Raw genomic sequence first — 57,671 nt, forward strand, 5'->3', positions numbered from 1 at the left:
TGTCTTTTGTGCATACCGACATTAGACGCTGGAGCGGGCGCTAAAGCTTCCAGGAGCCGATCACCTCGGCGACTTGCTTCTCTTCAGAAGCGTGTTCGTGATGACTAACTCTGGCCACTAGCCTAAGCTCAATGAGTGCATTGGCCTGTTATCGCCAATTGAGGATTCAACAAGATTGTCGGATCGAGTGGACAAGGGATCCCTGGCAAAGTGCTTCTCCGCATGTTTCTCGAAGAGAGATTGCATCCTAAGCGATCCAGTTCAGGAGGCGCAGAATGGACTTGAAATCCGCAGCAGATAACCTACAGTCGGGTGCAATTCCCTTCGAGCACATAGATCTCGCGGAGCGGTCGCACTCTTGTGCACAGAGTAGGATTACCGGAGCGTGCTAACCGCCAAGCCCAATCCGAACGCCGCTGAGCACAAGACTCGAGACCTCTGGCGGCGTTGGATCTTTTTGCTGCCGGCGGTCTTTGTAACCTATAGCCTTTCTTATCTTGACCGCGCCAACTTTGGTTTTGGTGCGGCAGCAGGCCTAGCCGCGACGTTGAAGATTACCGGGGAGCAGACATCGCTTCTAAGTGGACTTTTCTTTCTCGGGTATTTTGTTTTTCAACTTCCAGGGGCGGCGTTTGCCCGTCGGCGAAGTGCAAGCTGGCTCATCTTTGCGGCGCTCCTGGCCTGGGGCACCTTTGCCGCGCTTACCGGCGTGATCCGCGTTTTCTGGCTGCTAGCGCTCGACCGCTTTATGGTGGGAGTGGCGGAGAGTGTGATCTTTCCAGCGATGCTGTTGTTGCTGACCCGCTGGTTTACTCGCGCAGAGAGATCGCGAGCCAATGCGTTTCTGATCCTGGGCAATCCGCTGACGGTGCTTTGGATGTCGGTCGTGACCGGATACCTGATTGAGAGCTTTGGCTGGCAGCGCACATTTGTCCTTGAGGGTCTGCCATCGATTGTCTGGGCTTTTGTGTGGATCGTCTTTGTGAAAGATCGGCCGGCTGCGGCGAAATGGCTAAGCCGCGATTCAGCTGAGACGTTAGAGCGTGAGCTCGCCGGCGAGCAGGCGCGTTTCGGAATCGTGATACCTGCGGTGCGACAGGCGTTCGTACGAGCGGATGTGTTGCTGTTGAGCGTGCTCTATTTCTTTTGGAGCCTGGGAGTGTATGGTTTCGTGCTTTGGCTGCCGACGATGGTGCGGCGGGGCACCACGCTTTCGATGGGCAGAACCGGGCTGCTGTCGGCAATGCCATATGCGGCCGGGGTGTTCCTGATGATGCTGGTCTCATTTGTGTCGGATAAGCTCGGGAGCCGCGAACGGCTCGTATGGCCCTTTCTTTTGCTCGGCGGAGCGGCGCTTCTGGGATCGTTTCTGCTGTCCGAACGTAGTTTTGTCGCGGCTTTTACGTGTTTGGTCGTGGGTGGAGGGTGCATGTATGCGCCCTATGGGCCGTTTTTTGCGATCTTCCCGGAGCGTCTTCCGGCAACCGTTACGGCGGAGGTGCTGGCGTTGGTCAACAGCGCTGGAGCTCTGGGAGGCTTTGTTGGGAGTTATCTTGTTGGCTGGCTGGGGACGGTGACGGGCAACTCGCGCGCAGGCTATCTGCTGATGTCGGTCGCGCTGGGGATGGCCGGCGTCGTCATGCTTCTACTGCCCCCAAGCAAGACGGTACGGAGCGAGCTTTCATGATGAGACAGATTTCCTTAGCGGAGGTGCTTGAAAGTGATGCGATGATGTTTGCCGACGTACGCACTCACGCGCCAGGGCCGGAGGGCCGCCTGCCGGTCACCGCGGAGATGTTGCTGACCGAGCCGAGCGGGAACTTGTTCGGGTTGACGCAGAACGCTGGGATGGGCTGGGAGCCGTCGCGTTTGCTTGATCCGGACTATCTAATTTTGAGCACGCATGGTGGCCTGCGTTCAGCGGATGGAACGCCCATCGCACTTGGCTTTCACAGCGGCCACTGGGAAGTGGGATTGCTGGTGGCGGAGGCTGCGCGCGAACTGCGGAACCATCATGCAGTGCCATTCGCTGGAGCGTGCACCGATCCTTGCGACGGCCGAACGCAAGGGACGGCCGGAATGTTGGACTCGCTGCCGTACCGCAACGATGCGGCGATGGTTTTGCGGCGGCTGATGCGTTCGCTGCCGACGCGCAGAGGCGTCCTGGGAATAGCGACCTGCGATAAGGGACTGCCGGCGATGATGATGGCGCTCGCGTCTTCGGGCGCTCTGCCGAGCGTGCTGGTGCCGGGCGGCGTGACGCTGCTGCCGGAGAGCGGCGAAGACGCCGGCAAGGTGCAGACGATCGGCGCACGGTTCGCTCAGAAACAGATCACGCTCGAGTATGCGGCGGAGATGGGCTGCCGGGCATGCGCGACTCCGGGCGGCGGCTGCCAGTTTTTGGGCACGGCGGCGACGGCGCAGGTGGTGGGCGAGGCGCTAGGGCTGAGCCTGCCGCACACGGCGCTTGGTCCGAGTGGGCAGCCGATCTGGCTGGATGCGGCGACGCGCTCTGCGCGGGCTTTGTTGCGGCTGACCGCGATGCATTGGGGAACACGCGATGTGTTGACCGACGCCGCGGTCCGAAACGCAATGGTGGTATATGCCGCATTTGGCGGGTCGACGAATCTGCTGCTGCATGTACCGGCGATCGCCCATGCGGCCGGCTTGCGCAGGCCGATGCGCGCCGACTGGGAGGCCGCGATGCGCGAAACACCACGGCTGGTCGACGCGCTGCCGAACGGGCCAGGGAATTTCGCCACGGTGCAGGTCTTTTTGGCCGGAGGCGTACCCGAGGTGATGCTCCATCTGCGCAGGTTGGGTCTGCTGGATACGAGCGTGAAGACGGTCTCGGGTGAGACGCTTGGGATAACGCTGGATTGGTGGGAGCAGAGTGAGCGGCGAAGGATCTTCCGGCAGAAACTGTTGGCTCTCGATGGGGTGGATGCGGACCAGGTCATCCTTTCGCCAGAGCAGGCCCGTGCGAAAGGGATGACATCTACCGTATGTTTTCCTGTAGGAAATCTGGCCCCGGAGGGCAGCGTCATCAAGAGTACGTCCATCGACCCAGCGCTGATGGATGGGGATGACGTCTATCGGCACGAAGGTCCTGCACGGGTATTTTGTACCGAAGCTGCGGCGATTGCGGCGATCAAGGCTGGCGAGGTGGGACATGGCGATGTGATCGTGCTGATATGCGGCGGGCCGGCAGGTGCAGGCATGCAGGAGATCTACCAAGTGACGTCGGCCTTGAAGAACCTGCCGTTCTGCCGCCATGTTGCCGTGCTGACGGATGCGCGCTTCAGCGGAGTCTCGACAGGCGCGTGTGTGGGGCATATCTCGCCAGAGGCGCTTGCCGGCGGCCCGATCGGTAAGGCTCTGGAGGGCGATTGGATTGAGATCGTGGTCGACCGCAAGCGGTTGGACGGAACCATTAATCTGATCGGCGAGGGGGCGGAGCGTTTTTCGCCTGAAGAGGGCGCAAGGCGGCTGGCGGCGCGACAACCAAGGACTGACCTGCGACCGCATCCTGCGCTGCCTGCCGACACGCGTCTTTGGGCGGCTCTAGTGCAGTCCAGTGGCGGGGTCTGGGGTGGCTGCGTCTACGATACCGACGCGATTGTGGCTCAGCTGCAACGAGGATTCCAAGCAGGTTCAAAGGGAGATGAGCGATGAAACTCTACCGGATGAGTACGGGTTCGTTTGTTGAGGAAGGCGGACGGTTCTTCGAGGTCGAAGGCGTGAGTTGGGACGAACTGATAGCGACTCCAGGGCTGCTCGAGCGAGCGCGACGGGCAATCACTGGGGCGCCCCGGAGCGTGCATGAGGATAACGCGCTTGCGCCGGTGGTTGGACAGGAGGTCTGGGCCGCAGGCGTAACGTACTATCGCAGCCGCAGCGCGCGGATCGAGGAGTCGAAGGGAGCAGGATTGTTCTACGACCATGTGTATCAGGCGGAGCGTCCGGAGCTGTTCTTCAAGGCGAACGGGCACCAGGTAATTGGGCCGGGAGGAACGGTGCGCATTCGCCGGGATGCGAGCTGGTCGGTGCCGGAGCCGGAGTGGACGCTGGTGCTGAATCGTGCGGGCGAGATCGTTGGATACACGATCGGCAACGACATGAGTTCACGCGATATCGAAGGCGAAAACCCGCTCTACCTGCCCCAGGCAAAAGTGTACGACGGCAGCTGTGCGATCGGCCCATGTGTACTGCTGGCCGAAGAGCCGTTCTCGCGAGCGACGAAGATCGGCATCCAGATTGAACGTGGGGGAGCGGCGGTGCATACCGGCGAGACGACGCTGGCCGAGTTGAAGCGCGAACCGAAGCTGCTGGCGGAGTACCTTTTTCGGGAGAACAGCTTTCCCAACGGCGCATTGCTGATGACGGGCACGGGCATCGTGCCGGGCGATGAGTTTACGCTCGCGCACGGCGACGTAATCCGTATCGAGATCGCGGGAATCGGTACGCTGATCAACACAGTTGGATAGCGAAACTACGCCGGCTCCCGGGTAAAGGCGCTGTCGACCAGCCGCAAGATACCGAGCGGGTTTTCCGGCTGGAGTTCGGAGGGTAGCAGCGTGGACGGAACGTCCTGGAAGCAAACCGGGCGCGCAAACCTCAGAATGGCACGCGTGCCGACCGAGGAGGATCGGCTGTCGGAGGTCGCCGGGAACGGACCACCGTGAACCATCGCGGGCGAGACCTCGACGCCGGTGGGATAGCTGTTGAAGAGGATGCGGCCCACGCGGGTTTCAAGGATGTGCATGAGCTCGCAAGCGTGTGCGAGATCGTCGGGCGCAGCGTGGATGGTGGCGGTGAGGTGGCCGTGCAGTTGTTGCGCGGCGATGAGCAGGTCCGCAGGCTCGCCATAGTGAATGAGCAGGATAGTCGGACCGAAGATCTCGTGTTCGAGCTCCGGGCGCTTGAAGTAGTCGGCTACTGCTACTGACAGGACGGTGGGTAGAGCGTGTACCGGACCGCCAGTGGAGGTCTCAGGTGGTTGCTCTCCGGCAAAGAGTTGGGCGCGGCTCTCGCTGACGCTCTGCCGAATGACCGAGGTGTAACGCTCCGCGATGCCGGAGGTAAGCATGCCGTGATAGCCGAGCGCGGTGACGCCGGTGCGCAGGGTCTCAAGGAACGATTCGGCTTCGCCCTGGGGAACGAAGATAAGGCCAGGCTTTGTGCAAAACTGCCCGGAGCCAAGGGTGAAGGAGCTTTGGAGATCAGCCGCAAGGTACGCGCCGCGCTCACGCAGGGCCCCGGGAAGGATGAAGAGGGGATTGGCACTGCCCATCTCCGCGTAGCATGGGATGGGTTCGGGGCGGGTGGCGGCGAGCCTCATCAGCGCTTGTCCGCCGGCAGAGGAGCCGGTAAATCCTACGGCCTTAATGGCCGGCTGTTGCACCAGAGCACTGCCGATTGCTGTGCCCGCGTCGAAGAGAAGAGCGAAGACGCCAGGCGGCAAGCCGGCCTCCCCTACGGCTTGATGGAGGACGCGGCCGACGAGTTCGCTGGTACCCGGGTGAGCTGGGTGTGCCTTTACGATGACCGGGCAGCCGGCCGCGAGGGCTGATGCTGTGTCGCCGCCAGCTACTGAGAATGCGAGAGGGAAGTTGCTCGCACCGAAGACTGCAACGGGGCCCAGCGCGAGGAGCATCGATCGCAGATCAGCACGCGGGAGCGGTTTACGCTCGAGTAGTGCGCGGTCGATGCGGGCGTCGACCCAGGAGCCTTCTTCAAGCAAGCTCGCAAACTGCTTGAGCTGACCGGTGGTGCGTACGAGCTCGCCCTGCAGGCGTGGCAGAGGTAGGCCGGTCTCAAGGTTTGCGCGAGCTACAATCGGCTCGGCATTTGCGGTTAGCCCGTCGGCCATGGCGCGCAGCAGTGCGGCTCGCTGAGTACCAGGCGTCGCCGCGAAGGTGGGTGCCGCGATGGCTGCGAGGCCTGCTGCGCGGTCGAGGTCGTCAGCGCATGCGGAGTAGAAGGCGGGTTCGAGAACCTCGCCGCTGGCCGGATTGACGGCGTGAAAAACTTCTCCGCGATGAGTGGTGCTGCCGTTGTCGATGAGCGAGAGACCTTCTAAAGCGAGCGTTGCCAGATGCATGGTGAGACCTTTCAGCTATGTGCGCCGTTCCGACCGCCGAGGGCTGCCGACGGCTGCTCAACCTATTATGCGACTTATCGTTTACGAGGTTGCGACACTGTCGTCGTTCGCTCCTGCGGCTGTGCCCGGTGCCTGGAGCTCAACCACCTTGCACCTCATGATCTTCGGCGCACCTGCGCAAAGCTCTGGCATGTGAATGGCGGCGAACTGGAGCAAATACAGTTTCTTCTGGGGCACGCCTCCGTCCTGACAACCGAGCGTTACCTCGGTTGCAAGCAGAACTTGGATGAGCCCGTAAGCGACCGCTTTGGAAGCCTGTTTTCGGGAGGTGTCGATTCGCGATAAGGCCTGATAACACCCACGTAGCAACAGCGTCTGTTCGACCGCTCCTTTAGGTTCTCGATATCTCAGAGATTGGCCTGAATCTCTTGATGAGGACGAATGGAGATAACGACCTTGCCCTTTGCATGTCCTTCTCCGCGATAACGGATCGCCTCGGCCACCTCGTCTAGCGGGTATTGCCTGTCGATGACAGGCACGATCCTTCCAGCTTCGAGCAGATCTTTGAGAACAAGCAGGTCCGCTGCGTTGATCTTCGCAATAAAGAAGCGCGTTTTCTTGTTTCCGATCAACGACAGCAGTGGCTTCAGTGACATCGCCTGGAGCATGCGAGCCAACCCGCCTCCAACCAACACAAAGGTTCCGTTCTCACTGAGCGCACGCCTGTAGTCGAAAATCGAATGATGGGCGTTTGCACCGAGGATCAGATCGTACCGAAGCCCACTTTGCGTGAAATTGTCTCGTATGTAATCGATCACATGGTCCGCACCGATAGCTCGCGCTCTGTCCATATTCCTCGTGCTGCAAACGGCAGTGACGTTGGCCCCAAATGATTTAGCAATCTGGATTGCAAACGTACCTACTCCACCAGATGCGCCGTCGATCAGAACATTCTGCCCGGGCTGGACCCGGCCATGATCGCGAAGACCCTGAAGAGCCGTAATCGCCGCGACGGGAACCGCTGCCGCTTGCTCGAATGAGAGATTGATTGGCTTCGGCGCCAGACCGTCTTCCCGAGCACACACATACTCGGCAAAGCCTCCCTGGCCTTTTCCCATGAACGACGCCCCAAACACGGCATCTCCGGGACGAAATCGCTTTATATCCCGGCCGACTGATTCGATGATCCCGGCATAATCAGCGCCTGCGATCTTGTGTGTTGGTTTGAGAAGTCTCCCCAGCTTCGGTACGAAAAACAGCGGCCCTCTAATTGCGAAATCGTCGAGTGGGTTGACCGACGAGGCAAACAGCTTGACTAGCACCTCGGCGTCAGAGGGCTCGGGGGCCGCGACCTGTCTCATCTTTAGCACGGCCAGTGGTAGCCCGTATTCCGTCGTTAGAATGGCTTTCAACGAGCCACGCCCCCTTCGACATGGGAGAAACGTAGTATAGCCGTGGCTGCCCCTTAGCGCACAGATTCTCCGTTGACGCAAAATTGCTGAGTCACTGATCGAGGATCGAGTAGGTCATCATAAGTCAGCTTTTCGGCAGACGAAATAAAGGGATCTTTCCCTTTCGACTACGCTCAAGGTCAGGATGACGGCCTTTCTTTGTGTGTACCTTGCCCATGGTGTAGAGGCGGCAGTGCTCGAGGTAAGCGGTCTCGTGGCTGGCGACGAGATGACGAGTCTGCTACCTTGCAGGCCGATGGACGTGCAAAACATACAGTAGAACTCAACCAGCTAAAAGCGAGCGATTCTCTGGACGAATCTCGCGTCGGCTTCCGATCGAGATGACCGTATAATTTGGCCAAACATGGAGGCCGTTGATGAAGATGCAACGCCGTGAAGTGCTTGGGGTGCTTACTGCCGCTGCCGGAGCGGCGCTACTGCCGGGGTCGGGATCTTTTGCAATCGCGGAGCCAACGCCCGCCGCGAATTCTCTGCCGAAGGAAAGGGTGACTGGTATCGGCGGCTTCTTCTTTCGCGCGCATGATCCCAATGCGTTGGCGCAGTGGTATCAGGACCACCTTGGTGTCTTCGTCACTCCGCAGAGCAAAGACGATCCAGTGTGGAATCAGCAAGCCGGACCGACGAGTTTTACGCCCTTCTCCGAGAAGAGCAGTTATTTTGGCGACGTGACGAAGCAGTGGATGATCAACTTTCGCGTGGCCGATCTGGACAAGATGACCGGCCAGCTTGAAGCAGCGGGCATCGCGGTGAAGGTGGACCCCACGACCTATCCATACGGTCGCTTTGCACGCATTCATGATCCGGAAGGCAACCCGATCGAGCTGTGGCAGCCGCCGAATGCGGTCGCTGTGAAGTAGGGTTCCGGGTTTGGTCAGGTCAGACTTCACGTGCGTAAGGACGTGGCGGGGAGCGAGATTCAGGCCATGGCGTAGAGGCGGCAGTGCTCGAGGTATGCGGTCTCGTGGTTTGCGATGAGTTCGACGACGCTGCTCCACATCCATCCGGGGGCGTTGAGGGTCTTCGACTGGTTTCGGTTGAGTGCGGTGACCCAGCGTTTGCGGGTGGCCGCGTCCATCTGGCGGGCATGCGCTTTGCCCACGATGCCGGCGAGGTAGCTGGCGGCGGCGACGGCCTCTTCACGGGTGAGGCGGTCCATCTCCAGCTTGAGGTCCTGAGGCATCAGCTCACGCAGGACGACGGGGCGGCCGAGGAACTTCGATGCGAGCATGCGTTCGCCCAGGTAAGGCGACAGGTTGCTCGCGCCGGTGACGACCCGCTGGGCGAAGTCCTTCGGCATGTCGGCGTTCTTTGCCGCGGGGGCTGCGGCGCGGACGGCCTCCTTGATATCGACCAGGCAGTACTCCTTGTCTTTCTTTGGGCCGACACCAAGCAGGACGGCGTAGCGAAGACGGCCCAGCGAGCTACAGCCCTTCATCCAGTAGGCGGCGTCGAGCACGCGGATCTTCGCGTCGTCGTCGCGATGTTTCAGCGAGGTGATGAGCTTGCGTGAGGCTTCGTTCTCGAAGAGCTTTGCGATCTCCTGCTTCTCTTCGTCGGAGAGCGCCCAGAAGCGTTCGCCGAGGGGGATGGTCGGCTTGACGTCTTCGATGCGCTCCTGCGCGAGGTGGCGCCACTCGCGATTGTCAGCCTGGCGCAGAACGACTTCGATGGGGCGCAGCTTCTTTGGATCTTTCTTCACCTTCTTCGCGCGATGCGGAGTCAGCGCGGCCTGATAGCCGAGAACCATCTGCTCCATCATGAGGGCGGTGGTGATGCCGGGGAGGTCGGAGCCGCGCGCCGAGGTGGCGAGGGAGAGGCCGAGACGGATCAGATCGTGCGCTGGATTTCCGATGACGGTCTGGTCGAGGTCGCGGATCTCGATCTCAACTTTGCCATCGGAGTTGGCGACAGGGCCGAGGTTTCCGAGGTGGCAGTCGCCGCAGATCCAGATGGGCGGGCCCTGAGGCAGCTTACTGGCGGAGTCGGCCTTGAGCCACTCGTAGAACTGAAGGGTGTTTCCGCGTACATAGGCGTGGGCCGAACGGGCCATCTTGAGTCGTCGCCGCTCTTCGAGGACAGCCTGACGGTCTGCCGGCTTGATCTCCAGTACTTTTTTTCGCATCAATCAGTATTAGCAGAAAATTCACATTCATAGTGCGGGTGGGCTGAAGATGCGTCTTCTGTGGATCGCGGAGTTAGCTGTCTTTGCGGTAGAGGAGGTCGCGGATCGCCTGTTTGCGGGCCTGGTTCGCTTCGGTCTGATTCTTGCGTTCGTCGGCGTCCATGCGCTGCTTGGTGACGGGATCGGTTGCTTCCTCGGCGCTGCACTCGGGACAGCGATTGGCGAATCCGGGCTTATCGGGCTTCAGTTCGAACTCTTCGGAGCAGATGGCGCAGACTTTGATCGGAAAAGGCATACTCCATCATTTTATAAGAGTTTCGGGTCGGTCGGGAGTGTTGGTCCGCGGTCCCGAGCGGGGTAGAGCAGGTATTGAATCGCTAGGGTCTAATGCCGGCCTTGATGAGGGCGTCGGCCCAGATCAGATAGCCTGCGTCGCTTGGATGCAGGGCGTCCGGCATGAGCGAAGGAGGCAGCTTGCCATCGGGCGTAAGGAGCTGGTCTCCAATATCGAGATAACTGATGGACGGGTCTGTGCCGAAGCGCTGCTTGAGGAGTTGATTGGTCTGCTGGATCTTTGCGCGAAAGGGTGAGTCAGGATTGGGGCCGCGGGGAAAGATTGCCATGAGGATGATGTGGGTCTGCGGTGAGCGCTGCGTGATCTCTTGACAGATGGCGCTGATGCCTTCGACGATCTCCTGCGGGGTGCTGGCGCGCGCGTGGCTAGTGGCGGCGAGGTTGTTGGTTCCGATTGCGAGCACGGCCCACTTTGGATGGAGTCCGTCGAACTCTCCCTGGCGAAGACGCCAGAGCACGTTCTGGGTGCGGTCCCATCCGAAGCCCATGTTGAGGACCTGCAGGTTGCCGAAGACGTATTGCCAGGAGCTAGAGCCGTGCACCGGACTGCCGGCGGGGAGACCACCCCAGAAGTGAGTGATCGAGTCGCCGAGGAGAACGACCTGAGGTTGCAGGCGCTTTTGCAGATCGAGCACCGCGTGGTGCCGCGCGTACCAATCGTAGGAGTCCTGTTCGAGGCGATCGACGGGGATCAGCGCGGTGTCGATATCGGTCATGGAGTCGAGCGTGTGCTGCGGGGCATCTCCCATGAGCTTTGCGAGGGTGGGCTCGATGGCTTCGGCCACCATGCGCTGGCCGTTGGTGTCGGGGTGCAGGGGACTGCCGGGATGCGGCAGACGCGGGTCGTAAAAGAGGGCTGAGTTGAGCGCGCCGTGGGCGAAGAAGATGGAGCTGATATCGAGGTAGGTGATGCGAGGGTTGTCGCCGTAGCAGGTGGCCAGGTAGCGGTTGACGGCCTGATCGCGCTGGGTCTTGCTGTCGGAGACTCCGCTGGGCAGGATGTTGAGGAGGAGAATCTTCGTCTCAGGGAGGTGCCTCTCGATGCTTCCGATGACGGCATCGATGCCGGCTTCGGTCTGCTCGGCGGTTTGTTTCGCGAGCCCGGTGTTGTTGGTCCCGATGAGGACTACGGTGACTTTGGGATGGAGACCCTCGACCTCGCCGTGGTCGAGCCGCCAGAGGACGTTGGCGGTGGTGTCTCCGCTGAAGCCGAGGTTGATCGCATGACGCGGCTCGTAGAACTGCTTCCAGAGGGGCTGAAAGTCTTCGTCGGGCGGATGGGCCTTGTCGTAGTTGTTGGTGATGGAGTCGCCGATGAGGAGGAGCTGGGTGTCGGGGTGGGTGTGGACGGCTTCGAGGACGGAGTTGTGACGGTCGGACCACAATGATTCGCTGAGGCGATCTGCCGGAGCGGTGGCGGGGTTTGGCTGGACTTGCGCAGAGGCGATGACGGGCAGCGCCAAGAGTGCGGCGAGGAGGGTGGCGGGTCTGAGGATGCGTGAAGCGCGATGGGTCAGGTTTTGCACCAGATCATTCTAAGACGTGGTGTGCCGGAGGTTTTCTTTCGTGCGATGTCGGGGAACCTTCGCTTGGGTTGCGACGTAAACTAGTCACGGGGCAGAGTCACAGCCGAGTGACGTACGGCCAAGGAAGAGACGGTGCGGAGCCTGAAGACTATCTGGGTAGAGGTTCCCGGCTCGCGCCTGCGCTCATGGGTCGTGTGTGGGGCAGCCATTGCTGTTTTGCTTTTGAGTGTGGCTCCAGCGGTGTGTGTGGCTCAGAGCAGCGAGCATCCTACGATTCTTCCTACGGATCCACCGAAGCGAGAGCTGCCGTCGGAGGAGAAGGTGCCGCTGCTGGATCAGCCTCCGCGGCTTACTGACTTTGCCGAGTCGGAAGACATGCAGCCGAACGCTGCGCTGGCGGCGAAGCTTGGCCACGTCACCGATTTCATCCAGAGCGCGCCGTCGGATGGAAAGCCCGCCACGGAACGGACGGACGTGTGGTTTGGGCGGACGGCGACGGCGGTTGTCTTTGTTTTTGTATGTCGCGACCATCACCCGGAGTCGATTCGCACGCATCTGGCGCGGCGAGAGAACATCCTGAAGGACGATAACGTTTCGGTTCTGCTTGATTCGTTCGAGGACCATCGTCGCGGGGTTTTGTTCACGGTGAATCCGAGCGGGGTGCAGGCGGATGCTGCATGGACAGAAAATAACAATCCGGACTACAGCTACGACCAGGTGTGGGACTCGTATGCGCGGGTCACTAAGTCCGGCTGGGTCGCGATGATCTCCATTCCTTATCGGAGCCTGCGGTTTCGCTCGGGCGTGGGAGGGTGGGGCGTGGTCTTTATGCGAAGCCTTCCGCGCAACAGCGAGAGCGATAACTGGCCGCGCATTGCTGCGAATGTCTCGGGCGTACTGCCCCAGGAAGGGACGTTGAACGGGATTGAAGGCGTCACGGGGTCGCACAATCTACAGCTCAACCCCTATGGGCTTATCCAGAACGAGCACACGTTGAATGCGGATAATCCGCTGTTTCCATATTTCAGCTCGCGCAGCTTTGAAGGCACCGCAGGCGGAGATGCGAAGGCGATCCTCAAGAACAGCATTGTTCTGGATGCGACGATCAACCCGGACTTCAGTCAGGTCGAGTCGGATCAGCCTCAGTTCACGGTCAATCAACGGTATCCGGTCTTCTTTCCGGAACTGCGTCCCTTCTTTCTAGAGAACGCCAACTATTTTTCGACGCCTATTAACCTGCTCTATACGCGCAACATCGTTCATCCCGAGTTTGGCGTGCGCGCTACCGGGAAGGTCGGCCGCACGAACATCGGCTTTCTTGCTATCGATGATAGGCAGCCCGGCGAGGTTTATGCGTCCGATGATCCTCTGCGTGGCAAGCATGCGCTGTTTGCGATTGGCCGCATCACGGAGGACTTTGGCAAGGGCTCCAGTCTCGGCGTTATTTACACCGATGAGGAGTTTGGCGGGGGCTGGAATCGTATTGGAGGAATCGACTTCACGGCACGGTTCAACAGCAACTGGACAGCGCAGGGTCAGGCGGTTGAGAGCTCTACGAAGACCGTGAGTGATGAGGGCTCGGCTGCGACGTACTCTGCGGGTCCGGCCAGCTATCTTGAATTTACACGCAACGGGCATTCGTTCAACTTCGACAATACTTATCAGGACTTCAGCAACGGTTTTGTGAGCCAGGTGGGGTTCATCCAGACGGCGAACATCCACACCGATCAGAACCATACCAGCTACCAGTGGTATCCGATGCACAGCATCTTTCAGAGCATCGGCGTGGAGACGAACAACAGCCTCGCCTTCGATCATCAGGGCAATCGCGTGTATCACTATACGAACGGCGATCCGTTCTTCGCGTTTGCCCGCAAGATCATCGTCGCGCCGCTAGTTGGAGAGAACTCCGATACGCTTACGCCTGTTGAGTATCCTCTGCTCACGAAGAATCTAAACCTCACCGAGAACTATGGGGGAATTGTCTTCAGGGGGGCGCCGTACTCCCAATTGAACTTCAACATTGTCTTTACACACGGCGGAAACCCCAACTACAACCCACCTGCCGGAGCTATTCCTTTTCTTCTGCACGAGGAGTTTTTGCAGGCTCTTGTCAGCTTCAATCCGCTTCGCAATGTGACGATCGACAACACCTACCTGCTGGATAGAAACCACTCTGCGGCGCATGGCACGAGCGTCTTCGAGAATCAGACGCTTCGCACCAAGATCAACTATCAGTTCACCCGCGCCCTCTCTGCGCGTGTGATCGTCGAGTATGACTCGCTGCTGGTGAATCCGCTGCAGACGTCGCTTCTGCGGACCAAGCAGGTGAGTTCAGAGGCGTTGCTGACGTGGCTGCCACATCCCGGCACAGCGATTTATATCGGGTATAACAACGATCTTCAGAATCTCGACCGGTCGCTGTGCAACCGGCTGATCGGCGGAAGCTGCGATCCTGACAATACGGTCGCTCCCCGGTCGCCGAAGTACCTCAACGATGGACGCCAGTTCTTTGTAAAGGCGTCGTATCTGCTGCGCTTCTAGAGACGCAGCAGATACGACCGTCGCTCTATGCGGGTGGCAGGGCGTCGAGAGCGGCTTTGGTCTTGTCGTAGAGGATTTTAGTTTCGGCAGATTGTTTGCGCAGGCCTTCGATGATGTGGGCGGGAGCCTTGGCGGTAAAGGCTTCGTTGTTGAGTTGCTTGTCCGCCGAGGTGAGACCTTTTTGGTACTTTGCAAGATCTTTGGTGAGGCGCTCGCGTTCTGCGGGTACGTCGATCTGGCGCTCGTAGAGGACGGCGACGTCAAAGTCTGCGGTGGAGCGGGCGTTGGTGCCGGTGAGAGGTTCGCTGGCGAACTCCACGGACTGGACGCGGGCCATGCGGGCGAGGACATCCTGATTTGCGTCGGCGAGTGCATTGATGCGGTTGCTCGCGTGGATGGTAATAGCGGTGGCTTCTTTCTCGGGGACGCCGAGTTCTTTGCGCAGTCCGCGAACGGTAACGATCAGGTCCTGCAGGGTCTTCATTGCGCTGGTTGCAACAGGGTCGGCGGGGAAGTCGGTGGCTTGTGGGTAGCGGGTGAGCGCGATGGATTTTGCCGGCGGCTTGCCTTCGTAGAGGGCGTGCCAGATCTCTTCGGTGAGGAAGGGCATGAAGGGGCTGAGGAGGCGGAGGGCGCTCTCGAAGACGTGGACGAGGGCACCCAACGTGTGACCAGTTGTTGCATGAAACATTGCTTCTTCTGTTTGGCTAAAAGAAGACCGATCCCGAGAGAATTCCAGGCGGAGTTTGACGAGTTCTAGGTACCAGTCGCAGAACTCGCCCCAGAAGAACTGGTAGATGGCGTTCGCGGCTTCGTCGAAGCGGTAGTCGGCAAGGGCGCGATCGACTTCGGCGGAGACGGCGCTGAGACGGTCGAAGATCCAGCGAGTTTCGAGTGGGGTATTCGTGGGGAGTTCGGTGACGGTGTTGGTGTCGCGCATCGTCATCTTGTAGCCCGCGGCCTTCGCATTCTCGATGTTCATGAAGAGGAAGCGGGCGGCGTTCCAGATCTTATTGGCGAAGGCGCGGTAGCCTTCGGTGCGGGCTTCCGAGAAGGCGATGTCGGTGCCGGGCGAGGCCATGCTCGCGAGGGTGAAGCGAACGGCGTCGGTGCCGAAGCGCTCGATGATGTCGATGGGGTTGATGACGTTGCCCTTGGTCTTGGACATCTTCTCGCGGTTGGCATCGCGGACGAGGCCGTGGATATAGACCTCTTTGAAGGGGACTGCATCGGCGAGGGTTCGCTTGCTGCCGTCGGGCATGGGGACGTCGAGCATGAAGTGACAGCCGAGCATGATCATGCGGGCAACCCAGAAGAAGAGGATGTCGAAGCCGGTGACGAGAAGTTGCGTCGGGTAGAAGGCAGCGAGATCGGGCGTAAGGTCCGGCATGCCGGTGTCGGGGTTTGCGTTGGGCCAGCCGAAGACGGTGAAGGGAAGCAGCCCGGAGGAGAACCAGGTGTCGAGGACGTCGGTCTCCTGCGTGATGTCGGCGGAGTTACAGGTGGTGCAGTGCGTGGGTGTCTCGCGAGAGACGGTGATGGCGGCGCAGGCTTTGCAGTGCCACGCGGGGATGCGATGACCCCACCACAGTTGACGCGAGATGCACCAGTCGTGGATGTTGCGCATCCACTCGTCGTAGGTCTTGCGGTACTGGTCTGGAGTGAACTTGATGTAGCCCTTATCGACGGCTTCGATGGCCTTATCGGCGAGTGGCTGGATTTTGATGAACCACTGCTGCGAGAGGCGCGGCTCGATGACGACGCCGGTGCGCTGCGAGAGACCGATGGCGTTGGTGTGTTCCTTGATTTCGACGAGCAGGCCCTGGGCTTCGAGGTCGGCGACGATCTTTTCGCGCGCGGCGTAGCGGTCGAGGCCGTGATACGGAGAACCGGGAAGGAGAACGTGCGCGGTCTCGTCGAGGATGGTGAGGTTGGGCAGGTTGTGGCGCTGGCCGATGGCGAAGTCGTTGGAGTCGTGCGCGGGGGTGACTTTTACTGCACCGGTGCCGAACTCCGGTTTTGCCCAGTCGTCGGCGAGGATGGGAATCTCGCGGTCAGGCGTGCCGTTGATTCCGCTGAGGGGCAGCCGTACGAGTTTGCCCTGGAGAGCGAGGTAGCGCTCGTCGGTGGGGTTTACGGCTACGGCTACGTCGCCGAGCATGGTCTCTGGGCGGGTGGTGGCGATGACGATGCTGCCTGTGCCGTCGGCTAATGGATAGCGAATGTGGTAGAGCTTGCCGAGGCGCTCTTCGTGCTCGACCTCAAGGTCGGAGACGGCGGTCTGGGCGACGGGATCCCAGTTGACGATGTAGGCTCCGCGATAGATGAGACCCTGCTCGTAGAGGCGGATGAAGGCCTCTTTGACGGCGGGGGAGAGCTTATCGTCCATGGTGAAGTACTCGCGGGACCAGTCAACGCTCGCGCCGAGGCGCTTCATCTGGTCGAGGATGGCTCCGCCGTAGAGCTCGCGCCAGGCCCAGACCTTTTCGACGAAGGCGTTACGGCCGAGATCCTGGCGGGTCTTGCCCTCTTCTTTGAGCTGGCGCTCGACCATCATCTGGGTGGCAATGCCGGCGTGGTCGGTGCCGGGAACCCAGAGTGAGGTTTCGCCGCGCATGCGGTGCCAGCGGGTGAGGATGTCCATCTCCGCCTGGTTGAGCATGTGGCCCATGTGCAGGCGGCCAGTGACGTTGGGCGGCGGCAAAAGGATGGTGAACTTCTTTTGTGCGGCGTGCGTAGTTTCGGGTGTAGGAACGTCAAACAGACGTTCCTTGACCCAGTACTCGGCCCAGCGTTGCTCAATAACTGACGGATCGTATGCTTTTGGAAGTTCCTGGCTCATCGGTGCTTTAAGGGTAGCATCCACCGGCGTTCCCCGCTGAAGCGGTGGGGTGGCGGGAGGCTGCAGGAAAAGCGCTTCACTGAAGCTATGCGCCGCCGTACACTAGCCCACGAGGTCTCCCTGCATGCGTCGACTGCTCCTCGCTACTCTTTTGTTCCTTCCTGCGGCCGTCCCGGCCTTCGCCAGCTCCGCGCAGGATCGCGTGGGGGTTGGGACTGACATCACAATCGCCGACGGAGAGACGGTCGGGGATATCGCGTGCGCGTTCTGCACAGTGCGCGTTCACGGAGAGGTCCGGGGAGATATCGCCACCTTCTTTGGAACTGTGATGGTGGATTCCGGACGAAACATCTCCGGCGATGTGGCTTCGCTGGGCGGCGATCTTGTGCTGGGTCAGGATGCCTCGGTCGGAGGCGATGTAGCTATTGCTGCAGGCGAGGTAAAGCTGGCTTCGGGAGCCGCGATTCGTGGGGAGCAGACGATTCTGCCAGGACGTCTCTGGCTGCTGATTCCGTTTGCGCCGTTGCTGATTGTTGCGGGCGTCATCTGGCTGATTGTCTATATTGTGCGGCGCAACCGGTACCAGTTTCCGATGTATCCGGGAGGGGTAGGACCGGGAGGAGCAGGCCGGCCGAGAGGGCGCGGGGTTTAGCTTTATCCCCTTGAGGCAGGAGCTGGGACGAAAGAGTTCCGGGAACCTGGCTTGCGATGTCTGCGTATCACCTTCTGCACACTGTGACTTTTTGGGGGAATTTTGCCGAACTTTGCGTTACGCAGCCTCGTGTTTTTGCTCCTTCTGGCCTCGACGGCGCTTGGCCAGTCGCCGGGGAACCGGGCGTATTTTGGCGAAGATATCTACGTCGCCTCCGGTCAGCAGGTGCACAACGCAACCTGCGTCTTCTGCTCGGTGCAGGTGGAAGGCGACCTGACGGGGCGTGTGTTTGTACTGTTCGGCAGCGTGAATGTCACCGGGCGAATCGAGAAGGGCGCGACGGTGATCGGGGGTAATGCAGTCATCGATTCGCAGGCGCGTATCGGCGGCGATACGACGGTGCTGGGCGGCAATGCGGTGTATGAGTCCGATGACTCGCTCGGCGGAAGCGCGTATGTGCTGGGCGGTCACCTGTCGCATGTGCCGCTGGCGCATGGCGAGGCCAGGGCGCATCCAAGGCTCTCGCTGAGCCCTGTCCTGTCTTCGATTCTGGGCGTGGTGGCGCTGATATTGTTACTGGCTCTGATTGTGCCGCAAGTACGCCGTCGAACTGTGGTGAGACAGACCTCCTGAAGCGACTGATTTTCAGGCACTAAAAAGAGGATGCGGCTCAGGGCTGCATCCTCTTTTTTATTTCTCCGAAGGACTGAGGAGGGTTAGAACGGGTTCAGCTTGTTCAGACCCTTCTTCTTCTTGTGCTTGCTGTCGGACTCGTCGCTCTTGTCGAACCCCGGCTTCTTGTTCTTTCCATTGGCGGCGCTTGCCTGGGCTGCGGGCTGGGTTCCGGGCTTGATGTCGTTGATGGCGTCGGGAGCGTCTGCTGCCTTCTCCGCTGCCGGAAGCGGCGTCGAGTTCGTCGGGCCAACTGCCTTCAGGCCGCCGCTATCGGGAACCGTGGTGCCGGAGGCTCCGGAGTTGAGAATCTCCACTCCTCCGATGGTGCTGCCGGAGCGGGCGGGAGGCGTGGGTGCGGCACCGGAGATGCTCGTGGTGGACGATGTGCCGGACGTCCCGGCACCAGAGGCATCAGCCGCGGGGACATCCGAGAGTGCGAGAGGCGCAGTCGGAGCTGCCGGAGCAGCGGCAGGCGCGTCTCCTGTGCTCGCGGCATCTGTGGTCGCCGCAGGCTTCGCGGAGAGCGGGGCTCCGGCGGCTGGAGCGTTAGGGCTCAGCGCGTCGGTGAAGTCGGCCTTGATCTGGTTTACGACGTGCGGCGCGATGGTCGGGGTGGGATCGGCCAGGGTAGGCTCGCCGTCGCGAGCAGCCATGACGACGTCAGGCTGGTGGAGGATGAGAAGCCGGGCGCGATCCTGCAGACGATATTGTCTCCGGCTGTTTTCGAGCGCGACGCTGGCGGCGATCTGCTCCGGCGTCGGCTGCGGAATCTTCACGTTCAACGCATCCAGCCGGTCACGGGCATCTTCAACGTGGGGCGAGGCGGAGTGGTCAAGGACAACCTTGCTGTAGGCGGCAATGGCCTGGTCGTCATAGATCTTTTCGAGCTTCGCCTTGCCGGCTTCGGGCAGCTTCATCGTGCGGACGAAGCGCGCCTCAGCCTCATACGCATCGCCCAGGCCAACCAGAACATCGTCCATGTGGCTGTACTGCGGATAGGTGTCGACGACGGTCTGGTAGCGTGCGATGGTCGCGGGATAGTTATTGTGCGTGCCGTAGAAGGCGGCGATGTTGGCCTCGCGGGTGGCCATGACCTCCTGCACCTCGCGCAGCCTCTGCTTGGCCTGCGGCACCAGCGTGGACTCGGGGAACTGCTGCAGCATCAAGCGGTACTCTTCTTCGGCGTGGACGGCCTTCGCGTAGTCGCGGTCGGGCTTGTCCATCTGGCGGAAGTAGATATCGCCGACGCGCATCTGGGCTTCGGCGGCTTCGGGGGCGTTGGGGAAGAAGGTGATGAAGTCCTTGTACTCGCTCTCGGCCTGGGTAAGGGCCGCGGTGCCGCCCTCACGGTACCAGCTATCGCCGATGGCGAGCTTGGCCTTCATCTGATACTGCGAGTCGGGATAGGTATTGAGCAGGGTCTGAAGGTCGAGACGGGCGACGTCGAAGTGGCCGCGCTTGGTGGCGTCGAGCGCCTTATCGTAGAGCACCTTGTCCGGAAGCTTGGCGTCGGGCATATCGGCCGGCTTCATCGCCTTCTCTTTGCGCATCTCCTGCTTGGTGTCTTTGGACTGGACGACTTTGTCCTTCTTCTTATCCGGGGTTGCGGAGAGAGTGACGCTCTCGTGCTGCTGACCGTTGGCGTCGGTGGTGGTCTGGGAGGAGCCGGCTACCTGCGCCATGCTGCTGAGAGAGCCGCCCATCAGGCCGGCGAGAACCATCCCGGCCAATACGCTGGCCCTGAGAGTTGGGAAAAAAGAACGTTTGTTCATCCGCTGTAAGACCCCATCCGCCTCGCGCACCAGGGCGCTCAGGCTGTGTTCTATTCTAATCGCTCCTGCGCTACTTGTGCCGTGCCTATGCCACTTGTGCCGTACCGGCTGCGCGGGCCAGCTTGAGAAACTCCTGCGCGTTCAGCTCGGTCTTGCCCGGGCTGAAGATGGCTGACCCCGCGACGAGCATATCCGCTCCTGCTTCGACCACCTGAGCGACCGTATCGTGAGCAACGCCGCCATCGACTTCGATGCGAAAGTTGAGTCCCATCTCCTCGCGCAGCTCGGCCAGGTGGGCGATCTTGTCGAGCGCGAGGGGCAGGAACTTCTGGCCGCCGAAGCCCGGGTTGACGCTCATGACCAGGACATAGTGCAGCATGGGAAGGACTTCGACCAGAGTGTCGACCGGCGTGGCAGGGTTGAGAACGACGCCGGGCATCATGCCGTGATGGACGATCTGCTGAATGGTGCGGTGGAGGTGACGGCAGACCTCCTGGTGGACGCTCATCATGTCGGCGCCCGCCTCGGCGAAGTCGGGGATGAAGTCGTCGGGGTTCTCGACCATCATGTGGCAGTCGAGCGGGAGCCTGGTGACCGGGCGCAGAGCCTTGACGACGGGCGGCCCGAAGGTGATGTTGGGGACGAAGTGACCGTCCATGATGTCGACGTGGAGGATGGTCGCGCCGCCACGCTCGGCCAGGGCAACCTCGTCGGCGAGGTGGGCGAAGTCTGCGGCAAGGATGGATGCTGCCAGTTCGATCACGGGGTTCGCTCCTGTGAGGAGTTTACCAGCGTGGGAGGTCAGGGCTGGTTAGCTGATGTCTAGGTTTTTCGGATGTCATCTATTTTCGGAAGCATTACTTGGGGAGACGTCCATGATGGATATCGCTTTCCGATAACACCATTTGCGGGACAAACAAATTTCCTATGAGTCGCGTCACGCGATCTACGCGTCGAGAAGAGAAAGCTTGTTCTAGCTCTATTGAGTTCGGTCTGACGTGGTAGCAATCCGCGCTATGATGCGCGAGATATTGCCCGACTCTACATCCGATACATCAACACCGTAGATTTCTTCGATTTTCTTGAACAAGGCGTTATTCGACTGCTCCGTGTGAAAATCCCAAAGGGTTGACTCATCTGAGACGAAAGCCCAATCTAGTCCGAGAACCCGCGAGATGAAGTCATCTGCCAGTTCAGGGTAGTTATCCATCAGCTCGTTTGAAGCAAAGACAATCGGGACCTGTTGACCGGGGCGTGGCAAATCGAGACCATCCTGCAGTCGGCTGCGCTTCACCTCCTCAAATTTTGTTGCGAGAGCAGCTCGTGCATCTGAAGGACTGGTTCCGAACCCTGTAAGGCTCCAGTTCACTATGTATGCGTAGTATCCCGGTTGATTCTCGAGGCGGCCAACATCGTACTCGGTAAGATTCTGTTTCCTCGCTCGAACCGGATAGTCATTTATCGTCCAGTCGCTCTTGAGATGCGAGACGCCACGTTTCCACCACGCGTAGAAGCGATTGGGAAGTCGCCCAAACCAAACAGTCGGGAAAACTTTGTCTCCTGCCTTGTGCCTCATGTAGAGGCCGAGGAAAAGACCCGAGACGATAGAGAAGATCGAAAACCGGTTGAGCACGCGACCTCTAGGAACTGCCAGTGCTGATTGTCCCATAATGGAGAAAGGAATCTAAGCGCCCAGACGCTAACGTCAACTCATCCATCTTCTTCCGCTTCGAACCCACGGAGTTGTAGTTACCGGATCCTTCCTTGAAGTCGGTGTTATCTGCAACGACGAGTAGTCAATTGGCTAATCCTTTACCGATTCTTCGGCGGCACGGGCACGACTCGTTCCACGTCGGGGCGGCCTTCGTGGAGGATCTTGGTTTTGATTCCTTTTGCAGCTTCTTTGGCGGCGTCGCGTTGGGTTTCGGCCATGGGTTTGGGGTCGCCGACGACCAAGCGGGCAGCGCCGCGCAGGATCTTCCGAATAGGCCATGCACCTTTTTCGCCCGTGTCTTCGTTGGGGAAGAAGATCTCGCCGTTGCGCTGCTTTTCGGGGCGATAGTACCAGCGGCGGAGGAGCGAGAGGTGGTCGCTGAGGAGCGCGAGATCGTTCTCCGGCTCGGCTCTTTTTTCGAGCAGCGAGAGGACGTAAGCGGCGCGGGTCTCGGGTGAGTTCGAAGCGGTGGGTTCGCCTTCGAGCGGGACGGCCTGCAACATCAGCGGCTGCGCGAAGAGAGAGCTGCCGACGCTGGTCTGCTCGCGCACGGCCCGGACACCGAGGGTGGAGAGGTGCTCCGGGCCTACGATGCAGCCGCCGTTGAGGAGAAATAACGCGGCGTGATCGGGATGCTCCACGTCGTCTCCTGCGGCCTGCACGATGATGGCGCGCAGCCTGGGGATAGGGCGCACGATCCAGTCCGCGAGCGTCTGCGCGGCCTTCACCTTTTGCCACTGGGCGTGCAGCGAGGCGGCCTTTTCAAACTGCATCGCGGAGGAGGCCACCTCGCGCTCGAGGCCGATGGAGATGATCATGCTTTCGCCGCGAGTGTCGAAGAATTTTTTCACTGACTCTGCTTCGACTGCATACTCCTCTGGCGTGCAGGCCTGCTTGCACGGCTCGATGCACTTCTTCATCTCGCCGTAGAGACATCCGGGATGCTCAGGATGCGGAGCGAGGTCTTCATAGCAGCGCCGAAGTTTGAAGAGGTCGAGAACCGCGTCGCAGTAGCGTTCGGCGGAGAGGCGCGAGGGGAAGGGGCCGTACATCTGGGCGAGGCCGCGCTTCGATAGTTTATTGGTGGAGTAGACCCGTGGGTGCGGGTTCTCCATCGTCATGCGAAGGAAGTATGGCGTGTGAAGCTTGAGGCGGCGGCGGGCCTCGGTGTATCCGAAGTGCGCGGCCGTCGCCTGGTAGAGGACGAGCGAGGACTCGAAGGCGGAGCCGGTGACGCAGTACTCGATGCGTGCAACTTTTTCTCGGAGGTTGAGGCGCTTGGACTGCGACTCGGGCGGATCGAGCAGACGCCGCATGCGACGCCGAAGATCGGTGGTCTGGGTGAGGTAGGGGGAGTCTTCGGCACGCGCGCCACAGAGGGCAAAGACCCCGGGGAGCGCAGGAATGGCACGGAGAATCTCGTCTGCCTGACCTGGGGTGAAGTCTAGTACGTGTTCGAAATGGAAGCTGGTTGCCACAGAAGGAATTGTAGTCGCGCTTATCTGATGATGCGCTACTACTTACGCCCCGGCGATGGTCATGCCTTCGAATGCGGATGGTGGACGTCGCAAAATTGTAATCTTGAACGCGAATATGGGGTTAGGATCGGTGTTAGAAAAGCTTGAGAGCGCAAATGTTCAACGTCGAGCCGCAAGAACAATGGGATGCCACGGAAGCTGCTGAATTTGAAGAGCACGTTTCCGAACAGCTAAGAACGTCAATTAGACAAGTCTCGTGGGCTGGCATCGCGTTGCTCTTATGCATCCTGTGCATTGTGCCTTTTCTAGCAGGTCACCAACTCCATCGGTATTGGAACCGAGCGAAATTTCTCCTCGATGTCGCAGAAGCTTTGCTCATTTGGTTCTGTATCAAAGGTGCATCTGTATGGTCTATCTGGCAGAGCGCACGTGAGGTAAGACGCGAGTCCCGCGACCCTTCCTAGGAACAAAAGTCAGGCTCCGGCGATGGTCATGCCTTCGATGCGCATGGTGGGAGCGGCGCTGGCCCCTCGGAAGATGAGGTCGTTGCCGATAGCGACGATGTTCTTATACATGTCTTTCAAATTGCCGGCGATGGTGATCTCTTCGACAGGGTAGGCTAGCTCGCCGTTCTCGATCCAGAGGCCACTTGCGCCTTGCGAGTAATCGCCGGTGACGAGGTTGACGCCGAAGCCCATGGTCTCGGTGACGTAGAGGCCGCTCTTCACGTCGCCGATGATTTGATCGGGAGTGAGCGTGCCGGCTTCGAGGAAGAAGTTGCCCGCGCCGATGCCGGGGTTGCCGGCGAGTCCGCGTGAGGCATTGCCGGTGGACTTCATGTTGAGCTTGCGTGCGGTGTAGGTGTTCGAGACGTAATTTTTAAGGATGCCGCGTTCGACCAGCACGGTGCGGCGAGTGGGCAGGCCTTCGCCGTCGAAGGGGCGTGTGCCGAAGCCGCCGATGCCGTCGTGAACGAGGGTGCCGTCGTCGATGACGGTGATGTTTTCGCCGGCGACCTGTTCGCCCAGCATGCCGCTGAAGAAAGAGGCGTTGCGGTAGATGGCGTCGCCGTTGGCTGCGTCGAAGATGTTGCCGATGATCCCGCGTGCGATCTCGGGCGAGAAGACGACGGGAACCTTTTGCGTCTTGACCTGGCGTGCGCCGAGTCGCTTGAGGGTGCGGCGCGCAGCCTCGTGGCCGATCTCCTCAGGATTCTCGAGCTTCGTCACAGTGCGCGAGTTCGAGAACCAGTAGTTGCGCTGCATATTGCCCTTTTCATCGTGGGCGATGGGCGCAGCGGAGAAGCCGCAGTAGCTGCGGCGGTACTCGCCGGTGAAGCCGCGGGAGTTCATCAGGATCTTGTGCGAGGTGGAGGTGTCGAAGTCGCCGCCGCCGGAGTTCTGGATGCGGGTGTCGTAGGCCATGGCTGCTGCTTCGGCGCGGCGTGCGATCTCGATGCGCTCGGCTGGCGGCATCGCGTTGACGTCGTCGAAGTAGAGGTGTTGATCCTCTTCGATCTTGCCGAACTCGTGCGCTTCGGGAAGACCGGCGAAGGGGTCTTCGCTGGTGATCTTCGCCAGCGTGATGGCTCCCTCGACGAGGCGCGCGATGCTCTCGTTTGAAAAATCGGAGGACGAAGTGCTCGCGGTACGTTGAGCTTTGCCGGAGTTGAGGAAGACCCGCAGGCCAACAGCACGCGAGCCTGATTCTTTCAGGGTTTCGACTTGTCCCAGACGCACGAGAGTGGAGAACTCGTCTCCCTCGTAGACGACGGCTTCGGCATCGGTGGCTCCCGCCTTCAGTGCCTTCGAGAGAACCTCGGAGGCGAGTTGTTGCAGGTCAGACGAGACGGTCGATGCTGGCTGGGACAAGTTTCAAACCTCGGTGATTTTGAGTCTAACGAACAGGGGTTGCGGAGGGACGCGCCTGACGGCCATCCGTGGCTTTGAGAAAGTAGATGCCGGCGGCGCAGTACTCGGAGTCGCTCTTGAGCTTGTGCTCGATGTGCGTGGCGGGGCCGTCTTCGGAGCGGCGTTTGAAGAGCTTCACCGCGCCGCCGCAGCTCATGCAACGGAACTCGGTGTCGTTGTCTTCGAGCGCAACCGCAATGGGCTTCACCTTCCAGAACGATTCGTAACCGCCGGCTGCTCTTACGCGGCGACGCTTCACTTCACATTCGTAAAACTTTTCACGTTCGGCTGCCATAGGAGACCTCGGAGATACGGGGGTGCGGTTGAGTCGTACGGTTGGATCGTACTTTCAGGTGTCGTGCGCACAGAGAAATAAGAGTGTTGCAGAGAGGCAGATCGTTACTCTACGGGGTGTGCTGAGGGCTTGGGCTCGCGTCCGTCGGTTGCCTTCTTGAAGAGGATTCCGTTGGCGCAGTACTCGGAGTCGGCCGGGGACTTGTGTTCCACGTAAGGCACGGTGCCGGCTTTGCCGTTGCGGCCCAGCAGCTTGACTTCGCCGAAGCAGTCTTTGCAGCGAAACTCGGTATCGCTATCGACGAGTGCGTCGGCGACGGGCTTGACCTTCCAGAACGGCTCGTAGCCTCCGCCGGCTCTCACGCGACGGCGTTTTACTTCGCACTCGTAGATCTTTTCGCGTTCGGCCGCCATTATTGTCCCGTTCCCCCGACCGTCATGCGGTCGAGCTTTACTGTGGGCATGCCTACGCCGACGGGCACGCTCTGCCCAGCCTTGCCGCAGGTGCCGATGCCTTCGTCGAGCGCCAGGTCGTTACCAACCATCGACACATACTTCAATGCTTCAGGACCATTGCCGATCAGCGTTGCACCCTTCACCGGCCGCGTCACCTTGCCGTCTTCAATGAGGTAAGCTTCGCTGGCCGAGAAGACGAACTTGCCATTGGTGATGTCGACCTGTCCGCCGCCGAAGTTGACAGCGTAGAGGCCGCGCTTAACACTCTTGATGATGTCTTCGGGCATGTCCTCGCCGTTGAGCATGTAGGTGTTGGTCATGCGCGGCATGGGGATGTGGTGGTAGCTCTCGCGGCGTCCGCTGCCCGTGTTGGGCATGCCCATCAGGCGGGAGTTGAGCTTGTCGGAGAGGAAGCCTTTGAGGACACCGTTTTCGATCAACACGGTTTCCTGGGTCGCATTGCCCTCGTCATCCATGTTGATGGAGCCGCGGCGACCGGGCATCAGCCCGTTATCTACGACGGTGACCTTGGGACTCGCGACCTGCTGGCCGATGAGTCCGGCGAAGGCTGAGGTCTTCTTGCGATTGAAGTCGGCTTCGAGTCCGTGGCCAACAGCTTCGTGCAGCAGAACGCCCGGCCAGCCTGGGCCGAGTACGACGGGCATCTCGCCTGCGGGCGCTTCGATGGCTCCGAGTTGCAGGATCGCGGTACGGGCGGCCTCGCGAGCGTAGTGCTCAGGCGATTTGTCGCCTTCGAAGAAGTCCATCGTGACGCGGCCACCGCCGCCGCTGGTACCGCGAGCCGTGCCTCCGGAGCCTCCGTTCGCGCTGCCGTCCTGCGCGATGACGAAGACGTTCAGGCGGGCGAGAGGTTGAGTGTCCGAAGCGAAGGTGCCGTCGGAGGCTGCGACAAGAATGCGGCGCAGCTCATCGTTGAAGCCTGCGCGGACCTGAGTGATGCGAGAGTCGTAGGCGCGCGCTGCTTTGTCGGCGCGTTGAATGAGGGCGAGCTTGGCGGCGATCTCAGCGTCGCTGGTGGCTCCGGCTACGGGATAGAGCGAAGGCGTCTCGGTGTGGCGGAAGCCGCTCATCAGCTCTTTGGCCGGGCCGCTGGCGATCAAGGCTGCGGTTCGGGCTGCGCGGAGCAGGCGATCGCTCGAAAGATCGTCGGTATAGGCGTAGCCGGTGCGCTCGCCGGAGACCACGCGGATGCCACAGCCGACGCTGATTCCCTGGCTTGCAGACTTGACCAGGGACTCGTCGATGCCTAGCGAAGTGGAGGTAACTGACTCAAAATAAAGGTCTGCATAGTCGCCTCCCGCAGAAAGGGCTTCCCCCAGACAGCGTTCCATCAAGCGTTCGGACAGACCAAGTTTTTCGATGAAGTAGCGTTTGTGGTCGGGTGCGGGTATGGTCATCTAGATTGATTCTAGGCTTCGAAGGGAGCCGCGGCAAATAACACTCTTGCGGAGGGGCAGGTGGAATATGCCCTTCGACCACTTTTTTGCCCACAAAACAACTCCACTTCAGCGCCCGTGCGACGGATCCGGGGAACCGGCTACGTTGAGATCCAGGGGTAGCTTCGGCAGGTCGGGAGCATAGCAGTTATTGTCTGCAGCGTAGGTTTTGCCGCAGGCTGCGGTAATCTCCTTGCGCCGTGGCGACTGCGCGTACTGCCACACTGTGATGTCGGGAGTTCCGCTATTGCCCAGCGGCGGAGGCTGCAGGCTGCATCCATTGGCGGGCGGACATGCGTCCTGATAGACCCACATGGCGATCGCATGCAGATGCTGCGCGGCGACCTGTTCGCGAATGTCCTGCACGGTGGTGATGGTCTTGCCTGGTCCATCGCCCACAGGTTGGCCGCTACCGTAGACCCCGGGAAGATAACCCGAGTGGGCGACGCCTTCGGTCCATGCGAGCAGATAGGCGGATTGGTCGGAAGTAAGGCGGCCACCCTCCTCCTGATCGAGAAAGAGAATGGTGCGGTCCGGGAAGTGTTCGCGCTGCGCGGCGGCTACGGCAGCGGCGGCATCCTTGGCTCCCAATGCTGCCGGTGAGGTGCCGGAGCGCTTTGCCTTCTTGATCTCCGACTCGAGCCGCCCGTTTGCCAGCGTCAGGAAGCCGAAGCCGTTCTGCCGCAGAGTCTCGCGCTTGCCCAACCAGCTGTTATGACTCTCGCCGGGTGGGTTGTTGAGCCAATATCCTACGAAAGCGAAGTGTCGTCGCAGCACGGGCAGCACATCGTCGCCCGGGTAGTCATTGCTGTCGAAGCCGATAGAGCTGCCGCTTACCCCGGAGGAGCCAGCGAACTGATTCGGAGACGCTATGAGACGCTGTTGCGCGGAGACAGCGATGGTCAGAAGAAGAAGCGTGGAGAGGCCGGAGAGGGAAATTCGCATAGAGGGGCTTCGAAGGACCAACAGAATCTTCATGGTAGGTTATACAATCCCGTGTGCTAAGTTGCTTATTAGAGCAAGGAGGCGTGGCCATGACGCTCACAAGTGTTGATCCCAGATATCCCATTGGCGACTTTGAGGTGCCTTCCGTCATCACTCTCGACGACCGCACCGGAGCGATTGCCACACTTGCGGAGCTGCCCGAGCAGCTGCGCAACGCAGTCGATGGATTGAGTTCGGCTGAGCTGAGTACACCTTATCGCGAGGGCGGGTGGACGCTGCGGCAGGTAGTGCATCATGTCGCGGACAGCCACATGAATGCCACCGTGCGGGTGAAGCTTGCGTTGACCGAGGACTGGCCGAAGGTAAAAGCCTACGACGAGGCCGCCTGGGCAAAGCTGCATGACATGGCGGCGCCGGTGGAGTGGTCGCTCGAGTTGGTGGAAAGCCTTCATGCCCGCTGGGTGATGTTGCTGCAGTCTCTCGACGAGCAGCAGTGGCAGCGCGGATATGACCATCCTGCGGACGGCCGGGTGACGGTGGAGATGGCGACGCTGATCTACGCCTGGCACTCGCGGCATCATGTGGCTCACATCACGCACCTGCGCGCGCAGGAAGGCTGGTAGCCTCTGCCTCCTACGCCGACGATCAAAGTTGCAACGATGCCCAGCGAGATCGACCGCTGCTTTCCGGTGATGCATCAGCTTCGTCCCGCGCTGGTTGCGGAGGAGTTTGTGAGCCGAGTCCAGACGCAGCAGTCCGAGGGCTATCAGCTCGCCTTCCTCGAGTCTGATGGTGCGATCGTGTCGGTCGCTGGCTTCCGCATGCAAAATCTTCTGTGGAGCGGCAAGACGCTCTATGTGGATGACCTGGTCACCGCTGAGGATGCACGCTCGAAGGGACACGGGGAGTCGATGCTTACGTGGCTGATCGCGCTGGCGAAGGAGGCAGGATGCACGACCTTCTCGCTTGACTCGGGGACGCATCGGGACGAGGCGCATGCTTTTTACTTCCGCCATGGGCTGCGCATCTCCAGCTTTCACTTCAAACTACCCCTATAAACTGCTTCACCGCTGCGACGAATTCTTGTCGTTCCAAGTGTGCTAACGTTCGGCTATATGCCGCCAAGAGTCTCTTCCGCGGAGCCAGTGCAGACGGTCGAACAGATCTCCGCTGCACTCGAATCCTTCTTAGCTGAGTCTCCCCGCGCCGTGGTGCTCGAAGAGGGCAAGGTCCTCTTCGATATGCGCGAGGCAAAGTACAAGCTCGCGACCGAGCATGGCCGCTGCACGCTTCATCTGTGGGGTGAGGACCGCAATCTCGTCCGGCGGGTAAGCGGCACGACGCTGCGCAACGGTGTGCTCCGGCTGAGCACGCATCGCTTCGGACAGACGAAGCCCCACACGCTTGAACTTGTAACCGATCGCGATCGCCGCACCCCGTCGACACGCGAGGCGACGCGAGTGAAGTATCTGCGCGTGCTCGACCGCGTTCTGCTGCGCAGCTTTCCCGATTTCAAGACCGATGCGTTTCGCACGGCGATGGATCTCGAGAAGAGCTTTGGCCCGGCGTATGCGCGCGGATCGCTGGTGCACGGGCAGAAAGCGTGGGCCGTGATTGCGGTCAACGAAGAAGAGACCCAGGCTACCGTCGATGGGATTCTGACGCTGGGAATTCTGTGGCTGCAGCACTGCCGCGAGTCGGGTGATGGGCGCAGGCTGTACCAGGGGCTCAAGCTGATCGTCCCGCGTGGGATGGCGATGCTGACGCTGTCGCGCATGGCCTGGTTGAACGCGAACGTCGCGCAGTGGGAGCTGTGGGAGCTGGATCAAAAGAGCGAAGAGTTGACACAGCGCGACGCCGCAGATCACGGCAACCTGACCACTCGCCTGATGCATGCGCCGAATGAGCAGGCCGCGCAGGAGCGCTTTGCGGAGTCGAGGTTGCGCGTGATGGCCCTGGTGCCGGAGGCGATGCGCGAGGTGGTGGAGCAGCGGCTTCGCAGCGGCACCGAGCTGGTGTTTCTTCTTCACGGCCTCGAGTTTGCGCGGGTACCCATGGGCTATTCAGAGAACTCCTTCAACAGCGCGCAGGAGATCACCTTTGGTGCTGGCGCCAACGAGACTCCGCTGACAGAAGAGAATGAGGCCGAGCTGCGAGAGCTGGTGGCACGGCTGTTTGCGCGGCGCGTTGCCGGTGGCGACAAGCGCGATCCGCTCTATCGCATGCAGCCGGAGCGGTGGCTCGAAAGCGTCCTGCGAAGAGATGTCGTGCCGCTCGATGCGCATCTCGATCCGAAGCATGTTTACACGCAGGTGCCTGCGTTCGCCGCTGCGGATCGCGGCATGCTCGACCTGCTCGGCGTCACGAACGACGGGCGGCTGGCAGTCATTGAGCTGAAGGCGGACGAGGATCTGCACCTCGCGCTGCAGGGGCTTGATTACTGGGTGCGCGTGCGCTGGCATCATCTGCAGAATCCGGATCACATGACCGGCCTGGGGGAGTTTCAGCGGCATGGATACTTCGGCGGCCTGCGGTTATCGACAGAATCTCCGCGTCTGTATCTTGTGGCTCCTGCGCTGCGGGTTCATCCCGCGACAGAGGTCGTCCTGCGCTATCTCTCACCGCGAGTTGAGTGGAGTCTCATCGCTTTGGACGAGCGATGGCGCGCCAAGGTGAAGGCCGTCTGGCGGAAGCGAAGCAGGGAACAGTCTTCGTGACTAGTCGCAGTAGGCGGCGGCTGCGGTAAGAAGCTGCTCGTCCTGCGCGACCATCTCGGGGTGGGCCGGGAGATCGTCTACGCGGTTGGCGAAGAAGTTCTCAATTGCGCCCAGAACTGCATCGCCGTTCTTCGACTCGAAGATCTGCTTGCGCAGCGCTCCGCCGCCGGGGACACCGTGCGTAAACCAACTCGCAAACTGCTTCATCTTGCCGACGCAGTCGCGATGGCGCTGCTCGCGTGCCACCTGGCCCGAGGCGGTGATGGCCTCCGCGCGCGCCGCTTCAGCGCGCTCTTCAATGGCGATCTCATCGACCAGCATCTGGAAGTAAGTACGGATCATGCGGTAACGATCCTGGTCGGTGGGGTGGTCGTAGGTGCCGATGCCGGTGGCCTCTTTGGTCGCGGTGTACTGCGCGATCTGGCGGAAGATCCACGGGTTCGAGGGCGCAGTGCGGCCGATCATCACGGCGTCGCAGCCGGTCCTGTCGACCATGGCGGCGGCGTCCTCTGGGGTCCGAATGTCGCCGTTGCCAATCACGGGAATCTTCACCGCGTCTTTGACCGCCGCGATGTACTCCCATCGCGCCTGCCCGGTGTAGCCATCCTCGCGGGTGCGCGCATGCAGAGCGACGGCGTTCAGACCGCAGTCTTCCGCCATCTTTGCAAGCTCGACGCAGACGATGTGCTTGTCGTTCCAGCCCATGCGGAACTTCACGGTAAAGGGAATCGTAACGGCGGCGCGAACAGTCTTGAAGATGGTCTCGATCAGCGGCAGATCGCGCAGCAGGCCGGAGCCTCCGTTGCAGGCGACGACGCGCTTCGCCGGGCAGCCGAGGTTTAGATCGACGAGGTCGAAGCCGGCGTCCTGCACGATGCGTGCCGACTCGGCAAGCGTCGCAGGGTTCGACCCGAAGAGCTGCGCGGAGATCGGGTGCTCATCGTCGTAGTAGGTCAGGTAGCGCTTGCGCTTGGTCTCGCGCATGCGGGAGAGGCCGTCGGCGGAGGTGAACTCCGTCATGATGAGGCCGCAGCCCGACTGCTGATTCGACGTGATGCTGTCTACCCCGTCTACGCTTGCAGAAGAATCCGAAACGCCGTCGGCGGGAGTCGTGAACTGGCTGGCGTTCTTGATAAAGCGGCGGAAGACCGTATCGGTCACTCCGGCCATCGGAGCCAACACTGTTGCAGGAGCGATCTTCACGTTGCCGATGGTGAAGCTGGCAGGCACGCGGGAGTGCTCCGGCATCGTGTGCTCCGCCGGGTCGTCCCAACGCTTCTGCTCGAGGGTGTAACGCTTCTTCATGGCAACCGAACTCTTACTTCTTGTGCTTCGTCTTTCTTGACCAGTTTAGACAAAACAAAGGCCCCCGCGTGTGCGGAGGCCCCTGAGATGGTTTAGGCGTCCGCTTACTTTGCGGCCGTCTCGGCCTTGCCGGCGTCCGACTTGGCGAACTTGCGGCGGAAGCGCTCGACGCGGCCTGCGGTGTCGATCAGCTTCTGCTTGCCGGTGAAGAACGGGTGGCAGGCGGAGCAGATTTCGACAACGATGTCGCCCTTATGCGTGGAGCGGGTCTCAAACGTGGTTCCGCAGGCGCACTTGACGTGGATGTTCTCGTACTTCGGGTGAATACCTTCTTTTGGCATGGTAACTATCCTTTTGACTGAATCTTGTATTTGCCTGCCGGCTCGCGGATCGCTTGCAACGGAAGAGTTCACGTCACATCGAAGGGCCTGTCGCGCCGCCGCTTGCGCCTTTTCAGAGCGCTCAAGCAGTTTCCTCAGTTTAACTCAGATTCGCACAGGGGGCAATTGGATTCAGATGCTGCCATACTGAAAGAACGGCCATGACTGAAGTTTGCACGATATGCGGTGGAGCAGGCGTCCGAATCCTGCAGGAGAACGGTCGGCAGTTCGCCAAAGACTGCGTCTGCCGGGTTCAGAAGCGGGCAGAGCGATTGCTCGGCCGCGCCCACATCCCCAAACGCTACGAGCACTGCACCATTGAAAACTACGACACTGACCTCCCCTACTCCCATAAGAGCCAGGTCTTGGCGCGACTTACGGCCAGGAAGTTCATCGACGGCTACCCGCTGGAGACCGGTGGGCGGGGTCTGCTGATCAATGGCTCGATCGGCGTGGGCAAGACGCATCTCGCAGTGGGTATCCTGCAGGCCCTTGTGGCCGAGCGCGGGGCCACGGGCCTGTTCTTCGACTACCGCGACCTTCTGAAACAGGTTCAAAACAGCTACAACAGCAAGGTCGCAGCGACCGAACTCGAGATCCTGGCACCGGTCTTCGACGCCGAGGTGCTGGTGCTGGACGAGCTTGGCGCATCGAAGCCCACGGACTGGGTCTGGGATACCGTCGCGCATATCCTCAACACCCGCTACAACGATCGCCGAACCACCATTATCACCACCAACTATGCCAACGCCGGCCCGTTGGGAACAGAAGGCAACGGACGCAACGTGATGCGCGAAGAAACCCTCGGCGACAGGATCGGCGAACGCATGCGTTCGCGGTTGCAGGAGATGTGCGTGGTGGTGGAGATGCAAGGTGAAGACTTTCGCCAGAAGGTAAAACGCGCCAGCTTCGCCTAGATTCAGAGCCAGATAATTCATACAAACGCTGGCGAGCAGAAGCACCCAAACGAGCCGTTAGCCCGCGGATTCTAGAGCAGGGTAAAGAGCAGAAACAGTCCAGCGGTCAGCGCAGCAAACTGGTAGAGCCTGTCAGCGGCGAGGGGAATCGCAGCGCCCTCCGCATGCGGAAGTTCATTCTGCGCGTCGAGTGACGAGTAGTGGAGTTGCGGCGAAAGATCGATTTGCTCAGCCATGATGAGTCTTTCCTCGCTCTGTTTTTGAGTGCCGTCCACCTACAAGCCATCGAGCGATACGGTCGGTACTACAAACACGTTCGACCGATACCCTATAGATGTTTCTTAACGCGATAATGCACCAGGAAGTTCTGCAGTTTTGATGAAAATCTGTCGAAGGTTTGAAGTCGATCCCGGCGAGGTTCCTTTTTGGTCGCTTCGAGATCAAGGTGACAAAGCAGCAGTTCAGTGCGAGGCGTAGCCCGCGGTATAAAATCTCCGCTTATGAGCGAAGCGCGGCATCCCCTCGAATCTCCTGTTGATCTCAATGGTTCCTCTCAGGTCACCCCTATCCCGGAGGCTGGCGATGGCAGCAGTCAGCCCGCGATGTTCGCGAGCAAACCCCCGGAGGGAGGTGGCGTGCCGGTCGCAGCGTGGGGCGTCGCCGGATTAGTGGTTCTGGTTGTAGTTCTCGGCCTGATCTTTGCGACGCGGCACAAGGGGCAGGCCTCGCCTAATACGATCCAGCCTCTGGCCGCATATGCTGCCGATCTTCACCTTTCGCAGCTCGCCATGAGCGAGTCGACCAGCCTCTCGGGCGGGAAGTCGACCTTTATCGATGGCCATCTTCAAAATACCGGCGGACAGATCGTCACCGGTATCACCGTTCAGGTCCTCTTTCGTAACGACGAAGCCATGCCGCCTCAGATAGAGACGTTGCCGCTTTCGCTGATCCGGACCCGTGAACCTTACATCGATACTCAGCCGGTCAGCGCTGCTTCGCTAAAACCAGGAGATGAGCGAGACTTTCGCCTTATCTTCGAGACGATTCCAACCAACTGGAATACCCAAATGCCCGAGATTCACATCATTAGCGTAGACACGAAGTAAGGCTGGCGGGTGGCCGGACCACGTAATACTTACTTGGCCATCGGAAGATTTTGCGGGAGTAGGAGGGAATCTCCCGCCTTGGCATCATCGGCCAATTTCGATAAGCCCAATCTTATCAATTACCTAATGCGTTTCAATAGTTTGGCACACTACCTGCTCTAAGCAAGTGCATGTTGACGTCTGGAACACAGGCGCATCGTCAAGACAGGAGAGTAACCAAATGATGAAATCCGGAACCACTTTCGGCCTCCCAGCTTTACTGTTAGGTAGTGTATTGGGTATCTCAGCTTTTGCTCAGACCAGCACCCCCGCGACGCCGGCAACAGACCCCGCAGCATCCAGCTCGAACTCGGGTGCTATGAATCCCGACGATAAAGGCACCTACGCCACCGGAAAGCCCTTGACCGATCAGTCGAAGGAAGGCTTCTGGGGCCACATGAATCCGTTTGCCCGCAAGAAGTGGGTAAATCGCCAGACTGCTCCAATCAAGGGTCAGGTCAACGAACTCGATCAGCTCCAGTCCAAGAACGCAAACGATATCAAAGATGTAGACTCCCGTTCGCAGGCAGGTATCAAGAACGCCCTGAACTCGGCTAACACTGCCGACCAGCATGCGCAGGATGCTGCAAATCGCGCGAACGCAGCAAATACCTTGGCGGGTAACGCCAGCAGCCGCACCGATGCGCTTGGTAACACCGTTGGCAATCTGGACCAGTATCAGACGGTCTCCTCCACTTCGGTAAAGTTTGCCTCAGGCCGCACGGCTCTCGGGCCGACCGGCAAGTCCGATCTCGACAACCTCGCTACCACCCTGGCAAACGAGAAGGGCTACATCATCGAAGTGCAGGGGTACAGCCGGTCTGGCGTACAGACCTCGCAGGCGATGGCTGATTCAGTTGTTCGCTACCTCGTCACTGAGCATCAGGTTCCCGTCTATCGCATCTACAAGACTGGTCTCGGCAAGAACACCGAGAAGCCTGCGGATGGTGAACAGGCAGTCGTGAATGGTGTTCGCGTCACGCTGCTCCACAACAGTCTGGCCACGATGAGTCCCTCCTCTGCGTCGAACTCAGCTTCGCCCCAACCCTCCCACGCGGGAGTCAGCTCACCACAAGAGGTGAATCAGTAGCCCTCCCCTTCAGGACGGTGCAGCTTCTACGCACCGTCCGCAAGTTTGCCGAGATAGCGACCTAGAGCGCACTCGCAAAAACCTCTCCTAACCAGAGAGAACCAAGGCAGATTGGCCCCTCAATGAGGGGCCGCTTTTTTTAACGATACTTCGTGGCACGCACTAAGAATCCCCAGGACCAACAGGAAGCCATGGCGAAGCGATATACGAGTCACAAAGTGACCGCCCCGCGCGTAGCAGGACTGTCCGGCAGGACAACCTCTAGTAATTAGCTGACAGCAGTATGCACAGCGAGCAACTGCTCCAACACTGCTTTCAGATTATCCAGATGAAGCGCATTCGCCCCATCGGACTTCGCCTCAGCAGGGTTGTTGTGCACCTCAAGAAACACTCCGTCGACCCCGGCAGCCACCGCCGCCCGCGTCAACACAGGAATAAACTCCGGCTGGCCACCACTAACGCCATTGCCCGCAGAAGGTGTCTGCACCGAGTGCGTGCCATCGAAGACCACCGGCGCGAACCCACGCATCACCGGCAGCGACCGCATATCCACCACCAGGTTGTTGTATCCGAAGCTCGCTCCCCGCTCCGTAAGCGACACGCGCTCGTTGCCGCTCTCGCGAATCTTCTCGACGGCGTGTCGCATATCCCACGGCGCCACGAACTGGCCCTTCTTCACGTTGATCGCACCGCCGGTTTGCTTCGTGGCCTCCGCTGCAGCGATCAGCAGATCCGTCTGGCGGCAGAGAAACGCAGGGATCTGCAGCACATCCACCGCTTCTGCCACAGCTTTGCAATCCTCCGCCGTATGGACATCGGTCAACACCGGAAGCCCGGTGCTTTTGCCGATTGCGCGCAGAATGCGGCAACCCTCCACAAGTCCAGGGCCGCGAAAGCTCTTGATTGAGGTGCGATTCGCCTTGTCGTAGCTGGCCTTGAAGATGTAGGGAACGCCAAGGTCCGAGGTGATGCGTTGAATCGCATCCGCCAGCATGCGAGCGTGGCTCTCGGACTCGATCACACACGGTCCTGCAATGAGAAATAGCTTGCCCCGGCCTACCGGGACCTGATGAGGTGCACTGCCAATATCGAAGGTATGAGTCACACCATTATTTGACCATAGCTGCGGCCCTGCGCGGGTGCAGTCGGGCGTCCGCCTAGTTCTTCAGCGACCGGCCCAGCCCCGAAAGAATCAGCGTCATGAACGAGAGCCCTCGTCGGCTGTCCTCGCTGGTGGCGCGTTTCGCAAGCTGAAACAGGCTCGGAGGTTTCTGCTCCGCCTGATGTTCCTTGGTCGCATGCCCCATCACCTTCGAGAGCTGGTCCAGCAGCTCAGGATCGAGCTCAGTCAGGACCTTCGCCGCAGTCAGCAGATTGCGGATCGCAGCGATCCCCTCAGGTTGCGCGGCGTACTTCGAGAGCGTGTTGAAGATCGTGTCCTTCGCGCCGATGGCTCCGTGCAGCAGGCTCAGCAGTCCCTTCCGGTGCGCCTCTTCGAGCACGTCATAGGCGAGCAGCAGCGCCTCAGCATGCTCTTCAGGAGCCTTCTCCAGCTTGCGGACAAGATCGGCCTTGAAGTCGACTGTGATCGGTTTGAAAGCGATAGGCTTGGCCATAAATAGCTCCTGAGAGATCGAATGCGTTAGACGGTGATAGAGGTGATCTGAACCAGCTTGTCGGCAGGTGCTGTTCCTGGCAGGTGGTAGTCCTTGCGTGCCCACTTGCGCTCGATCTCAAGCCCAGGCTGCGGCGTTCGCGTGCCATAGCGGAAGTTCCTGCGCGGCAGCGGATTCTCGCCCTGCTCCGGCAACACCGTCATGCTCACCGCCGTCTCCTTGAACGCCGGCGTGTGCGTCTGGCGATCGGTAAAGCTGCTAGTCAGACGGTTCACCGGCTCCTCCACCGAGTTCAAGGTCATGTAGAGCTGCTTGCCCTGCACTCGCTCCGACACCAGCACCTGCACGCGCGCCTTGCCATGTGGAGAGGTCACCTGCACATAGCGGCCTGTGGTCACGCCGCGCTCGGCAGCCAGCTCCGGCGATACTTCGAGCCAGCTGTTCGGCGTAATCTCCCGAATGCCCGGCGTCCGGAAGGTCATGCTGCCCTGCTCGAAGTGCTCCAGCAGGCGTCCGTTGTTGAGGTGCAGGTCGTACACCGAGCTCGTCTCCTCCGACCCCGGAATGTACTCGATCGGGAAGAACCTCGCCTTGTTATCGGGGAAGGGAAATCCCTCGGTGAACAGCAGCGGCGAGTCGGTGCCATCTGCATGCACGGGCCACTGCTGGCTGTCGAAGCCCTCCAGGCGCGTGTAGCTAACACCCGCAAACAGCGGAGTCAGCCGCGCTATCTCGTCCATGATCTCCGACGGATGCGTGTAGTTCCAGTTGCCGCCCAGCCGGTTGGCGATCAGTTGAATGATCTCCCAATCCGCCTTCGCCTCACCCAGCGGCTCCATCGCCTTATAGATACGCTGAATGCGGCGCTCCGTGCTGGTGAAGGTTCCTTCCTTCTCCAGCGAAGCCGCCGCCGGAAGCACAAGGTCGGCATAGCGGCAGGTCTCGGAGAAGTTGATGTCCTGCACGATCAGGAACTCGAGCTTCTCGAGCGCGCTGCCGACGAAGTTCGCGTTCGAGTCCGACGTAATCGTATCTTCGCCTTTGATGTAAAGCGACTTCAACGTCCCGGCCAAAATCGCCTCGATCATCTGGTGATTGTCTTTGCCCGTCGTGGTGGGCAGCGTCACGCCCCAGTCTGCCTCGAACTTCGCCCTTACCTCAGGGTCGTCCACCTTCTGGTATCCGCTGAAGACATTCGGCATCGAGCCGTAGTCGCTGGCGCCCTGCACATTATTATGTCCACGCAAAGGATAAGCTCCCGCGCCCGGCCGCATGTAGTTGCCCGTTACCAGCAGCAGGTTCGAGAGTGCGGTGGCCGTATCCGATCCGCCGCAGTGCTGCGTCACGCCCATGGCAAACAGGATGCAGGTGCCGTCAGCAGCCGCGATCTCATGCGCCACCGTGGCCAACGTAGCCGCTGGTACACCCGTAATTTTCTCCGCATACTCCAACGTGTACGGTTCAAGCGATTTCTTGAACTCGTCGAAGTGATTCACCCACTGGTTGACGAAGTCCATCTTTGCCAGTCCGCTGTCGATGATGTACTTCGAAACCGCGCACATCCACACCGAATCGGTGGAAGGGTTCGGCCGGAAGAAGATATCGGCGCGCTCCGCCATCTCATGTTTGCGAATGTCGGCGACGATCAGGCGCTGTCCACGATGCTTGTGCGAGCGCTTGATGCGCGTACACAACACCGGATGGTTCTCTGCAGGGTTAGCTCCAACGATGAACACCAGCCCTGCCTTCTCAATATCCGCGATCGAGCCGGAGTCGCCGCCATAGCCCACCGTGCGCTGCAGCCCCATCGTCGCCGGGTTCTGGCAGTATCGGGCGCAGTTGTCGATGTTGTTTGTCCCAACCACAGCGCGCGCCAGCTTCTGCATCACGTAGCTCTCTTCATTCGTGCACTTCGACGAGGCAATGAACGCCAGCGCATCCGGCCCGTGCTCGTTCTTGATGCGCTTGAAGGTGTGCTCGATGATGTCCAGCGCCTCCGTCCACTCGATCTCGCGGAAGGTCTCGCCATCGCGCAGCAGCGGCTTGGTCAACCTGTCGTCCGAGTTAATATGGCCCCATGCAAACTTGCCCTTGATGCAGGTCGAGATTCCATTCGCTGGGCCACTCCAGGGCTCAACCTTCAGGATGTGACGCTCCTTGGTCCATACCTCAAAGCTGCATCCCACCGCGCAGTACGTGCACACGGTCTTGGTACGCTTGGTGCGCTCGTTGCGCATCTCGCTCTCCATCTCGGAGAGCGAAAGGATCGGTCCATATCCAATCGGGGGTTCCACACCCTTCACCACGTCGATCATGTTGTTCAGCGTCGCCGCAGGCAGGTCCGTCATGTAGCCCGCCTCACCCAGCATCGACTTCTCCATCAGCGCATTGCACGGGCACACCGTGACGCAGTGTCCGCACGAGACGCAGCTCGAGCCTTCAATCTGCATTCCGCCATCCCACAACACCCGCGGATTGTCGCTCTCCCAATTAATCGAAAGCGTCTCGTTCACCTGCACGTTCTGGCACGACTCCACGCACCGCCCGCACAGAATGCACTGGTCCGGATCGTATCGGTAGAACGGGTTCGACATATCCTTCTCATACGGCTTGGGCCTGTACTCACGCGACTGATGCTTCACATCCAGCACCGCCGTCGTGTTATGGACCGTGCAGTTCTGGTTATTGTTGTCGCACACCGTGCAGTACAGCATGTGGTTCTGCAGAATCCGGTCGAAGGCCTCGCGCTGTGCGATATCGACTGTCTCGCCGGCGGTCTCCACCATCATCCCTGCGGCCACCCTGGTCGAGCACGCACGCGCCAGCTCGCCGTTCACCTTCACCATGCAGGTGTCGCAGCTCTCGATAGGCCCCATCTGCTTCACATAGCAGACCTGAGGCACCGGCTTCTGCGCGTTCGCTGCGGTGCGCCGGTTCAGCAGATCGATCAGCAGCTCCCCGGAACGGCCAGCAACCTGCAAGCCATCGATAGTCAACTGCGTATTGGGTTCGTGCTCAGCAGGAGTATTCAGCAGCGATTTCGTAATAGCCATAGGCCCTCTAAGATGCAGTGCAAAGTAGCGGCGTTTTCCTGTCCAACACTCTGCTTCCTTCAACATTACACCCAACATTGTGCGACAAGATTGTGACAAAAGGCAGCACCCGCCGCCGCGTTCGAAGAATCAAACTTCTCTCAGCGTTGGGAAGCTGCCGAGGCTTCAAGAATCTGTGCCGCCGCCCGCAGGCCAGATCGCATCGCCGCATGCACTGTCCCCCAGTGTCCCGTCACGTCCGTGTGCTCCCCGGCAAAGAACAGCGTTCCCGACACAGGCTCCGTCATCCGCATGGACGCATCCAGGCCACCCTTCGCCACATAGCTATAGGAACCACCAGAAAACTCATCGTGCTGCCAGTCATGCGTACAACAGCCCACCAACAGGCTCGCGAGACGCTCCTGTTGCACATCGAAGATCTTGCCCAGCGCCGCACAAGCCTCGCGGGCGATCTGCTCCGCGCTCATCCCCGCAAGTTCAATGGAACGCGGACCTCCAACCCAGCCCGTAAGGCTGTTGCTCCTCTCCGGATGCGGCGTCCACCACACCGGCGGCATCTCGGAGAACGAAAACAGGAAGCTCATCTCGCTCAGACCTGGCTGCGGCTCCAAACTCTCCCAGAAGCGCTCGCGAAAGAGCAGCGTAAACCTCCGAACCTGTCCCATGCGCAGACGGCTGGCCACCTTATCCACGGCGCTCACTGGCGGCGAAAATATGACATCGCCGCGTTGCAACACGCCAAGCGGCAACGTCACCACCGCCTTCGCCGCGACGAAGCTGCCCGACGCGGTCACTACCTCCGCTCGCCCCGGCGACCAGCGAATCTCCTTCACCGGAACTCCCGTCACCACGGTCCCACCGTACTCCTCGATCCGCTGCGAAAGATAAGCCGGAAGCTGATCGTATCCCCCGCGCAACCGAAAGATGCGGTCGCCCTCGGTCGCATCTTCCGCCTTCTGCTGCGCCCCCAGCGACGCTGCACTTATCTCTCGATGGTCGGCAGCATTGAAGCCCTCCACGTATCCGATCAGACGTCCGCGATCCTCGACAGGGACTTCCTCGCGTTCGAGATACTCCGCAAAACTGATGTCGGGCGCTGCAAAGTTCTCCAGCTTCTCCAGCGGATCAAACACTCCGTCCATCTGGCCGCCACAGTCTCGCAGCGTTCCGTCTTCGAAGTAGATCTGCGCCCCACCGCGCTCGTAGGTCTCAAGTCCGGCCTCCTCGATTAGCGCCCACAACTCCGGTGGTCTCCCGTGGATAAACTCCGCACCCAGCTCAATCGCCTCGCCGCCCACATGCTGCGTCAGGATGCGGCCGCCGATCCGCTCCTGCGCCTCCACCACCAGCACCTTCATGCCTGCTTCAGCCAGCGCCCGCGCTGCCGTCAGCCCAGCCATCCCCGCACCCACTACCACTACATCATTCATCTGGTTCATAAGATTCATGGTTAGATGAGATGCAAACTCAAGCAGGCTCGCCCCACCGCGCCTTCACCACGGCCAGCCCCTCTTGCGTAGTCGTCACCGCACCCTCCAGTTGCGCATCTTCGGCAACCTCGAGCATCTCCTTGAACTGCGGGCTCGGACGATACCCCGCCGCAATCAGATCCCGCCCCGTCACCAGCAGTTTCGGCCGCATCTCTTCCACGGGCACGGCCTCGTACCGCTCCTTCGCAAACTCATACAGCCGCAGATCTCCATGCGCCGACATGCAGTCCATCCAGTGCAGCCCCAGGTGTTCGTCAAACTTCGGCAGCCGCAGAAACCGCTTTACCGTCGCCTCCCGCATCTGCAGAATGTCTCCGAACCGCATGTGATTCTTCACTAGCGCAACAATCTGCTCGGTGTCCTCATTCGAAAACCGCAGCCGCGCCAGCACTGTCTCCGCAATCCGCACGCCCACCTCAACGTGCCCATCGAAGCGAATCCTGTCGCCCGGCTTCTTCGGATCAGGCGGCCGAAACGTCGCGGGCTTTCCGATATCGTGCAGCAGCGCGCCCCACGCCAGCGTCGGCGAAGCCCCCGGCCTCAGCTTCTCCAGCAACAGCATCGTGTGCACCCACACATCGCCCTCGGGATGATACTGCGGCGGCTGCTCAACGCCCTTCATCCGCAAAGCCTCGGGCAGTACATAGGCCAAGAGCCCTGTCGTATCCAGCAGCTCAAACGCCCGCCGCGCATGTCCCTCAGTCAACATCAGCGTCAGCTCGTCGCGAATCCGCTCCAGGCTCACCTGCGTAATCTCACCGGCAAGCTCACGAATCGCCGCCGTCGTCGCAGCATCGATCTCGAACTCCAGCCGCGCCGCAAAGCGCACCGCCCGCAGCATCCGCAGCTTGTCCTCGGTGAAACGATCCTTCGCAATCCCGATCGTCCGCACCCGATGCCTCGTCAGATCCTCACGGCCGCCGACAAAGTCGAGGATCGCCTCTTCGCCCCGTCCAGCCAGCGGATCGAACAGCATTCCATTAATTGTGAAGTCGCGCCGCTGCACATCCTCTCGCGGATCCGTCGAAAACCGCACCGCATCCGGCCGTCTCCCATCGCTATAGACCCCGTCATGACGAAATGTAGCCACCTCGGTAGCAATCTCCGAGCCGTCCTCGCCCAACGAACGAACCAGCACCACGCCGAAGTGCGCGCCCACCGAGTACGTCTTCGCGAACATCCTCATCACCACATCCGGCGTCGCGCTCGTCGCCACATCGAAGTCCTTCGCCTCAACCCCCAGCAGCAGATCGCGCACGCACCCACCCGCGAAGTAAGCCCCATGCCCCGCCGCACGCAGCGTCACCACGATCTCTCGCGCTGCGGCGTACCGCGGGTTCTCCTCCCAGGCGTTATTCATACTTCCCCTATGATAGAGAGATGCGCGAAAGCAGCGGAACCGGCCCTGGTACAGGCCTCATTCTCGGCATCGAAAGCTCCTGCGACGAGACCGCAGCCGCCGTCGTCCGCGCAGGTAGCGAAGCCCTCTCGAACGTCGTCGCCTCGCAGATGTCCCTTCACGCAAACTATGGCGGCGTCGTCCCCGAACTCGCCTCCCGCGAGCATCTTCGCAACATCGTCCCCGTCGTCCGCGAGGCTATGTCCCGCGCTAACATAACCTTCGCCGATCTCGACGCCATCGCCGTCACCGAAGGTCCGGGCCTCGCCGGAGCGCTGCTCGTCGGCATCACCTACGCCAAGGCGCTCACCTTCGGCCTCGGCAAGCCCCTCATCTCCGTCAACCACCTCGAAGGCCACATCCACGCCGTCCTCATGGAGACTCGTCAGCGCAGTGAGATCCCCATGGAACTCCCATTACTCGCACTCGTAGTCTCCGGTGGCCATACCCATCTCTACCTCGCCACCCACCAGCAGGGAAGCGAGACCTGGACCTACCGCAACATCGGCCGCACAGTCGACGATGCCGCCGGAGAGGCCTACGACAAGGTCGCCAAGCTCCTCGGCCTCGGCTACCCTGGCGGCCCCTGGATCGACGCGCTCGCTCCTCACGGCAACCCCCGCGCCGTGCCCTTCACCTTCGGCCAGATCAAACCCCGCGCCCCCCGCGAAGGCATCACCAGCAAAAAAGCCCCTCCCCCCGGCGAAGGCCCACACTTCGACTTCTCCTTCAGCGGCATCAAGACCGCGGTCCTGCGCTACGTCCAGACGCACCATCTCCACGACAGCATCGAAGCCCGTCGCGCCGCCTTCGCTGCGGACCCTACCCTCACACCAAAGTCCGCAGCCTCCGTCACCCTCTGCGACCAGCAGACGCTCGACCTGATCGCCTCCTTCCAGTACGCCGTCGTCGGCAACCTGCAGCGTCAGACCTTCGCTGCAGCCGAAGCCTTCGGCGCCCGCAGCATCGTCGTCTCCGGCGGAGTCGCTGCCAACAGTGAGCTTCGCCGCCGCCTCCAGGCCGAAGCCGACCGCCGCAACCTTCCCATCGCCTTTCCCTCGCTCGCCCTCTCCACCGACAACGCCGCCATGATCGCCGCCGCCGCGTGGCCAAAGTACGTCGCTCAAAACTTCGCCTCCGAAAACCTGGGAGCCACCCCACAGCTTCGCCTGGGCCAGCAATAGAAGGCGAGCAATAGGAAGTCAATAGATTGTCCGATTAAATCAGCTTCGCTCCCTTCCGCAGTGCTTGAGCCTTATCCGCGGTCGCCGTAGCATCCGGGGTCGGTCGTTTCGTCGTAAATCAGCTAAAATCATCAGGGAAACTCAAGCGAGAGCAGTCTGCACCGCGCCACGCGCCGGCTGCGGCAGGATACTAGAGCACGTGGCAACCATCGAACTCTTCAACACCCTCGGCGGCAAGATCGAATCGCTCGCCCCCGTAGGCACGCCGGCCCTGCGAATGTACTGCTGCGGCCCCACCGTCTACGACTACGGCCACATCGGCAACTTCCGCACCTTCCTTCACGTCGATGTCCTCCGCCGCGTCATCCGTCAGCACGGCATTCCCGTCGAGCACGTCATGAACATCACCGACGTTGACGACAAGATCATCCGCAACGCCGCTGCTGCCGGTGTCCCCATCGCACAGTACACCGAGAAGTTCGAGCGCGCCTTCTTTGAAGACCTCGACGCCCTCGGCATCCAGCGGCCCGAGCACATCTCCCACGCCACCGCCTGCATCCCCGACATGGTCTCGCTCATCCAGCAGCTCGCCGCGAAAGACATCGCCTACCAGGCCGAAGACGGCAGCTGGTACTTCCGCATCGCCCGCTTTCCCGAGTACGGCAAGCTCTCTAAAAAAGACTTCGACGGCATCGAAGACGGAGCCCGCGTCGATATCGACGAGTACGAGAAGGACGCCGCCCGCGACTTCGCCCTGTGGAAGGCCGTCAAGCCCGGCGAACAGTCCTGGGATACCGCGCTCGGCACAGGCCGTCCCGGCTGGCACATCGAGTGCTCCGCCATGGCGACAAAATTTCTCGGCGACGATATCGATCTCCATGCTGGCGGAGAAGACCTCATGTTCCCGCACCATGAGAACGAGATCGCCCAGTCAGAATCCGCCTCCGGCAAACCCTTCGCCCGTCACTGGATGCACGTCCGCTTCCTGCTCGTCGAAGGCAAGAAGATGTCCAAATCCGAGGGCAACTTCTACACCCTTCGCGACCTGCTGCTCAAGGGCTACCGCGCCTCCGCCATCCGCTTCCTGCTCATCTCCGTGCCCTACCGCCACCAGATGAACTTCACCTTCAAGGCGCTTGCAGACGCTACGAATGCCGTTGACCGCCTCAGAACCTTCTACCAACGCATGACGATTCTCGCCGATCTTCTAAAAGGTGGGTTTGATGACTCTGAAACTGCTACCGATCCGAACATCCTGGGGATTGTCGAGAAGGCACGTGAAGACTACACAGCTGCGCTCAACAATGACCTGAATACAGCCGAAGCCAGCGCGGCCATCTTTGAACTCGTTCGAGCCGGTAACGCCGTCGCCGATGCAGGGACACTGCGACCCGGCGTTGCGGTAGAAATTTTGAAGGTTCTCGACCTCTTCGACGGAGTCTTCGCCGTGCTCGAAGACAGGGACGCCGCCATCACCCGCGCCGCGCTCGCCTGGGCCGAAGCCGAAGGCCGCATTGACGAGGCAGCCCCGGAGCTGGTGGCCACCCTCGCCTTCTCCGACGCCGATATCGACGCGCTCGTCGCCGAGCGCACCCAGGCCAAGAAGACTCGCAACTTCGCCCGTGCCGACGCCATCCGCAACGACCTTCTCGCCAAAGGCATCCTAATCGAAGACTCCAAAGATGGCGTCCGTTGGAAGAGAAAATAAGCCGCTGGAGCGGAACCCATGACCTTCGTATCCCGCACTCTCGCCGCAAGCTTTGTTCTCGCGATACTGTCCCTCTCGGCAACCGCGCAAACACCCACCTCCAACACCACCGAGTGGGAGAACGAATCCCTCAAGCTGCGCCTCTTCTACCCCTCCGACCTGGTCAAGGCGGACCCTGAGAAGGTTCTGCACGATGGCCATCTCGCTCTCTTCAACGTCGAAGATCCAAAGCTGGCCGCAGAGACTCACTGCCTGCGCCCCGCTCTTCTCCTTGAGTTGCCGCAGTCCGGGCCTGCGCAAACCACGGACACCGAACCCACCCCAGACGGTGGCACACACGTCACCATCAAGTCCGCAATCACTGCCTCCATCCTGCTCGCCGAGCTCGACATCGACTGCGTCAACAACGAGCACGAGAGCAGCAGCACGACCCTGCTCAACGACCTCGCAGAGATCGTCAACAAAGTCCCCGGCATGAAGCCTATCGCGCAACCAGCCTGGTATAACGTCGGCTGGCAGAAGGTTCACATGGCAGCCTCTCAGGGCCAGCCGCAGGTACCCGCGCAGGCCGCAGCTCAAGCAGACTCACAGCCTGCCGTACCAGCAGTTCCCATCCCGCAGTCCCTCTACACCATGGGCCTCTCCACCAACTGGAACAGTCATCTTCTCGTCTGGTACTTCTCTTCGAACAACATCGACACCCTCAATCGCATCACCAAGACAACCGTCCGCTTCGGCCGCGCCGATGCCGCACCACTTTATCCCGTCCAGATGGGCACTGCCGCCCACTAGCTCGAACCATCACCACCGCAGAGGCACATGAACAAAGATCTCCTTCCCATCGAAGCCATCGTCGCAAAGCTCAACCTGCCCGAAAAGTACGTCGAACGCCTCGGCCGCTACGGCGCCAAGCTCACGCTCGATCTCCTCGACGACCCCGCCTTCCCCGTGCGCGGCAAGTTCATCCTCGTCACCGCGACCACGCCCACCATCTCCGGCGAAGGCAAGACCGTCACCTCCATCGGCCTCGTGCAGGGCCTGGAAAAGATCGGCAAGAAAGCCATCATCACCTCACGCGAACCCTCCCTCGGGCCGGTCTTCGGCATGAAGGGCGGAGCCGCAGGCGGCGGCCGTTCGCAGGTCGAGCCTGCCGAAAAGATCAACCTCCACTTCCACGGCGACTTCCACGCCATCACCTCCGCGCACAACCTCCTCGCCGCCCTCATCGACTCGCATCTCTTCCACGGCAATGAGCTCGACCTCGACCCCGATGCCGTCACCTGGCCGCGTGCGCTCGACATGAACGACCGCGCCCTTCGTCACATCATCGTGCAGGCAGGCGCCAGCGGCAAACCAAACGCAGCCAAGCGCGACGGAGCCAACCGCCACACCGGCTTCCTCATCACCGCCGCCAGCGAAATCATGGCCATCATGACTCTCGCCGACAGCCGCGAAGATCTCCGCAAACGTCTCGCCCGCATCGTTATCGGCCAGACCCGCGCAGGCAAGCCAGTCCTCGCCGAAGACCTCAAGGCCACCGGCCCGATGTTGGCTCTGCTCAGTGAAGCCATCCTGCCTAACCTCGTGCAGACCACCGAAGGCACGCCTGCCCTGGTCCACTGCGGCCCCTTCGCCAATATCGCCCACGGCACCAGCTCCGTCATATCCCAGCAGATGGGCCTGCGCCTCGCCGACTATGTGGTCAACGAGACCGGCTTCGCCTCCGACCTCGGCTTCGAAAAATACATGGACATCGTGATGCCGTCCTCCGGCATCAAGCCCTCAGCTGCGGTCCTCGTCACCACGGTCCAATCGGTTCGCAACCAGGGCGCAGGCGACCTCGAAGCCGGCTTCGAAAATCTCAAAAAGCACATCGCCATCGTGCGCGGCTTCAACCTTCCCGCTATCGTCGCCATCAACCGCTTCCCCAACGACACCGAGGAAGAACTCAACTTCCTCGAAAAATACTGCGAAGCCCAGGGCGCAGCCTTCGCTCTGTCCGAAGCCTTCGCCAAAGGTGGTGCCGGTGCCACCGCACTCGCCGAAAAAGTCGTCAGCGTCATCGCCGCCAACCCCAGCGTCACGCCCACCAGCACCTTCGCCCCCAGCGCCTCGCCGCTCGAGAAGATCACCGCCGTCGCGCAAAAGGTCTACGGCGCAGCCAACGTCGAACTCACCCCGCAGGCCGAAGAAAAGCTTGCCCGCTTCACCAAGTGGGGATACGGCGAGCTCCCCGTCTGCATCGCCAAGACCCAGTACTCCCTCACCGACGACCCCAAGCGAATGGGCGCGCCCACCGGCTGGACCCTCCATATCTCCGATGTCGTTCTCTCCGCGGGAGCAGGTTTTCTCGTCGTCATCTCCGGCAGCATGATGCTGATGCCCGGCCTGCCCAAGACCTCACGCGCCATGGGCATCGACGTCGATGCTAACGGCGAGATCACAGGCATGTCGTAGAAGCCCGACTAAAAAGAAAAGGTATAAAAGTCACGAAGTGACCGCTGCCCGCGCAGGGCGCCCGTCCGGCAGGACATTATTCAACTAAGCTTCCATCCCCGCAGCGATATCTCCATCCACCACCGTCGCCGCTCCACTCTTCATCTTCGAGCTGGTCACCAGGAACACCGCCACCAGAATCGCCGCCATTCCCACGTACTCCACCGCAACGAAGCGCTCTTTCAGCAGAATCACTCCAAGAATCACCGCAATTACCGGATTCACATACGCATATGTCGCCACCTTCGACACCGCCACGTGATTCAGCAGGTAGACGTACGCGCTATAAGTAAGAATCGATCCAAACGCCACCAGATAGAGCGTCGAAGCCCAGGCCTGCAGCCCCCACTGCGCCCCGTGGTATCCCCTCGTAGCAACCATCATCACCACATTAAAGACTCCACCAAAGAGCATCTCCCACCCCGCCGCTGCAAATCCGCTGATCCGGAATGTAGACCGCCGTGAGATCACAGACGCGCTCGTCCAGCACATCGCGCCGCCCAACGTCACTCCCGCTGCAACGATCTGCCGTGAGTCGCCACGCAGTCCCTGTCGCAACCCAGGCCACAGCAGAATTACGAGTCCGACAAACCCGATGCAAACGCCAACCCACCCCTTCGCTCTCAACCCCTCGCCTCGAGGCAGCACAATCTCGATCAGCGCCGCATACAAGGGAACCACTGCTACCAGCAGCGCCGCCAGCCCCGTCGGCAGGTACTGCTCCGCCCAGATTACCGACGTATTCCCGCACCCCAGCATCAGCACGCCAATGATCACCAGCCGCCCAAGCTCCTGCCGGCTCGGCCGCATCTTCATCTTCAGCGCAGCCGACCCAGCCAGCATCAACACGCCCGCCATCAAAAACCGCACACTCCCCAGCACAAACGGAGGCAGCACCTCCACGCCGTACCGCATCGCAAGATACGTCGATCCCCAGAAGAGATAGACGCACGCAAACGAGAGCACAATCCTTGTGCGGTCGGGCGAAGTTGGGACAGGCATTCTTCAATGGTATCGCGCCTCCGCTTCGCCTCCGCGTCCCTGCAGGCAAGCCCCTTCCGGTGCTACGATAAGGAGATGGTGCTTCGTCCTGCGGCCTTATTTCTTTCTCTTCTTGTCTGTGTCTCTGCACTGTCCCAAACGCCCGACCAGACCTCCGCCCCCACTAATCCCAACGCCCCGCGGAGCTTCCACGACGAAGCCCTGAACATCACCTACTTCTACCCCGGCCGCTTCGTGCCCGACCCCGCAAGCGTGGCCCAAAACACCCCCACCGCCACCTCCAGCTCTGCCGCGCCCAAGTGTGCCCACTCCACCTTCTTCGCCAACTCGGTCACCCCGGTCGACACCTCCTCCTTCGTCCTCTCCACCATCGACAACACATGTCCCAACGTCCTCCGCGGCGCCACCACGCTCGGCCCCTTCATCCGCGAGCAGATCCTCCGTCAACTCAAGCAATACGGCGAGCCGACTGTCACCCAGGAGGCCACCCACTACACCGTCGACGGCCACCCCGCGGCCATCGTCCTCGCCTCAGTCCCCATGCCCGTGGACGCAGGAAAGATTCCCCGCACCACCTACGCCGCCAAGGCCTGCGTGCTCGGCAACGTCCCCGTCAAATCGAAGAAGAAGAACCAACCGGAGGATCCCACCCGACACGTTCTCTGCTTCGACTTCACCACCCAGCATAACGACCTCTACCATCTCCTCTTCGCCTTCAGCATGCAGTTCGACAACGGCACCCCTCAGCCCTTGGTTCCAGGCAGCGTCATTCGCTAGCGCAGCGAAACCCACAGCGATCGCAACTCTAATCCTCGCGTAGCAACGCTAACGGATCGGTCGCCAGCGCGCGCCTCGCCGGAACACATCCCGCCAGCAGGCCAAGCAAGAGCATCGTCACCAATACCCCGCCCAGCACCACCGGATCCCACGGCGTAGCCTGCGAAACAATAAAGGCGATCACCTTACCCGCCGCCAGTCCCAGCAACAACCCCACCGCCGAGCCGAACGCCAGCAGCCGGAAGGTGCGCCCTAGAGCCGCCTGGAGCAACTCACTCTTCTGCGCTCCTAGTGCAATGCGAATCCCAAACTCACGCAGCCGCTTGCTCACCGAATACGAGGCCATCCCGAAGATTCCCACCACGGACAGCATCGCGCCCATCACTCCCAGTACGCCCAGCGATATCGTCGCCATCCGCGGACCGAACAGGAACGCGTCCAGAGCTTTGTAACGTGTCTGGATATAAACCGGCAGTCCTGCGTCGATATTCCGCAACGTACTCCTGATGGCAAGCGTCAGCTGCTCCGGGTCGCGGCTCGATCTCACCACGAGATACGCAGAATTAGAGGCCGATTGCAGAATGGGGAGAAACATCACCGGCTGAGGATCCTCCGTGAGGCTTCCATACTTTCCATCCTCCGCAATCCCCACAACCTGGATACGCGCCCCATCCGGAATCTTGAAGTACGCGCCCATCGCCTTTGCTTCGGAGCCGAAGATCTTTCGCGCAAACTGCCGATTCACTATCGCGACGCGGGGCTTATCTTTGTCCTCCTGCCACGTGAACGCTCTTCCAGAGACCAACGCGGTGCCTGCCGCCTGAAAGTATTCAGGCGAAACCTTGAACATCATCGCGTCGCTTGCAGCATTCGCGGGCCGCAGGTCCGTCGTACTGTCTGCGAATACATTCGAGTCCGGCTGCGCATCACCCAACGGCACCTGATCGGCCAAACCCACGGAATCAACCCCCGGAATCGCCGCCAGCGCATCGATCATCCGCTTTTGCATTGGTGGCACTTTGTCGCCCAGGTAGCCCGCCATATTCAGGTCTGTCTCTACCAGAATAGTGTTCTTCAACTCGAACCCGAAGTTGTTATGCAGCGTGTTCGCCAGCCCGCGCACCGCGACAATGGAAGAGGTGACGAGCACTGCGCAGATTGCAATCTGCACCAGAAGCAACACATCCTGGAAGGTGACACGCAGTCCGAATCTGCCGCGCTTAGTCTCAACGCTGCCGCCCTTCACCGCCTCATACGGATCGGTTCGAAGAACCTGCCTCACCGGTACCGCGCCAAACAGCAACCCGCTGGCCAGCGCCAGAAGCAGAGCAACCGCATACACCTTTGCATCCGGATTCACGGACATATGAAGCGGCCATCGCGAGATCGGCTGCCACACGCTCAACGCTCGCAGCAAAGCTACACTGCCTGCAAGACCAACCGCCCCGCCGATCAGCGCAATCAGTAAAGCCTCGGCAAATAGCCCACGAAGAATGCGTTTGCGGCTCGACCCAAGCGCAAGCCGCAGAGCGATCTCACGCGATCGATCCGCTGCACGTGCGGCAAACAGGCTGCCAAGGTTCGCACACGCAGCCAGCAAAATCAGCCCCGCAAGCAGCATCAGCGCCGTCATAAACGTCCGCACCGGGCGCCCAATGTAGTCCCCATAAAGTCCCGGCCGCGCCAGTTTAAAACTCATCTTTGGGTCGTCTTTGGGATAAGCCTTCTCAAGAACAGCTCCAACCGAGTTCAGATCCGCAATCGCCTGTGCCGGCGTCACGCCCGCCTTCAGGTGTCCCAGCGTCATAAAGACCCAACGGTCTCCACGTGCATTCATGTCATTGGTATCGAACTGCGGATGATTCACAATCGGCACAAAAAAATCCGGATTGAAGAACATCAGTGTGCCGTGAAACTCGGGCGGCCCGACTCCAACAATGGTGTAAGGAAACTTGTTCAGCCGGACCACGCGGCCAATCACGCTCGGATCGCTTTGAAAGTGGCTACGCCAGAAGTCGTACGTCAGCACGATGAAGGGTGCGCTGTTCGTACCGTGCTCATCAGAGGCATGAAAGAACCGGCCAAGATAAGGCTTCAAACCCAAAGTATCGAAGTAATTTCCTGTAGCCTCATCGACCCACGCGCGAGAAGGATCGCTGCCCGTATCCAGGCCCGCCTGCGTGACATTGAAAGCTGCCAGGCTCTCAAAGCTGTGGTTGCGGTCCCGCAGATCGAGATAGTCCGGATAAGACTCGGACATATCGCTGGACAACCGCCACGGACCGTAGAGGCTCTCCGATTGAGGCACATTCAACGGCCGCAGGATAAACGCATTCAAAACAGCAAACACAACCGCATTTGCCCCAATCGCCAACGCTAACGTCAGTACGGCGACAATCGCAAAACCGGGCTTCTTGCCCATCCTGCGCAGCGCGAAGCGAATGTCCTGAAGCAGCCCCTCGCCGAACTGTACGCCGAGCGCCTCTCGGCTCTCTTCTTTCAACCGTTGATAACCGCCGAACTCAATCCGCGCTCGTCTCTCTGCTTCGGCATGCGGAAGACCGCCACGCTCGAGATCATCGGCGCGAAGTTGAATATGCGACCGTAGCTCCTCTTCGATCTCACGATCGGTCTCGGCACGACGAAAGAGGTTCGAAGCAAAGGAACGAAGCGAGTCGAAGAGTCTCATATCTCCTCCGGTTGCGGTGCGAGTGCGCTCGCGATGGCAGTCGACAGCCGATTCCAGCTCTCGGTCTCTTCGCGAAGACGTCTCTTGCCCGTTGCAGTCAACTCATAGAACTTGGCCCGGCGATTATTTTCGGAGACACCCCACTCCGCCTTCAGCAGCCCCTGGCGCAGAAGCCGGAACAGCCCCGGATAGAGCGCTCCCTGTTCAATCAGCAGCGCACCGCCGGAGATCTGCTCAATGCGCAGAAGAACCCCATATCCATGCAGCGGGCCCAGGGACACAGCCCTGAGAATAAGCAGATCGAGAGTTCCGGGAAGCAGTTGCGCCTGTGTGGTCACATTCTCTCCTAAGCTGATCAGGAGGCTAGACCCGCTTCCCTAAGCTGTCAAGGAGAGTTTTTGCGCAATAACAAAGGCGCTCGCAAAATCATCCACTCTCAGACCAACGGGAGGACCAGAAAGCTTCACTCGCGACCACAAGGGACACAAGTCACGAAGTGACCGCACTCCGCGCAGGAGCCCGTCCGGCAGGACAAGTCTTAGACAGCTTCTAAGGGGTTACTTCAATAAGGTATACTCACCGCCAAAGGCAGAAGACCCATGAAATCGCTGTTCCTTACAGCCCGGAGACCCCGATTCGCAGCTGCTCTGTGCTGCTCCAGGCGTCACCAGATACCGCGCCGCCACCTCCGCGTCCTGCCCAGCCTCACGCGACCTAGTCTCTTCGCCGGCGACTAAGCTCGAAGCCCCTCCAGCCGGCGAAGTCCTCGCCATCAGCGCACCCGTTCTCTCTGCAACCACAGAGCACCGTGCCTCTCCTCCGCATAAAGAAGGAAAATCCGGTAAGAACGGTAAGACCAAACGCACCGCTGCCTAAAGGAGAGACCGCATGACCACCCTGACTGAAAAGACCCTCGAAGATCTGAAGCAAAACTCCGCTCAAGGAGTCACCCACGCCGCTAGCGAAGCCATTCGCTCGAAGCACTACGCCGAGTTCGGCCCCAAGCTGAAGACCGCGCTCCCCGGCCCCAACGCCCAGAAGATCGTCGCCGCCGACGACCGCCTCATCTCCCCCAGCTACACCCGTAGCTACCCCATGGTGGCCAAATCCGGCCGCGGCATCCGCGTCACCGACGTCGACGGCAACGAGTTCATCGACTTCGCCGCCGGCATCGCCGTCAACTCTACCGGCCACTGTCATCCCGAAGTCGTCAAGGCTATTCAAGACCAGGCCGCCGAACTCATCCACATGTCCGGCACCGACTTCTACTACGAAAACATGACCACACTCGCCGAGCGGCTCTCCGCCATCGCGCCCATGCCCGGCCCGCACAAGTTCTACTACGGCAACTCTGGCGCCGAGGCCGTCGAGTGCGCCATGAAGCTCGCCCGTTACCACACCGGTCGCCAGAACATCATCAGCTTCTTCGGCGCCTTCCACGGCCGCACCATGGGCGCGCTCTCGCTCACCGGCTCCAAGCCCCAGCAGAAGCGCCGCTTCGCCCCCTTCGTCCCCGGCGTCCATCACGTCCGGTATCCCTACGCCTATCGCGGGTGTAGCGGCGGCCCGCAAGCAGAGGAGGCCTTCGCCCTCGGCTGCGCCCGCTACATCGAAGAGAAGCTCTTCAAGACCATCCTCCCGCCCGAAGAGGTCGCCGCGATCATCCTCGAGCCTATCCAGGGCGAGGGTGGCTACGTCGTAGCGCCCACCAACTTCCTCGAAGAGATTCGCCGCATCTGTGATCGTCACGGCATCCTCCTCATCGCCGACGAGGTCCAGTCCGGCGCCGCCCGCACCGGCAAGTGGTGGGCTATCGAGCACTCCGGCGTCCAGCCCGACATCGTCTGCATCGCCAAAGGCATCGCCTCCGGCATGCCTCTCGGCATCTGCATGGCAAAAGCTGAAGTCATGGACTGGGTCCCTGGCTCTCACGCCAGCACCTTCGGCGGAAACCCGCTCTGCATCGCCGCAGCTCTCGCCACCATGGACATCCTCGAGCGCGAAGGCATGCAGAACGCCGCCACCGTTGGCGAAAAGATGCTCGACCGCCTCCGTCCCTGGGTCGCCAAACACCCCATCGTCGGCGACGTGCGCGGACGCGGCCTCATGATCGGCGTCGAACTCGTCAAAGACAAGCAGTCCCGCACCCCGGTTGGCCCCATGCGCGACAAGGTCGTTGATCTCGCCTTCGAGCGCGGCCTTCTCATTCTCGGTTGCGGCGAAACTACCATCCGCCTCTGCCCGCCGCTCATCGTCAACGAGCACGAAGCCAACATCGCCCTCGACATCCTCGAGGAGTGCATTACCTTAGCCGCGAACTAAGTCAGTTACAAAAACGAAGCGGCAGCCTCCTGGAGACTGCCGCTTCTTTCCGTCTACTGCGCATGCAGCGTAAACGCCTGCGCATTCGTTCCATTGCACGCATACTGATCCAGAACCACGTTGTTGGCCTTGGACGCGCTCGGCACATCGAGACAGCTTCCGCTGTTCCGCGCCACGAACTTCCAGTTGCCATTACCCAGCGAGACTGGCATCCACTGCTGGTTCGTCCCTTGTGACCACAGGTACGTCTGGATCGGCACGCCATTTCCAGTGGCGCCCGCTCCGCCCGTGATGTCCCACACCTCCTCGTTCGAGGCTCCGCCCTTCGACACCAGCCGGAAGTACCCGCTGTCGGTCGGCACAAACTGCCACTCCTGGTTCGTCTGGCCGCTCCCACAGGTGTACTGCTGTACCGCCGTTCCATTCGTCGTGCCGAAGCTCGCAGCATCGACGCACAGCCCGCTGTTCACGTTGACGATCGTGTAGTACGCCGTCGAAGAGATCGGAATCCCGTTGGTCCCCTGCCACTTGAAGGTGGCGAAGCTTCCAGCGGTCATCGTGTAGTCCACATTCTGGTTGTTCCAGTTGATCGTGACGGTCGAGGTGTTCGACGAGTCGTTATAGGCAATCACCGCGATCGTGCCATCCGGGTTGCGGAACGCCACATCAAGAATCCCGCCATTCGCCTGCGAGTTCGTATTGATGTTCAGCGCACCGGGCACCACGAACTTGCCGATATGGCCCATCGCATAGTACTCCGGGCTGGGCGTGACTGCGCCAGTGGAAGTGTTGACGTTCACCACCCCCAGGCAGTTCTGGCACACGCCCGAGTTCAGCGTCGGCCCATCGCTCTGGTTCAACGCAACGTTCCAGAAGATGATCGACCGTGCTGTATTGCGCGGCGCCCCGATGATTAGCTGCTCCGCGTCCTGTTGCAGGTTCTGGCTAAAGCTCTGCGCCGAGATCCGCGTGCACTCCGTCATCCACGTATCTTTGTTCGTCGCATTGCGTACCGTAGCCTCGGCCGTTACAGTGCCTTCGTAGCAATGAAAGGCAGAACCGGCAACATACGATGAGGCAGCCACCTGCTCCGGATAACTGGTGTTGTTCCAGTTATGGTCGTAGCCGAAGATCTTCACCGCTGAGCTCAAACCCGCACTCTGCAACGCAGGCCCGAGATTCGCATTGATGAACCCAGCTTCGTCCGCCTGCAGCAGCGACTCCGACGGGTAGACCGAGGTGCTGTTCAAAGGTTCATTCTGCACCGAAAGCGCATAGATAGGGACATTCTGCGCCTGGTACGCCTGCACGTACTTCACAAAATACTGCGCCAGCGTATTCGAGTAATCGGTGTGATCGAAGTTTCCTCCATCCACGCTGTCGTTGGTCTTCATCCACGCCGGTGGGCTCCACGGGTTCGACATTACGCGCACCGAAGGGTTGATCCCCTGTGCCTGTTTGATCAAAGGGATGATGTGCTGCAGATCGTGGCTGATCGAAAAATTATTCAGGTTCGGGTCAGGGCTGTTGCCGTTGTCATCGAAGGTGTAATAGCCCGAAGCCGTGAAGTCCGAAGCACCCATCGGGTCGCGTATAAAGTTCAGCCCGATTCCGCTGGTCTGCGAGAAGAGACTTTGCATCAACGACGTCTGCGCGGAAGAGCTGAGTGAACTGATCACGCTCGCTGCGGAGTCGGTCATCGCCGCGCCAACTCCATCCCACGTCTGATAGGTCTGCGCATCGTTGACGTTGATCGTGAAGGAGCCGTTGCCGCCCGTGCCAAAGGTGATATTGCTCTGTGGAGCAAGCAGCTTCGACTGGTCTGCGCTTGTGACAGTGACAGATACCGTCTGTGCGGGAAGCAACCCCGCCTGCAAAACAAATGCCGCGAAGAGAAACCGTGTAGCTGAAAGTAAACCGTTGCCTTTAGTCATTCTTCCTCCTGAATAGCTGCAAAGTTGACGAGCCGTAGTGCGCTAAGCAGAGCGCGGCGTCTGGCAACTCAGAGGATTCAGGAGAAAGAAACAAAGAAATCAAGCCTAGTGAAGCGTTTGTCTTGAAGGTT

49 protein-coding genes (1 of these 49 only partly in view) are annotated in these 57,671 nt (G+C 60.5%); 20 read left to right on the forward strand and 29 right to left on the reverse strand.

Features of this window, described 5'->3' with window-relative positions:
• A protein-coding gene (locus GSQ94_RS19940) for an aldo/keto reductase (protein ID WP_158945672.1) crosses the window boundary here: on the reverse strand, nucleotides 1-14 show its start. The gene continues 937 nt to the left of window position 1, outside the view; the window shows 14 of its 951 coding nt (coding positions 1-14); the start codon lies at nucleotides 12-14; the stop codon falls past the left edge of the window.
• Between the two features lie 371 nt (nucleotides 15-385).
• Here GSQ94_RS19940 and GSQ94_RS19945 point away from each other — a divergent pair, with 371 nt between their 5' ends.
• Genes GSQ94_RS19945 through GSQ94_RS19955 form a run of 3 tightly spaced genes read left to right on the forward strand, consistent with a single transcriptional unit; the run spans nucleotide 386 to nucleotide 4,487 of the window.
• The gene (locus GSQ94_RS19945) at nucleotides 386-1,687 is read left to right on the forward strand and encodes an MFS transporter (RefSeq protein ID WP_158945674.1); all 1,302 of its coding nucleotides are present in this window, start codon (nucleotides 386-388) and stop codon (nucleotides 1,685-1,687) included.
• On the forward strand, nucleotides 1,684-3,675 hold the full coding sequence (locus tag GSQ94_RS19950; protein ID WP_305794725.1) for a YjhG/YagF family D-xylonate dehydratase: 1,992 nt from the start codon (nucleotides 1,684-1,686) through the stop codon (nucleotides 3,673-3,675). Before GSQ94_RS19945 ends, GSQ94_RS19950 begins: the two co-directional genes overlap by 4 nt.
• A complete protein-coding gene (locus GSQ94_RS19955; RefSeq protein ID WP_158945676.1) occupies nucleotides 3,672-4,487 on the forward strand; it encodes a fumarylacetoacetate hydrolase family protein in 816 nt (271 codons plus the stop codon). Before GSQ94_RS19950 ends, GSQ94_RS19955 begins: the two co-directional genes overlap by 4 nt.
• A 5-nt stretch (nucleotides 4,488-4,492) precedes the next feature.
• Here the strand turns inward: GSQ94_RS19955 and GSQ94_RS19960 are convergent, their stop codons facing one another.
• A complete protein-coding gene (locus tag GSQ94_RS19960; RefSeq protein ID WP_158945678.1) occupies nucleotides 4,493-6,103 on the reverse strand; it encodes an aldehyde dehydrogenase (NADP(+)) in 1,611 nt (536 codons plus the stop codon).
• Here GSQ94_RS19960 and GSQ94_RS19965 point away from each other — a divergent pair.
• Entirely contained in the window at nucleotides 6,098-6,448 is a 351-nt protein-coding gene (locus tag GSQ94_RS19965; protein WP_158945680.1) for a tyrosine-type recombinase/integrase, read from the forward strand. The genes GSQ94_RS19960 and GSQ94_RS19965 overlap by 6 nt on opposite strands.
• 62 nt (nucleotides 6,449-6,510) lie before the next feature.
• Here the strand turns inward: GSQ94_RS19965 and GSQ94_RS19970 are convergent, their stop codons facing one another.
• Nucleotides 6,511-7,464, reverse strand: a complete 954-nt coding sequence (locus GSQ94_RS19970; RefSeq protein ID WP_158945682.1) for an NAD(P)-dependent alcohol dehydrogenase — start codon at nucleotides 7,462-7,464, stop codon at nucleotides 6,511-6,513.
• A 467-nt stretch (nucleotides 7,465-7,931) separates the two neighbouring features.
• Between GSQ94_RS19970 and GSQ94_RS19975 the strand changes: the two genes are divergently transcribed.
• On the forward strand, nucleotides 7,932-8,432 hold the full coding sequence (locus GSQ94_RS19975) for a VOC family protein (RefSeq protein WP_158945684.1): 501 nt from the start codon (nucleotides 7,932-7,934) through the stop codon (nucleotides 8,430-8,432).
• Nucleotides 8,433-8,491: 59 nt separating this feature from the next.
• Here GSQ94_RS19975 and GSQ94_RS19980 read toward each other — a convergent pair whose 3' ends face one another.
• From GSQ94_RS19980 to GSQ94_RS19990, 3 genes are all read right to left on the reverse strand, one after another.
• The gene (locus GSQ94_RS19980; protein ID WP_158945686.1) at nucleotides 8,492-9,697 is read right to left on the reverse strand and encodes a DUF2252 family protein; all 1,206 of its coding nucleotides are present in this window, start codon (nucleotides 9,695-9,697) and stop codon (nucleotides 8,492-8,494) included.
• A gap of 73 nt (nucleotides 9,698-9,770) precedes the next feature.
• Nucleotides 9,771-9,992, reverse strand: a complete 222-nt coding sequence (locus GSQ94_RS19985; RefSeq protein WP_158945688.1) for a hypothetical protein — start codon at nucleotides 9,990-9,992, stop codon at nucleotides 9,771-9,773.
• A gap of 82 nt (nucleotides 9,993-10,074) precedes the next feature.
• Nucleotides 10,075-11,577: a GDSL-type esterase/lipase family protein gene (locus tag GSQ94_RS19990; protein WP_216843148.1), complete on the reverse strand. Its 1,503-nt coding sequence runs from the start codon at nucleotides 11,575-11,577 to the stop codon at nucleotides 10,075-10,077.
• 132 nt (nucleotides 11,578-11,709) lie between these two features.
• Here GSQ94_RS19990 and GSQ94_RS19995 point away from each other — a divergent pair, with 132 nt between their 5' ends.
• Nucleotides 11,710-14,121: a carbohydrate binding family 9 domain-containing protein gene (locus tag GSQ94_RS19995; RefSeq protein ID WP_158945690.1), complete on the forward strand. Its 2,412-nt coding sequence runs from the start codon at nucleotides 11,710-11,712 to the stop codon at nucleotides 14,119-14,121.
• Nucleotides 14,122-14,146: 25 nt separating this feature from the next.
• Here the strand turns inward: GSQ94_RS19995 and GSQ94_RS20000 are convergent, their stop codons facing one another.
• Nucleotides 14,147-16,963: a valine--tRNA ligase gene (locus GSQ94_RS20000; protein ID WP_158945692.1), complete on the reverse strand. Its 2,817-nt coding sequence runs from the start codon at nucleotides 16,961-16,963 to the stop codon at nucleotides 14,147-14,149.
• A gap of 124 nt (nucleotides 16,964-17,087) precedes the next feature.
• On the opposite strand from GSQ94_RS20000, the gene GSQ94_RS20005 reads away from it, so the two are divergent.
• The gene (locus tag GSQ94_RS20005; protein WP_158945693.1) at nucleotides 17,088-17,615 is read left to right on the forward strand and encodes a hypothetical protein; all 528 of its coding nucleotides are present in this window, start codon (nucleotides 17,088-17,090) and stop codon (nucleotides 17,613-17,615) included.
• A gap of 129 nt (nucleotides 17,616-17,744) precedes the next feature.
• Nucleotides 17,745-18,248 carry a hypothetical protein gene (locus tag GSQ94_RS20010; RefSeq protein WP_158945695.1) on the forward strand — a complete coding sequence of 168 codons (504 nt, stop codon included), beginning with the start codon at nucleotides 17,745-17,747 and terminating at the stop codon, nucleotides 18,246-18,248.
• Between the two features lie 83 nt (nucleotides 18,249-18,331).
• Here the strand turns inward: GSQ94_RS20010 and bamD are convergent, their stop codons facing one another.
• The 9 genes from bamD to GSQ94_RS20055 form a co-directional block, all read right to left on the reverse strand.
• A complete protein-coding gene (bamD, locus tag GSQ94_RS20015; protein ID WP_158945697.1) occupies nucleotides 18,332-20,062 on the reverse strand; it encodes an outer membrane protein assembly factor BamD in 1,731 nt (576 codons plus the stop codon).
• A gap of 85 nt (nucleotides 20,063-20,147) precedes the next feature.
• On the reverse strand, nucleotides 20,148-20,825 hold the full coding sequence (gene rpe / locus GSQ94_RS20020) for a ribulose-phosphate 3-epimerase (RefSeq protein WP_158945699.1): 678 nt from the start codon (nucleotides 20,823-20,825) through the stop codon (nucleotides 20,148-20,150).
• Nucleotides 20,826-21,041: 216 nt separating this feature from the next.
• Nucleotides 21,042-21,695 (reverse strand): hypothetical protein, encoded by a 654-nt coding sequence (locus GSQ94_RS21190; RefSeq protein ID WP_216843149.1) that lies wholly within the window; start codon nucleotides 21,693-21,695, stop codon nucleotides 21,042-21,044.
• 179 nt (nucleotides 21,696-21,874) lie between these two features.
• Nucleotides 21,875-23,254, reverse strand: a complete 1,380-nt coding sequence (locus GSQ94_RS20030; protein ID WP_158945703.1) for an excinuclease ABC subunit C — start codon at nucleotides 23,252-23,254, stop codon at nucleotides 21,875-21,877.
• 473 nt (nucleotides 23,255-23,727) lie between these two features.
• Nucleotides 23,728-25,125 carry a TldD/PmbA family protein gene (locus GSQ94_RS20035; protein WP_158945705.1) on the reverse strand — a complete coding sequence of 466 codons (1,398 nt, stop codon included), beginning with the start codon at nucleotides 25,123-25,125 and terminating at the stop codon, nucleotides 23,728-23,730.
• A gap of 25 nt (nucleotides 25,126-25,150) precedes the next feature.
• Complete coding sequence (locus GSQ94_RS20040) at nucleotides 25,151-25,459, reverse strand: hypothetical protein (protein ID WP_158945707.1); 309 nt, start codon at nucleotides 25,457-25,459, stop codon at nucleotides 25,151-25,153.
• A gap of 104 nt (nucleotides 25,460-25,563) precedes the next feature.
• A complete protein-coding gene (locus tag GSQ94_RS20045) occupies nucleotides 25,564-25,872 on the reverse strand; it encodes a hypothetical protein (RefSeq protein WP_158945709.1) in 309 nt (102 codons plus the stop codon).
• On the reverse strand, nucleotides 25,872-27,332 hold the full coding sequence (gene tldD / locus GSQ94_RS20050; RefSeq protein ID WP_158945711.1) for a metalloprotease TldD: 1,461 nt from the start codon (nucleotides 27,330-27,332) through the stop codon (nucleotides 25,872-25,874). Before tldD ends, GSQ94_RS20045 begins: the two co-directional genes overlap by 1 nt.
• A gap of 108 nt (nucleotides 27,333-27,440) precedes the next feature.
• On the reverse strand, nucleotides 27,441-28,316 hold the full coding sequence (locus tag GSQ94_RS20055) for a glycoside hydrolase domain-containing protein (protein WP_158945713.1): 876 nt from the start codon (nucleotides 28,314-28,316) through the stop codon (nucleotides 27,441-27,443).
• Nucleotides 28,317-28,405: 89 nt separating this feature from the next.
• Here GSQ94_RS20055 and GSQ94_RS20060 point away from each other — a divergent pair, with 89 nt between their 5' ends.
• From GSQ94_RS20060 to GSQ94_RS20070, 3 genes are all read left to right on the forward strand, one after another.
• Nucleotides 28,406-28,939, forward strand: a complete 534-nt coding sequence (locus GSQ94_RS20060) for a YfiT family bacillithiol transferase (RefSeq protein ID WP_158945715.1) — start codon at nucleotides 28,406-28,408, stop codon at nucleotides 28,937-28,939.
• A 36-nt stretch (nucleotides 28,940-28,975) separates the two neighbouring features.
• Complete coding sequence (locus tag GSQ94_RS20065; RefSeq protein WP_158945717.1) at nucleotides 28,976-29,374, forward strand: GNAT family N-acetyltransferase; 399 nt, start codon at nucleotides 28,976-28,978, stop codon at nucleotides 29,372-29,374.
• Between the two features lie 87 nt (nucleotides 29,375-29,461).
• Nucleotides 29,462-31,033 carry a hypothetical protein gene (locus GSQ94_RS20070; RefSeq protein WP_371417581.1) on the forward strand — a complete coding sequence of 524 codons (1,572 nt, stop codon included), beginning with the start codon at nucleotides 29,462-29,464 and terminating at the stop codon, nucleotides 31,031-31,033.
• On the opposite strand, the gene GSQ94_RS20075 is transcribed toward GSQ94_RS20070, so the two are convergent.
• Together GSQ94_RS20075 and rpmE are read right to left on the reverse strand one after the other, a co-directional pair.
• The gene (locus GSQ94_RS20075) at nucleotides 31,034-32,338 is read right to left on the reverse strand and encodes a tRNA-dihydrouridine synthase (RefSeq protein ID WP_158945721.1); all 1,305 of its coding nucleotides are present in this window, start codon (nucleotides 32,336-32,338) and stop codon (nucleotides 31,034-31,036) included. It lies immediately after the preceding gene.
• Between the two features lie 104 nt (nucleotides 32,339-32,442).
• The gene (gene rpmE, locus GSQ94_RS20080; protein WP_158945723.1) at nucleotides 32,443-32,679 is read right to left on the reverse strand and encodes a 50S ribosomal protein L31; all 237 of its coding nucleotides are present in this window, start codon (nucleotides 32,677-32,679) and stop codon (nucleotides 32,443-32,445) included.
• A 200-nt stretch (nucleotides 32,680-32,879) separates the two neighbouring features.
• Between rpmE and GSQ94_RS20085 the strand changes: the two genes are divergently transcribed.
• Nucleotides 32,880-33,635: an ATP-binding protein gene (locus tag GSQ94_RS20085; RefSeq protein WP_158945725.1), complete on the forward strand. Its 756-nt coding sequence runs from the start codon at nucleotides 32,880-32,882 to the stop codon at nucleotides 33,633-33,635.
• Nucleotides 33,636-33,706: 71 nt separating this feature from the next.
• On the opposite strand, the gene GSQ94_RS20090 is transcribed toward GSQ94_RS20085, so the two are convergent.
• A complete protein-coding gene (locus GSQ94_RS20090) occupies nucleotides 33,707-33,871 on the reverse strand; it encodes a hypothetical protein (RefSeq protein ID WP_158945727.1) in 165 nt (54 codons plus the stop codon).
• Nucleotides 33,872-34,135: 264 nt separating this feature from the next.
• On the opposite strand from GSQ94_RS20090, the gene GSQ94_RS20095 reads away from it, so the two are divergent.
• Complete coding sequence (locus GSQ94_RS20095) at nucleotides 34,136-34,741, forward strand: DUF2393 family protein (RefSeq protein WP_158945730.1); 606 nt, start codon at nucleotides 34,136-34,138, stop codon at nucleotides 34,739-34,741.
• A 220-nt stretch (nucleotides 34,742-34,961) separates the two neighbouring features.
• Nucleotides 34,962-35,870 (forward strand): OmpA family protein, encoded by a 909-nt coding sequence (locus GSQ94_RS20100; protein WP_158945732.1) that lies wholly within the window; start codon nucleotides 34,962-34,964, stop codon nucleotides 35,868-35,870.
• Nucleotides 35,871-36,138: 268 nt separating this feature from the next.
• Here GSQ94_RS20100 and kdsA read toward each other — a convergent pair whose 3' ends face one another.
• From kdsA to GSQ94_RS20125, 5 genes are all read right to left on the reverse strand, one after another.
• On the reverse strand, nucleotides 36,139-36,975 hold the full coding sequence (gene kdsA / locus GSQ94_RS20105; protein ID WP_158945734.1) for a 3-deoxy-8-phosphooctulonate synthase: 837 nt from the start codon (nucleotides 36,973-36,975) through the stop codon (nucleotides 36,139-36,141).
• 52 nt (nucleotides 36,976-37,027) lie between these two features.
• A complete protein-coding gene (locus GSQ94_RS20110; RefSeq protein ID WP_158945736.1) occupies nucleotides 37,028-37,486 on the reverse strand; it encodes a DUF1641 domain-containing protein in 459 nt (152 codons plus the stop codon).
• A gap of 26 nt (nucleotides 37,487-37,512) precedes the next feature.
• Complete coding sequence (fdhF, locus tag GSQ94_RS20115; RefSeq protein WP_158945738.1) at nucleotides 37,513-40,539, reverse strand: formate dehydrogenase subunit alpha; 3,027 nt, start codon at nucleotides 40,537-40,539, stop codon at nucleotides 37,513-37,515.
• Nucleotides 40,540-40,679: 140 nt separating this feature from the next.
• Entirely contained in the window at nucleotides 40,680-41,978 is a 1,299-nt protein-coding gene (locus GSQ94_RS20120; protein ID WP_158945740.1) for an NAD(P)/FAD-dependent oxidoreductase, read from the reverse strand.
• Nucleotides 41,979-42,006: 28 nt separating this feature from the next.
• A complete protein-coding gene (locus GSQ94_RS20125) occupies nucleotides 42,007-43,389 on the reverse strand; it encodes a CCA tRNA nucleotidyltransferase (protein ID WP_158945742.1) in 1,383 nt (460 codons plus the stop codon).
• Between the two features lie 20 nt (nucleotides 43,390-43,409).
• Here GSQ94_RS20125 and tsaD point away from each other — a divergent pair, with 20 nt between their 5' ends.
• The 4 genes from tsaD to GSQ94_RS20145 all read left to right on the forward strand — a co-directional run bounded on the left by tsaD (nucleotide 43,410) and on the right by GSQ94_RS20145 (nucleotide 48,777).
• Entirely contained in the window at nucleotides 43,410-44,612 is a 1,203-nt protein-coding gene (gene tsaD, locus GSQ94_RS20130; RefSeq protein ID WP_158945744.1) for a tRNA (adenosine(37)-N6)-threonylcarbamoyltransferase complex transferase subunit TsaD, read from the forward strand.
• A gap of 199 nt (nucleotides 44,613-44,811) precedes the next feature.
• Entirely contained in the window at nucleotides 44,812-46,320 is a 1,509-nt protein-coding gene (cysS, locus tag GSQ94_RS20135) for a cysteine--tRNA ligase (RefSeq protein ID WP_158945746.1), read from the forward strand.
• Between the two features lie 18 nt (nucleotides 46,321-46,338).
• The gene (locus GSQ94_RS20140) at nucleotides 46,339-47,112 is read left to right on the forward strand and encodes a hypothetical protein (RefSeq protein ID WP_158945748.1); all 774 of its coding nucleotides are present in this window, start codon (nucleotides 46,339-46,341) and stop codon (nucleotides 47,110-47,112) included.
• Nucleotides 47,113-47,139: 27 nt separating this feature from the next.
• Nucleotides 47,140-48,777, forward strand: a complete 1,638-nt coding sequence (locus GSQ94_RS20145; protein ID WP_158945750.1) for a formate--tetrahydrofolate ligase — start codon at nucleotides 47,140-47,142, stop codon at nucleotides 48,775-48,777.
• 84 nt (nucleotides 48,778-48,861) lie between these two features.
• Here GSQ94_RS20145 and GSQ94_RS20150 read toward each other — a convergent pair whose 3' ends face one another.
• A complete protein-coding gene (locus GSQ94_RS20150) occupies nucleotides 48,862-49,818 on the reverse strand; it encodes an EamA family transporter (protein ID WP_158945752.1) in 957 nt (318 codons plus the stop codon).
• Between the two features lie 6 nt (nucleotides 49,819-49,824).
• Between GSQ94_RS20150 and GSQ94_RS20155 the strand changes: the two genes are divergently transcribed.
• Nucleotides 49,825-50,595, forward strand: a complete 771-nt coding sequence (locus tag GSQ94_RS20155) for a hypothetical protein (RefSeq protein ID WP_158945754.1) — start codon at nucleotides 49,825-49,827, stop codon at nucleotides 50,593-50,595.
• Between the two features lie 28 nt (nucleotides 50,596-50,623).
• Here the strand turns inward: GSQ94_RS20155 and GSQ94_RS20160 are convergent, their stop codons facing one another.
• The 3 genes from GSQ94_RS20160 to GSQ94_RS20170 form a co-directional block, all read right to left on the reverse strand.
• Nucleotides 50,624-53,284, reverse strand: coding sequence for an ABC transporter permease (locus GSQ94_RS20160; protein ID WP_158945756.1), 2,661 nt, complete (start codon nucleotides 53,282-53,284; stop codon nucleotides 50,624-50,626).
• Complete coding sequence (locus GSQ94_RS20165; protein WP_158945758.1) at nucleotides 53,281-53,622, reverse strand: PadR family transcriptional regulator; 342 nt, start codon at nucleotides 53,620-53,622, stop codon at nucleotides 53,281-53,283. The genes GSQ94_RS20160 and GSQ94_RS20165 overlap by 4 nt, the downstream gene beginning before the upstream one ends.
• 219 nt (nucleotides 53,623-53,841) lie before the next feature.
• Nucleotides 53,842-54,084 carry a hypothetical protein gene (locus GSQ94_RS20170; protein ID WP_158945760.1) on the reverse strand — a complete coding sequence of 81 codons (243 nt, stop codon included), beginning with the start codon at nucleotides 54,082-54,084 and terminating at the stop codon, nucleotides 53,842-53,844.
• 88 nt (nucleotides 54,085-54,172) lie between these two features.
• Between GSQ94_RS20170 and GSQ94_RS20175 the strand changes: the two genes are divergently transcribed.
• Nucleotides 54,173-55,606: an acetyl ornithine aminotransferase family protein gene (locus tag GSQ94_RS20175; protein ID WP_158945762.1), complete on the forward strand. Its 1,434-nt coding sequence runs from the start codon at nucleotides 54,173-54,175 to the stop codon at nucleotides 55,604-55,606.
• A 53-nt stretch (nucleotides 55,607-55,659) separates the two neighbouring features.
• Here the strand turns inward: GSQ94_RS20175 and GSQ94_RS20180 are convergent, their stop codons facing one another.
• On the reverse strand, nucleotides 55,660-57,540 hold the full coding sequence (locus tag GSQ94_RS20180) for an RICIN domain-containing protein (protein WP_158945764.1): 1,881 nt from the start codon (nucleotides 57,538-57,540) through the stop codon (nucleotides 55,660-55,662).
• Nucleotides 57,541-57,671 lie beyond the last annotated feature (131 nt).

The sequence above is a fragment of the Granulicella sp. S190 genome, from assembly GCF_009766095.1.
GTDB lineage: Bacteria > Acidobacteriota > Terriglobia > Terriglobales > Acidobacteriaceae > Edaphobacter.

Coding starts and splice junctions, on each gene's coding strand:
- GSQ94_RS19950 (WP_305794725.1), top strand. CDS start 1,684: ATGATGAGACAGATTTCCTTAGCGGAGGTGCTTGAAAGTGATGCGATG.
- GSQ94_RS19955 (WP_158945676.1), top strand. CDS start 3,672: ATGAAACTCTACCGGATGAGTACGGGTTCGTTTGTTGAGGAAGGCGGA.
- GSQ94_RS19965 (WP_158945680.1), top strand. CDS start 6,098: ATGCATGGTGAGACCTTTCAGCTATGTGCGCCGTTCCGACCGCCGAGG.
- GSQ94_RS19960 (WP_158945678.1), bottom strand. CDS start 6,103: ATGCATCTGGCAACGCTCGCTTTAGAAGGTCTCTCGCTCATCGACAAC.
- GSQ94_RS19970 (WP_158945682.1), bottom strand. CDS start 7,464: ATGAGACAGGTCGCGGCCCCCGAGCCCTCTGACGCCGAGGTGCTAGTC.
- GSQ94_RS19975 (WP_158945684.1), top strand. CDS start 7,932: ATGAAGATGCAACGCCGTGAAGTGCTTGGGGTGCTTACTGCCGCTGCC.
- GSQ94_RS19980 (WP_158945686.1), bottom strand. CDS start 9,697: ATGCGAAAAAAAGTACTGGAGATCAAGCCGGCAGACCGTCAGGCTGTC.
- GSQ94_RS19985 (WP_158945688.1), bottom strand. CDS start 9,992: ATGCCTTTTCCGATCAAAGTCTGCGCCATCTGCTCCGAAGAGTTCGAA.
- GSQ94_RS20000 (WP_158945692.1), bottom strand. CDS start 16,963: ATGAGCCAGGAACTTCCAAAAGCATACGATCCGTCAGTTATTGAGCAA.
- GSQ94_RS20005 (WP_158945693.1), top strand. CDS start 17,088: ATGCGTCGACTGCTCCTCGCTACTCTTTTGTTCCTTCCTGCGGCCGTC.
- bamD (WP_158945697.1), bottom strand. CDS start 20,062: ATGAACAAACGTTCTTTTTTCCCAACTCTCAGGGCCAGCGTATTGGCC.
- GSQ94_RS20040 (WP_158945707.1), bottom strand. CDS start 25,459: ATGGCAGCCGAACGTGAAAAGTTTTACGAATGTGAAGTGAAGCGTCGC.
- GSQ94_RS20045 (WP_158945709.1), bottom strand. CDS start 25,872: ATGGCGGCCGAACGCGAAAAGATCTACGAGTGCGAAGTAAAACGCCGT.
- tldD (WP_158945711.1), bottom strand. CDS start 27,332: ATGACCATACCCGCACCCGACCACAAACGCTACTTCATCGAAAAACTT.
- GSQ94_RS20055 (WP_158945713.1), bottom strand. CDS start 28,316: ATGCGAATTTCCCTCTCCGGCCTCTCCACGCTTCTTCTTCTGACCATC.
- GSQ94_RS20060 (WP_158945715.1), top strand. CDS start 28,406: ATGACGCTCACAAGTGTTGATCCCAGATATCCCATTGGCGACTTTGAG.
- GSQ94_RS20065 (WP_158945717.1), top strand. CDS start 28,976: ATGCCCAGCGAGATCGACCGCTGCTTTCCGGTGATGCATCAGCTTCGT.
- GSQ94_RS20075 (WP_158945721.1), bottom strand. CDS start 32,338: ATGAAGAAGCGTTACACCCTCGAGCAGAAGCGTTGGGACGACCCGGCG.
- rpmE (WP_158945723.1), bottom strand. CDS start 32,679: ATGCCAAAAGAAGGTATTCACCCGAAGTACGAGAACATCCACGTCAAG.
- GSQ94_RS20085 (WP_158945725.1), top strand. CDS start 32,880: ATGACTGAAGTTTGCACGATATGCGGTGGAGCAGGCGTCCGAATCCTG.
- GSQ94_RS20090 (WP_158945727.1), bottom strand. CDS start 33,871: ATGGCTGAGCAAATCGATCTTTCGCCGCAACTCCACTACTCGTCACTC.
- GSQ94_RS20095 (WP_158945730.1), top strand. CDS start 34,136: ATGAGCGAAGCGCGGCATCCCCTCGAATCTCCTGTTGATCTCAATGGT.
- GSQ94_RS20100 (WP_158945732.1), top strand. CDS start 34,962: ATGATGAAATCCGGAACCACTTTCGGCCTCCCAGCTTTACTGTTAGGT.
- GSQ94_RS20110 (WP_158945736.1), bottom strand. CDS start 37,486: ATGGCCAAGCCTATCGCTTTCAAACCGATCACAGTCGACTTCAAGGCC.
- fdhF (WP_158945738.1), bottom strand. CDS start 40,539: ATGGCTATTACGAAATCGCTGCTGAATACTCCTGCTGAGCACGAACCC.
- GSQ94_RS20120 (WP_158945740.1), bottom strand. CDS start 41,978: ATGAACCAGATGAATGATGTAGTGGTAGTGGGTGCGGGGATGGCTGGG.
- GSQ94_RS20125 (WP_158945742.1), bottom strand. CDS start 43,389: ATGAATAACGCCTGGGAGGAGAACCCGCGGTACGCCGCAGCGCGAGAG.
- tsaD (WP_158945744.1), top strand. CDS start 43,410: ATGCGCGAAAGCAGCGGAACCGGCCCTGGTACAGGCCTCATTCTCGGC.
- GSQ94_RS20140 (WP_158945748.1), top strand. CDS start 46,339: ATGACCTTCGTATCCCGCACTCTCGCCGCAAGCTTTGTTCTCGCGATA.
- GSQ94_RS20145 (WP_158945750.1), top strand. CDS start 47,140: ATGAACAAAGATCTCCTTCCCATCGAAGCCATCGTCGCAAAGCTCAAC.
- GSQ94_RS20150 (WP_158945752.1), bottom strand. CDS start 49,818: ATGCCTGTCCCAACTTCGCCCGACCGCACAAGGATTGTGCTCTCGTTT.
- GSQ94_RS20155 (WP_158945754.1), top strand. CDS start 49,825: ATGGTATCGCGCCTCCGCTTCGCCTCCGCGTCCCTGCAGGCAAGCCCC.
- GSQ94_RS20160 (WP_158945756.1), bottom strand. CDS start 53,284: ATGAGACTCTTCGACTCGCTTCGTTCCTTTGCTTCGAACCTCTTTCGT.
- GSQ94_RS20175 (WP_158945762.1), top strand. CDS start 54,173: ATGACCACCCTGACTGAAAAGACCCTCGAAGATCTGAAGCAAAACTCC.
- GSQ94_RS20180 (WP_158945764.1), bottom strand. CDS start 57,540: ATGACTAAAGGCAACGGTTTACTTTCAGCTACACGGTTTCTCTTCGCG.